Genomic DNA, 49,354 nt, shown 5'->3' with positions numbered 1-49,354 from the left:
GAGGACGGCGCCGCGGAGCGTCCCGGAACGGGCGCGGGGAACGACGCGGGCAACCACACACAACCCGCGGACGGCGTACAACCCGTCGGGACAGCCCGGTAGCCGACCGGCCAAGCCGGCGCAGCACGCCGCGCCCGTTCGTGTCCGTTCTGTAGCCTCAACCTGTTTACTTTCCGGAAATTCGGACGTAGCCTCCGGACTGAAACCACACGTTCGGGCATGAGTCGGAGGTGAACGGGCATGTACGCGCCGGAGCGCCAGCAGGAGATCCTCCGGCTCGCCCGTGACGGCGGCCGGGTCGATGTCGTCTCGCTGGCCGAGGAGTTCCAGGTCACCGCCGAGACGATCCGCCGGGACCTCAAGGCCCTCGACCGCGCGGGCCTCCTGCGCCGGGTGCACGGGGGCGCCATCCCCGCCGGACGCCTCGACTTCGAGCCGGACCTGGCCGAACGGGAGTCCACCGCGGCCGACGAGAAGGACCGGATCGCCAAGGCGGCCCTCGCGGAGCTGCCGAGCGGGGGTACGACGATCCTCGACGCCGGTTCGACGGTCGCCCGGCTGGCGGGGGCGATCCCGCTGGACGCGCAGCTCACCGTCGTCACGCACAGCCTGCCCACCGCGGCACGCCTCGCGGACCACCCCGGCATCCAGCTCCATCTGGTCGGCGGGCGCGTCCGGCACCGTACGCGCGCCGCCGTGGACGCCTGGGCGCTGCGGGCCTACGGAGAGATCCGCGCCGACGTCGTGTTCATCGCCGCCAACGGCTTCTCCGCCGGCCACGGACTGACCACGCCCGACCTCGCCGAGGCCGCCGTCAAGCGCGCCGCGATCCGCGCCGCGCGCCGGGTGGTGCTGCTCGCCGACTCCTCCAAGCACGGCCAGGAGCACTTCGCCCGTTTCGGCGACCTCGGTGATGTGGACCTGCTGATCACCGACAGCGGGCTGAGCCCTGAGGACGCCACCGCGATCGAGCGCGGCGGCACGGAAGTAGTGCGCGCATGATTCTCACCGTCACCCCGAACCCTTCCCTCGACCGCACGTACGAGGTCCGGTCCCTGGACCGCGGCGAGGTGATCCGGGCCACCGGCGAACAGGTGGACCCGGGCGGCAAGGGGGTGAACGTCTCGCGCGCGGTCGCCGCGGCCGGGCAGCGCACGGTCGCCGTCCTGCCGCTCGGTGGTGCCCCGGGCGCGCTCGTCGCCGACCTGCTGCACGCCCAGGGCATCGACGTCGCACCGGTTCCGATCACCGGAGCCACGCGCTCCAACATCGCGGTCGCCGAACCGGACGGCACCCTCACCAAGATCAACGCTCCCGGCCCGGAGCTCTCCCCCGCCGAGGCGGAACTCCTCCTGGAGACGGTGCGCGCGCAGTACCAGGCAGCCGACATCACGTGGATCACCTGCTGCGGCAGCCTTCCGCGCGGCCTCGCCCCGTCCTGGTACGCCGATCTGGTGGCCCGTGCCCACGCCGCCGGCGCCCGGATCGCGCTCGACACCTCCGGTCCGGCGCTCCTCGAGGCGCTGCGCGAGCGCCCCGACGTCGTGAAGCCGAACGCCGAGGAGCTCGCGGAGGCCGTCGGGCGCCCCCTCGTCACGGTGGGCGACGCCGCCAAGGCGGCCGAGGAACTGCGCACGATGGGCGCGGGCGCCGTGCTCGCGAGCCTCGGCGCGGACGGACAACTGCTGGTCAACGCCGCCGGCACATGGTTCGGCAGCGCCCGCGTCGATGCCGTACGCTCCAACGTCGGGGCCGGAGACTCCTCACTCGCCGGTTTCCTGATCGCGGGCGGCAGCGGCCCGGAGGCCCTGGCCTCGGCCGTCGCCCATGGCGCCGCGGCGGTCCAGTTGCCCGGCAGCGTGATGCCGACCCCCGCCGACCTCGACCTCTCCGCCGTCACCGTCACGTCGGAGGTACCTGTGGACCGCGTGTTGACGGAGCCCGTCTCATGAGCGCGCACCCGACGCGGTGGAAGGCGGCCGTACCCGCCGCGGCCACCCGGAGGCGGGGTTCCCCCGGCCCCGCCGCCCTTTTCCTCCCCGTAGCACCTCACCTCACCCCCGTCCCCACCACCGCCCACGACAACCCCCGGGCGATACGCGTGCGAAGGAGCCCGCGATGAGCGAGATGATCACCGCGGACCTGGTCGACCTCGACCTGTCCGCCGACACCAAGGAAGCGGCGGCCCGTGCCCTCGCCGAGCGGATGGTGGCCCAGGGCCGGGTGACCGACCTCGAGGGCTTCCTCGCCGACGTGGCCGCTCGCGAGGCACAGATGCCGACCGGCCTCGACGGCGGCATCGGCATACCGCACTGCCGCAGCGAGCACGTCACCGAGCCGACCCTCGCCTTCGGGCGCAGCGCCCGGGGCATCGACTTCGGCGCCGCGGACGGCCCGGCCGACCTGATCTTCCTGATCGCCGCCCCGGCGGGCGCGGACGACGCGCACCTGACGATCCTGTCCTCACTGGCCCGCCAGCTGATGAACACCGAGTTCACCACCGCGCTGCGGTCCGTGAAGGACGCGGCGGCCGCGGCCGCGCTCATCCGCGGCGACGAGGCTCCGGCGGCGGCCGAGGCCCCGGCGGCCGAGGCTCCGGTGGCGGCCGAGGGGGCCGCCACCGCCGCCTCCTCCTCGGAGGCGGCCGGTGAGGAGGAGGACGGGCGCCCGTTCCGTATCGTCGCCGTCACCTCCTGCCCGACCGGCATCGCCCACACCTACATGGCCGCCGAGTCGCTGGAGAACGCGGGCCGCGAGGCGGGTGTCGAACTCGTCGTGGAGACGCAGGGCTCGGCCGGCTTCACCCGGCTCGACCCGGCCGTCATCACGGCGGCGGACGCGGTGATCTTCGCCCATGACGTCCCCGTGCGGGAGAAGGACCGCTTCGCCGGCAAGCCGACCGTCGACGTCGGCGTCAAGGCGGGCATCAACCGGCCCGCCGAGCTGATCGCCGAGGTGCGCGCGAAGGCCGAGCGCGGCGAGGTGACCGCTCCGGCTTCCGGCGGTACGCCCGTGGAGCGCGCCGGCGAGTCCGGCGAGGGGTACGGCACCAAGCTGCGCAAGTGGCTGATGTCCGGCGTGAGCTACATGGTCCCGTTCGTCGCGGCGGGTGGTCTGCTCATCGCCCTCGGCTTCGCGATCGGCGGCTACAAGATCAACAAGGCGCCGTCGGTCATGGACCACTTCGTGTGGACCCAGGGCGACAGCTGGGCCGCGCTGCTCTTCCAGATCGGCGCCGTGTCCTTCGGTTTCCTCGTCCCGGTCCTGGCCGGCTACATCGCCTACGGCATGGCGGACCGCCCCGGCCTGGTGCCCGGCTTCGTCGGCGGTTCGATCGCCCTCACCATCAACGCGGGCTTCCTGGGCGGCCTGGTGGCCGGTCTGATCGCCGGTGGCGTGGTGATGGGGATCCAGAAGGCCAAGATCCCGCCGGCGCTGCGCGGCATCATGCCGGTGGTGGTGATCCCGCTGATCTCCTCCGCGATCGTCGGGTTCCTGATGTTCGTCGTGATCGGCAAGCCCATCGCCTCCGCGCAGAAGGGTCTCACCGACTGGCTGAACGGCCTGTCCGGCACCAACGCCATCCTGCTCGGCGCGCTGCTCGGCGTGATGATGTGCTTCGACCTCGGCGGCCCGGTCAACAAGGTCGCGTACACCTTCGCCACCGCCGGTATCGCGGTCTCCAACCCGAGCGACTCCGCGATGAAGATCATGGCCGCGGTGATGGCCGCCGGTATGGTCCCGCCGCTGGCGATGGCGCTGGCCACCACCGTGCGCGGCAAGCTCTTCACGCAGACCGAGCGCGAGAACGGCAAGGCCGCCTGGGTGCTCGGCGCCTCTTTCATCTCTGAGGGCGCGATCCCGTTCGCGGCGGCCGACCCGCTGCGCGTCATCCCCTCGTCCATGGTCGGCGGCGCCATCACCGGCGCTCTGTCGATGGGCTTCGGTGCCACGCTGCGCGCCCCGCACGGCGGCATCTTCGTGGTCCCGCTGATCGGCAACCCGTTCCTCTACCTGCTCGCCCTCGTCGCCGGCGTGTGCGTGACCACGGCTCTGGTGGTGATCCTGAAGGGCATGCGCAAGCAGAGCCCCGAGGGCTCCGCGAAGGAGGCCGCGGGAGCGTCGGTGTCGGCCCGTGACTCAAAGCAGCCCGTCGCCGCCTGATCCGGAGGTCCGGAGGTAGTGACAACGCGGTTGGGCCGCGCCCCTCAACAGGGGCGCGGCCCAACCGCGTTCTTGCCGTGCCTGTCTCGTCCTTTGCCCGCTTCGCCTCGACTCGCCGTACTCGTCGCACTCATCACAGTGGTCGTACCTGCGAGATTGGTCACGGTCCGGTGCTGGAAGCCCGGTTGGTGGTGTCTACTGGAGGCATGTCCGCGCACGAGTCGATCCCTTTGGTGGTCTCCGTGGTCGTCGCCGCCGTAGCGACCGGCCTCTGGGTGATCGGCCTGTTCCAAATGCACCGCCAGTACCGCAAGGGCGTGATCCGGCGCGGAACCCTCCGCGGCGTGCCCCGGCAGCGATGGACGGCCCCTCACTGGGACTCGGTCCACCTCACCCCTGCCGAACGGGACGCTTTCGCCAACCTGGTACGGCGCTTCCGTGACGGCCGCTCCCAGGGGCACTCCGGAAGCTAGTCCCCCAACAGGTACTGAACGGTGTCCGCCGGCTGGCGCAGCATCGCCGCGCGGCGCTCCATCGCCTCCCGGGCGGCCTCCTCGGTCGCGTACACCTCGCACATGTGCCGGCCGTCCGGTGTCGCCGTGTGCTCGACCTCCCACAGGGACAGCTCCCGGCCGTCCCGCAGCAGGAACGCGTGCTCGTACAGCGAGAAGCACAGCGCCGCGCCCGCCTGACCGGCCCGGCACGGCCGCCCGAAGGCCTGCGTGATCTCGTGCGCGAAGGCCGAGTCCAGCAGTAACGTCGACAGGTCCGCGCCCGGCCGGTCCGGGTTCTCCGCCCGGCGCAGCAGCCGGCGCACATGATCCGCCGAGTCGTCGAGCACATACGCGTGACGGGGCTCGGGGACCGGGGACAGCTGCGCCGGTACCGGCAGTTCGAAGTCCGGCGTGTCCGACGGCAGCGGGAGCCGGGCGGTGGCGGTGCGCAGCTCCTCCGCGTCCACGTACACCTCGTGCTCGAGATGACCGCCCGGCGCCGTGTTGTGGACGAGCTCCCACAGGGTGACCGCCGTGCCGTCCGCGAGCAGCCAGGTGTGCCGGTAGGTCTCCCGGTGCAGCCCCGCGCTGTGGTGCGCGGAGTGAAGTGAACTGTCGTGCGCCAGAGCGCAGTCCAGGTGCCCGATCGTCTCGTCGGGCAGCTCGAAGGAGTTCAGCGCGCGGCCGAGGAGTCGCGCGAGGTGCTCCTCAGGGGACTCCGGCGACCCGGCCGGCTCGTACGCTGCCGTCTCGTACGGAACGCTCAAGGTTTCTCCCGGCGTTGCTGCATGTCACCTTGTGGGTGCATACCGTAGCCCCTCACTCGGACATCGTGCCCGAGAACAGGGAAACCCACAGCGGGAAAACGGATGGGTCGCACGGCGGGTTCCCTGCGGCCTGATCCGCTGTCACATGCCCCTGGAGGAGCGGCAGCTCACGGGACTGATCGGGCGGCCGGTCACGCCGTGCTTCCGGCAGTCCACTCGCTCCACGGCATGTTCCAGCCGTTGAGGCCGTTGTCCGGTGCGACCGTCGTGTCGGGGGAGTTCTCGACGACCACGACGTCACCGATGAGCGAGTTGTCGTAGAACCACTTGGCGATCGTGTTCCCTTGGGCGCCCTGCACGTCTGCCATGCCGACGCAGCCGTGGCTGGTGCCCTCGTGACCGAAGGGCGGATTGCCCTGGTTGTACCAGTAATTGCCGTGGATGAAGGTGCCGGAGGTGGTCAGCCGCATCGCGTGCGGCACGTCAGGGATGTCGTACTCGCCGCCGAGGCCGACCGTCTGGCTGTTCATGCGCGTCTGAGGGAACTTCTCCGAGATCACCATCCGCCCGTTGTACGTCGTGTGCTGCGGGCTGCCGGTCGACACCGGAATCGTCTTGATGGTCCTGCCGTCCCGTGCCACCGTCATAGTCTGGGTCTTCGCGTCCACCGTGGAGACCTGGGAGCGTCCGATGGTGAACGTGACGGTCTTCTTCTGCACACCGCGGAGGCCGTTCGCGCCCTCCACACCGTCCAGGTCGATCTTCATCGTGACCTTGGAGCCGGCCTTCCAGTACTCCTCGGGCCGGAAGTCCAGGCGCTGCGCGCCGAACCAGTGCCCCACCACCTGCTGGCCGCTGCTGGACGTCACCGTGATGTGCGACTGCACGGCCTTCCTGTCGGTGATCGCCTTGTCGAACGTGAAGGACACCGGCATACCGACGCCGACCGTCGCCCCGTCGTCGGGGGTGTACGTGCCGATGAAGCTGCCCGCCTGAGTCACCGTGGTGAAGATGGAGTTGGCGGCGGCGGCCCGGTTGTCGGCGTCCTTGGCGGTGGCCGAGATCTGGTACTTCGTCCCGCGGTCCAGCTGCTCCTTCGGCTTCCAGGTCGTCCCGTCCGCGGAGATCTCCCCCGGAACCGCCGTGCCGGTTCCCGCCGCCGTCATCTTCACCTGGGTCAGCTTCCCGTCGCTGACCTTCACTCCGGTGGTGTTGATCGACGCGCCGGTCGAACCGTCCTTGGCGGAGATGGTGATCCTGGCGGCGGACACCTTGGCGGACTCCTTGGAGTCCTTGCCGCCCTTGTCGTTGTCGGCGGTGGCGCTGCCGCCGCAGGCGGTGAGGGTCAGGGCGCCGACCATCAGGGCGGCACAGGCCCCCAATGCGCGCCGCGCTCGCATGTCCGGCGTTGTCACAGGCTTCTCCAGGTCGTCGGGTGTGCGTTCGGTTGCGTGATCCGCTCGAGTACGTGGAGAGAGAGCGAACGCCGCGCTGAAGGGTTCCCCTCCGCCACGCCGCACGCCCTTACGTGACAGAACCGGGACAATCGCCCGCCACCCCGGGGCCTTTCGGCCTCTTGGGCCCTCCCGTCATATCGCCTCTGCCGCGCCGTACAGCTCCCCGTAGGACGGCCACGCCCCGCCCGGCCCTTCCACCGGCTCGGCGGCCCGCACCGCCCGCACGATCGCGCGCGTCAGCAGATCCGCGCCCGCCGCCAGCACCTCGTTGAGCGCGAGGGGGTCCGCGGCGGGGAGCGGACGGGCGCCGGTCGCCAGCGCGAACACCGTGTCCCCGTCGTGCAGCAGATGCGCCGGCCGCACGGCGCGCGCCAGACCGTCGTGCGCCACGCCCGCGAGCTTCTGCGCCTGCGCCTTGGTGAGGTCGGCGTCGGTCGCCACCACGGCGAGGGTCGTGTTGAGCGGCGGGCGCGGGAGGCGCGCGGCGGATTCGGCCAGCCGTCGCCGCGCGGCCTCGTGCACCTCCCGCGCCGGACGGCGGACCCGGCCCTGGACCAACTCCCCGTACAGCGTGCCCGTCTCCGGGTCCATCGCCGAGCCCACCGCGTTGCACACCACCAGGGCGCCCACCGTGATCCCCGAGTCCAGCACGGTGCTCGCGGTGCCGACGCCGCCCTTGAGCGGTCCGACCGTCGCGCCGGTGCCCGCGCCCACGCAGCCCTCCGCCACGGGCGCGCCCGGCTCGCTCGCGGCCGCCGCCTCGACCGCGGCCCGACCCATGGCCGCGTCCGGGCGGGCCCTGAAGTCACCGCCGCGCCCCAGGTCGAAGACACAGGCGGCCGGCACGACCGGCACCACGTGTGACGGATCAGGGCCCACTCGCACCCCGCGGCCGTGCTCCTCCAGCCAGGCCATGACGCCCGACGCCGCGTCGAGTCCGTAGGCGCTGCCCCCGGTCAGGACGACCGCCTCGACCTTCTGCACCAGGTTGCGTGGATCGAGCGCATCGGTCTCCTTCGTGCCGGGCCCGCCCCCGCGCACGTCGACCGCCGCGACCGCGCCGCCCTCCGGGGCCAGGACGACCGTGGTGCCGGTGAGCCAGCCGCCCCCGATCCGTGTGGCGTGACCCACGCGCAGACCGGCGACATCTGTCAGAGCGTCACGTGTCATGGACCCATGATCCTTCGCCGCACGCCGGTCGTGACGCCGCGCCGCAGAAATCCGCACCGTCGGTGTCACCCCGTGGCGAGCGCCCCTTCCTGCGAAGCCGCGCGCCGCGTGCTGGTGCAGCGGAGACGTACGCTGGGGTCATGAGCGCCACCCCGACGTCCACCCCCGACCGCGAACCGCGGGATGCGAAGCCCGAGCCCAAGGACGCGCTGGTCTTCGACGACCCGCTGACCACGCAGTCGTCGGACGACACGGACCTGGGATGGGGCGAGCGGCCCCGACCCGGCGGTGACAGCGCTGCCGATCTGGCGCGGTTCCTGGACGAGAAGCCGCCCCACCATCTGTGAGAGCAGTCACAGGGCCCGTTGCGGGCCCTGTCCTGCCTCATGCGGCGCGTCCTGGCGCCCGTCAGGCGTCGGTCCGGTTCGGGCTGCGCTGCGCGACGAGGGCGTCGCGGATCTCCTCCAGCACCTCCAGTTCGGTCACCTCGGACACGTCCTTGGTGCCGTGCTTGGCCTTGCGGCGGGCCTCCTGCCGGGCGAGGAACTTGGACATGGGCAGGACCATCAGGAAGTAGACGACGGCGGCGGTGATCACGAAGTTCAGCGTGGCGCCGAGGACCGAGCCCCAGAGTATGCGGACGCCCGTCGCGCCCGCGCCGGTGCCCGTGCACGGTCCCTTCAGGCAGGAGCTGTAGCCGTCCAGGCTCTTCGTGCCCAGCGCACCCACGACCGGACTGATGACGCCCTTCACCACGGAGTTCACGATGCCGGTGAAGGCGGCGCCGATGACCACCGCGACCGCCAGGTCGACGACGTTTCCACGCATCAGGAAGGCCTTGAAGCCCTGCAGGACGCCCGGCATCTTGATCTCGCTCACCACTGGGACCCTTCTCGAGTGCACACGCTTCCGAACGAACAGCTCCGCAACCTACGGCAGGGCGTACCACGGCTGTCCAACCGCATGCCGTGAGGAAGGGGGCCGGGCTCGGCACGGCGCGGCCGTCGGCAGTGTGGAACAGGGCCGGGCTCAGCACAGCGTCACCGCCAGCCGTGAGGTGGCGCCGGCGCCGGCGAGGCGTGCGGCCGTGGGGCGCGGCACGGACAGCACCAGCAGCGCGCCGTTCTCCGTCGGTTCGACATCGGGCACCCGCGTCACCCGGGCCCCGGCCGCGACGACCCTGGCCTGTCCGCCGCCGTCGGCCGCGATCACGTCGACGCGGTCCCCGGGCCGCAGCAGCCGCACGGTCGCCGCGTCCGCGATCCGCACCGGCGCCGTCACCGTCTCCACCGGGCGCGGCTCCCGTACGGCCGCGGCGGTCGGGCGGGCCCCGGTGTCCGGGTGTCCGCGTGCGCCCTCGGAGCCGCCGGGCCCCGCCGCGACGAGCGCGGCAGCGGTGACGGCCAGTCCCGCGGCCACGGCTCGCCTCCGGCTCCGCAGTACCCGCCGCCACCGCTGCCGCCCTCCTCGCACCCGTACGGGGGCGAAGTGGGGCACGGCACAGGTGGGAGGCGTGTCGGAACGCGGGGAGAGGCCGGCGGGCGGGTACGTGGGCGCCGGTACCGCTGCGAAGGACTGAGGGGCGGAGGGGGAGATGCGGGGCATGCTGGTCACCACCTGCGTCGTGAGCGATCGGGTCGCGATCCACGATGACGCTTCGCGGTGGAGGCCGCGGACGGCTGTGGGTTACTTCGTGGTTGTGGACAACTCGCTCACCCGAACGGGACGTTCCGCACGGCCGTCCCCGCTATGGCTCACCCCACCACAGCCGCTCCGATCACGGCCGCCCCGAGCACAGCCGCTCCCACCAGAGCCGCCCTCACCACAGCCGCCTCTCACCAGAGCCACCCCACCGCGGCCGTCCCGGCCACCGTCGCGGCGGCCCCCGTCACGGCAGCTCGAACCCCGGGTCCATCCCGCCGAGCGCGTTCACGCACAGGCAGTCCCGCTCCGCGGTGGCCGGCAGCGCGGCCACCGCGTCGAACAGCACGCCCCGCAACCGGTCCACGTTCGCCGCGAACACCTTCAGCACCTCGTCGTGCGAGACGCCCTCTCCGGTCTCCGCTCCCGCGTCCAGATCCGTGACCAGGGTCAACGACGTGTAGCACAGCTCCAGTTCACGAGCCAGCGCGGCCTCGGGATGGCCGGTCATGCCCACCACGGACCAGCCCTGCGCCCGGTGCCACAACGATTCGGCGCGGGTGGAGAACCGCGGCCCCTCGACCACGACCAGCGTGCCGCCGTCCACGGGCTCCCAGTCCCGCCCGCGGGCGGCCTTCAGCGCCACCGCTCGCCCCACCGGGCAGTAGGGATCGGCCAGGGACACGTGCACCACGTTCGGCACGGTGCCGTCCGGCAGCGGCAGCCCGTCGAAGTACGTCTGCGTCCGGGTCTTCGTGCGGTCCACCAGCTGGTCGGGGACCAGCAGCGTGCCCGGCCCGTACTCCGGGCGCAGCCCGCCGACCGCGCACGGTCCGAGGACCTGACGTACCCCGACGGAGCGCAGCGCCCACAGGTTGGCGCGGTAGTTGATCCGGTGCGGCGGCAGATGGTGGCCGCGGCCGTGACGGGGGAGGAACGCGACCCGCCGTCCGGCGATCTCGCCGAGGAAGAGAGAGTCGCTGGGAGCCCCGTACGGGGTGTCGACCTGGACCTCGGTCACCTCGTCGAGGAAGGAGTAGAAGCCAGAGCCGCCGATGACACCGATCTCCGCGTTCGTCATGGCGAGCACAGTAGCCGCCCCGTACGGGGTGCGAGCCGGCGGGAGAGAACTCCGCGGCCGACGCTCCAGCCGGGCCGGGTACCCCGAGGACCCCGCCGTCGCACGACGGCGGGGTCCTCGGGGTACGGACCTACGCGGCGGAGGTGCTGGTGCTCGACGACGAGGACGACGAAGACGCCGAGGACGACGAGCCGGAGTCGGACGACGAGGAGGAGCTCGACGACTTCGACGACGCCGGGCTGCTGCTCGACGACGAGCCGCGGCTGTCGTTGCGGTAGAAGCCGGAGCCCTTGAAGACGATGCCGACCGCGGAGAACACCTTCTTCAGGCGGCCACCGCAGTTGGGGCACTCGGTCAGGGCGTCGTCGGTGAACTTCTGCACCGCCTCGAGGCCCTCGCCGCACTCGGTGCACTGGTACTGGTAGGTCGGCACTTGTCTTCCTCCTGGCACTCTCACTCAATGAGTGCTAACGACGATCCATAGTGACCTATTCCGCGGGATCAGTCCACCGTCACCGGTGCGCGGTGACCGACGCCACGTGCCACGGTGCGGCCGTAAGGTCGCGTGACCAGCCACGATCGCAGGGACAGCAGGGTCAGCAGCGCCAGCACCGTACCGCCCATCGGGACGAGGAAGCCGGCGCCGGTCCACAGCCTGTCCTCCAGCTGTCCGGCGACCGTGACCGCCGCCGCCTGGCCGAGCGCGACCGCGCCGGTCAGCCAGGTGAAGGCCTCGGTGCGGGCGCCGTCCGGGACGAGGGCCTCGACCAGGGTGTAGCCGGTGATCAGGGACGGCGCGATGCACATGCCCACCAGCAGGCCGAGCCCGGCCAGCACGGCCACCGAGTGCGCGGTCCACAGAGCGGAGGCGGCCAGGGCGAGGGCCGTGTAGCCGACGACCAGGCGGCGCTGCGGGGCGGTCCTCCAGGCGATCGCGCCGCACACGACGCCGGAGAGCATGTTGCCTGCGGCGAAGACGCCGTACAGGACGCCGTTCAGGCCGGGCTCGCCGATCGACTGGCTGAACGCGGAGAGCGAGACCTGCATGCCGCCGAAGACGGAACCGATGCCCAGGAAGGTCACGACCAGAACCCGCACCCCGGGGACGCGCAGGGCGGACGTGTGCTCCACGCGCGCGTGCGTGACGGCTGCGACGGCCGGCTGCGTACGCTTCTGCGCCGCGAACAGCACACCGCCCACCAGCGTCAGCGCCGCCTCCGTGAGCAGGCCCGCGGCCGGGGCCACGGCGGTGCACAGGGCCGTCGCCAGGAGCGGGCCGAGCACGAAGGTCAGCTCGTCGGTGACCGACTCGAAGGCCGCCGCCGTCGACATCAGGGGTGAGTCCTTCAGCTTCACGCCCCACCGGGCGCGGACCATGGGGCCGATCTGCGGCACCGACGCGCCGGTCGGGACGGCCGCCGCGAAAAGGGCCCACAGCGGGGCGTGGGCCAGCGCGAGAGCGGTCAGCGAGGTGCCTGCCAAGGCGTGTACCAGGACGCCGGGCAGCAGCACCGCCCGCTGACCGTGGCGGTCGGCGAGTCGGCCGCTGTAGGGCGCGAACAGGGCCATGGACACGCCGGTGGCCGCCGCGACGGCGCCCGCAGCCCCGTAGGAGCCGGTGGTGTGCCGGACGAGCAGCACGATGGAGAGGGTGAGCATCGCGAACGGCTGACGCGCCGCGAAGCCGGGGAGCAGGAACGTCCAGGCGCCACGGGTGCGCAGCAACTGCCCGTAGCCCGGGCGGGACGCCTTCGAGGTGACCGTGGACTCCACGGCCCGTGCCTTTCTGCTGCCTGGTAGCGCGGGTGCGCGCCGAGAGCTGTCCTCTTGCGCGGACTGCGGTAGATACCGGCCCCTACGGAGGAAGGGCGCCCGGCCGCCATACGGTCGCGCCAGCTCTGCGTCAGGCAGAGTTGGTTCGATCAGGGTGCGCCTGGATTGTACAGGGGCATCGCACAGGACGCCTGTGAAACAGAGCACCATCCGGCGGTCGACCTGGGATTTCCGGCGGTGTGAACGGTACGAAACGCACAGTTCACCGAGGGGCCCTCAACGCCCTGGCGCGCCGTTCCCGGTGGTCCCCAGCCAGCCCGCCAGCTTGCCGCCCTGGCCGACGGCCCGCAGACGCCTCTCCGCCGCGTCGCGGACCTGGTCCGTGGCGACCACGAGCAGTTCGTCCCCGCGCCGCAGCACCGTCGTCGGCAGCGGAACGAACGATTTCCCCTCCCGGACGACGAGGGTGACCGCGGCTCCGGCCGGCAGCCGCAGCTCGTTGATCTCGACGCCGTGCATCCGCGAGCCCTCGGGGATCGTGACGGACAGCAGATGCCCGCGCAGCCGCTCCAGGGGCGCCGATTCGATGCCGAGGTCCGCGGCCTCGGGACCCTCGCCGAGGCGTAGCTTGCGGGCCAGCCAGGGCAGGGTCGGCCCCTGGATGAGGGTGTAGACGACGACGAGCACGAAGACGATGTTGAAGATGCGGCGGCTGCCGGCGACGCCGTTCACCATGGGGATCGTCGCCAGGATGATGGGCACCGCACCGCGCAGCCCGGCCCACGACATCAGCGTCTGCTCCTGCCAGGGGAGCCGGAAGGGAACGAGGCTCGTCACGACGCTCAGCGGACGCGCCACCATCGTCAGCACCATGCCGATGACCAGGGCGGGCAGCACGTCGTCGGCCAGTTCGTGCGGGGTCACCAGCAGACCGAGCAGGACGAACATGCCGATCTGGGCGATCCAGCCGAGCCCTTCGGCGAAGCCCCGCGTCGCCGGCCAGTGCGGCAGCTTGGCGTTGCCGAGCGTCATCGAGGCGAGGTACACCGCGAGGAAGCCGCTGCCGTGGGCCAGCGAGCCGCCCGCGTACGCCATGACCGCGATGGCCATGACCGCGATCGGGTAGAGGCCGGAGGCCGGCAGCGCCACGTGCCTGAGGCCCCAGGAGCCGAGCCAGCCCACCGCGAGGCCGATGGCGGCGCCGATGGCCAGCTCCAGGAGTATCTTCCCGAGCAGCGTGTACCAGTGCTCGATCGGCCCGGCTGTGGAGAACGCGACGACGAGGATGACGACGGGGGCGTCGTTGAAGCCGGACTCGGCCTCCAGGACGCCCGTCACGCGCGCGGGGAGGGGTACTTTCCGCAGCACCGAGAAGACCGCCGCCGCGTCGGTCGACGACACCACCGCTCCGATGATCAGCGCCTGCCGCCACTCCAGACCGCTCAGGTAGTGCGCGCCCGCGGCCGTGACGCCGACGCTCACCGCGACGCCGAGGAGCGCCAGCGCGGAGGCCGTCGGGAGGGCCGGCTTGATCTGCTTCCACTTCGTGCCGAGACCGCCCTCGGCCAGGATCACGACCAGTGCCGCGTATCCCATGACCTGGGTCAGCTCGGCGTTGTTGAAGTGCATGCCGAATCCGTCCTGGCCCATGGCGATGCCGATGCCCAGGTAGACGAGCAGGCTGGGGAGGCCGCTGCGCGACGAGATCCGAACCGCTGCCACGGCGATGAGCAGAACGAGCGAGCAGAGGAGCAGGAGCTGGTTGAGGTGGTGGACAGTCAGCGGCCGTTCCCTTCTCGCCAATCCGTGGGCCGCGATGCGACGCCACGATCCGAGCATGCGAAGCCCGGTGCTGGGGCGGACTTCACTTCGACTACTTCATTAGCTTACCTAACTCTTGACGTTTTCTTGACGCTTCCGGCCGCGTGATCGAACTCCAGTCCGGGCTGGTTCCCGACTCCGCGTCAAGGCGGACCGGGCCCTGCGCCTATGGTTGCTCCAGCGCTCAGTAGAAAGCACAGCCCGCCCTGCCGCTCGTGTTAGGACAGCAAGGACAGCGATGCCCCCCAACACCACCGCCTCTTCCGGCCAGAAGCCCGGCAAGTCCGGCAGGAAGAAGGGGCGCAGAGCCCGACTGATCGTGATCGTCCTGGTTGTGGCCCTTGTGGGAGGTTTCGGATACGGCGGCTACTGGTCCGTCAGCACCGTGCGCGCCTCCTTTCCGCAGACCAAGGGGACGATCACGCTCGAGGGCCTGTCGGGTCCCGTCGACGTCAAGCGCGACGGCTACGGGATCCCGCAGATCTACGCGTCCTCCGACGAGGACCTGTTCATGGCGCAGGGATACGTCCAGGCGCAGGACCGGTTCTACGAGATGGACGTGCGCCGCCACATGACGTCCGGACGCCTGTCCGAGATGTTCGGCAAGAGCCAGGTCAAGAACGACGAGTTCCTGCGCACCCTGGGCTGGGACCGGGTGGCGCAGAAGGAGTACGACACCAAGCTGTCGGCCTCCACCAAGAAGTACCTCCAGGCGTACGCCAAGGGAGTCAACGCCTACCTGAAGGGCAAGGACGGCAAGGAGATCTCCCTCGAGTACGCGGCCCTGGACCTGACCAACGACTACAAACCCCAGCCGTGGACCCCGGTCGACTCCGTCTCCTGGCTGAAGGCGATGGCCTGGGACCTGCGCGGCAACATGCAGGACGAGATCGACCGCTCCCTGATGACCAGCCGACTGGGCCCCAAGCAGATCGCGGACCTGTACCCGGAGTACCCGTACAGCCGCAACAAGCCGATCGTCCAGGAGGGCGAGTACAACGCCCTCGCCAAGGCGTTCGAGCAGGGCGACTCGACGGGCACCACGGGTACGGCGGGCTCGAAGGGTGCGACGGGCACGACGGGTACGCGGTCGACGACCGGGACGTCGGGCTCCACGTCGACCCCGACCTCGGCCTCCTCGGCATCTCTGCGCAGCCAGCTCGAGGGCCTCACGAACGTCCTGGCCGACGTCCCGACCGCCGTCGGCGTGAACGGCCACGGCATCGGCTCCAACTCCTGGGTCGTCGCCGGCAGCCACACCATCACCGGCAAGCCGCTGCTCGCCAACGACCCGCACCTTTCGGCCTCGCTGCCGTCGGTCTGGTACCAGATGGGCCTGCACTGCACGGTCGTCTCCAGCAAGTGCGGCTACGACGTCACCGGCTACACCTTCGCCGGCATGCCCGGCGTGATAATCGGCCACAACCAGAACATCGCCTGGGGCATGACCAACTCCGGCGTCGACGTCACCGACCTCTACCTGGAGAAGCTCTCCGGCGACGGCTACCTGAGGGACGGCAAGGTCGTGCCGTTCACCACCCGCACCGAGACGATCAAGGTGGCGGGCGGCGACTCGAAGAAGATCGTCGTCCGTGAGACGAACAACGGCCCGCTGTTGTCCGACCGCGACGACGAACTCGTCAACGTCGGCAAGAAGGCCACCGTCGACACCCTGGCCCCCGACCGCGCCGACGGCTACGGAGTCGCCCTGCGCTGGACCGCGCTGGACCCCGGCACCACCATGGACGCCGTCTTCCAGATCGACAAGGCGTCGAACTGGTCCGAGTTCCGCCAGGCGGCCCGCTCCTTCGACGTGCCCTCGCAGAACCTGATCTACGCCGACACCCAGGGCAACATCGGCTACCAGCTGCCCGGAAAGATCCCCACGCGCGCAAAGGGCGACGACGGTTCGATCCCGGCGCCCGGCTGGGACTCCAAGTACGACTGGACCGGCTACATCCCGCAGGCCGCGCTGCCCTACGAGTTCGACCCCGAGCGCGGCTACATCGTCACCGCCAACCAGGCCGTGATCGACAAGGACAAGTACCCCTACACGCTCACCACGGACTGGGGCTACGGCTCGCGCAGCCAGCGGATCACCGACCTGATCGAGTCGAAGATCAAGGGCGGCGGCAAGATCTCGACCGACGACATGCGGCAGATGCAGCTCGACAACAGCAGCGAGATCGCCAAGCTGCTGGTGCCCAAGCTGCTGAAGATCGATGTCTCGGACAAGCACGTCCGCGCGGCGCAGAAGCTGCTGGAGGGCTGGGACTACACCCAGGACTCCGACTCGGCGGCGGCCGCGTACTTCAACGCGGTCTGGCGCAACATCCTCAAGCTCGCCTTCGGCAACAAGCTGCCCAAGGAGCTGCGGGTCAAGGGCCAGTGCCTGTGGGTGGAGCCCGCCGACTCCACCGGCCCCGCCGACGAGGACCGCAAGGTGCGCGAGTGCGGCCAGCGCGAGGCGGACCAGGCGCAGCCGGACGGCGGCGACCGCTGGTTCGAGGTGGTGCGCAACATCGTCGACGACGAGAAGAACGACTGGTGGCAGGCGCCCGCGACGCGCACCGACCCGGCCACGACGACGCGTGACGAGCTGTTCGGGCGCGCCATGAAGGACGCGACCTGGGAGCTGGTCGCCAAGCTCGGCAAGGACATGGACACCTGGAGCTGGGGCCGGCTGCACCGCCTGTTCCTGAAGAACCAGACCCTGGGCACCGACGGCCCGCGCATACTGCAGTACATGCTCAACCGCGGCCCCTGGAAGCTGGACGGCGGCGAGGCGACCGTGAACGCCACCGGCTGGAACGCGGCGGGCGGCTACAACGCCCTGTGGGTGCCGTCGATGCGGATGGTGGTCAACCTGGCCGACCTCGACAAGTCCAAGTGGATCAACCTCAGCGGTGCCTCGGGCCACGCCTACAGCGCCCACTACACCGACCAGACGGAGAAGTGGGTCAAGGGCGAGCTGCTGCCGTGGAACTTCTCGAAGGACGCGGTGGACAAGAGCACGACCGACACGCTGGTGCTCAAGCCCTGACGGGCGCCGCACCGTGAGAACGGCCCTCCACGCGCGCGTGGAGGGCCGTTCTCCGTATACGCGGCTCTCAGGGCCGACGGTGGAAGCGGCGTACGCCGGACGGGGTCACCACAGCGTGCACCGGGCGGTCGTGCTCCTCTTCGGGGACCCGCTCGACGATCTCCCGGTCGTACAGGAGCACGACGAGGGCGGGGTCGGTGCCCGCGCGCTCCAGGCGGGCCAGCACACGGTCGTAGGAGCCGCCGCCGCGCCCGAGGCGCATGCCGCGGGCGTCGACCGCCAGCCCGGGCAGCAGTACGGCGTCGGCCTCCCGGACGGCCTCCGGGCCCAGGCGCTCGCCGGCTGGTTCCAGGAGGGCCATCCGCCCGCCGTGCCGCACGCTCACCAGGGACTCCGGCCCGGCGTACGTCCCCCAGTCGAGGTCGTTGTCCGGCATGAGCACCGGGAGCAGTACGCGCACGCCCCGCGCGCGCAGCGCGTCCAGAAGCGCGAGTGTGCCGGGTTCGCTGCCCACGGAGACGTACGCGGCCACCGTGCGCGCGTGCGCCAGCTCGGGCAGCTCCAGGGCCCGTTGGGCCAGCGCCGTCGCCGCTTCCCGCACGTCATCGGCGGTCAATCCGCTCCTCACCGCGAGGAAGCCTCGCCGCAACATTCGCTTGCCAGGATCTGCCTGATGTTCCATGGGACCCACAGGTCGGTGGCCTCCTCGTTCACAATGCGCTCATATGAGAGCGAATTAACCGAAGCCACAGTTTCCGCACATACCCACCGGATATCGTTGCGGACATGACTCAGTCGCACGCCAGGATCACCAAGGCTGTCATTCCCGCTGCCGGCCTCGGCACCCGGTTCCTGCCGGCAACCAAGGCCACGCCCAAGGAGATGCTGCCGGTCGTCGACAAGCCCGCGATCCAGTACGTGGTCGAGGAAGCCGTGTCCGCGGGGCTCGACGACGTCCTGATGGTCACCGGCCGCAACAAGCGCCCCCTCGAGGACCACTTCGACCGCAACTACGAGCTCGAGTCGGCCCTGGAGAAGAAGGGCGACGCCGAGCGGCTCGCCAAGGTCCAGGAGTCCAGTGACCTCGCCACCATGCACTACGTCCGCCAGGGCGACCCCAAGGGCCTCGGCCACGCCGTCCTGTGCGCCGCCCCGCACGTCGGCCGGGAGCCGTTCGCGGTCCTCCTCGGCGACGACCTGATCGACCCGCGCGACCCGCTGCTCAAGCGCATGATCGAGGTCCAGGAGCAGCACGGCGGCAGTGTCGTCGCGCTCATGGAGGTCGCGCCCGAGCAGATCCACCTCTACGGCTGCGCGGCCGTCGAGGCCACCGAGGACGGCGACGTCGTCCAGGTGACCGGCCTGATCGAGAAGCCGGACCCGGCGGACGCCCCGTCGAACTACGCCGTCATCGGCCGCTACGTCCTCGACCCGCGCATCTTCGACATCCTGCGCAAGACCGAGCCGGGCCGCAGCAACGAGATCCAGCTCACCGACGCCCTCCAGCAGCTCGCCGAGGACGAGAAGGCCGGCGGCCCGGTGCACGGCGTGGTCTTCAAGGGCCGCCGCTATGACACCGGCGACCGTGGCGACTACCTGCGTGCCATTGTCAGACTCGCATGCGAACGTGAAGACCTGGGCCCTGGCTTCAGGACCTGGCTTCGCAGCTTCGTAGCCGAGGAGATGTAGCGATTTGAGCGCCGCCGCGACCCGCACCACCGGCCAGGACCGCCTGTGGTCGGTGGACGAACACATGGAGGACATCCTCACCACCGTCCGCCCCCTGGAGCCGATCGAGCTGAACCTGCTCGACGCGCAGGACTGCGTCCTGGTCGACGACGTCACGGTGCCCCTGTCACTGCCGCCGTTCGACAACAGCTCCATGGACGGGTACGCGGTGCGGGTCGCGGACGTCGCGGGGGCGAGCGAGGAGTTCCCGGCCGTCCTCACGGTGATCGGCGACGTCGCGGCGGGCGCGGCCGGCCTGCTGCACGTCGGGCCCGGTCAGGCCGCGCGCATCATGACCGGCGCCCCGCTGCCGCCCGGCGCCGAGGCCGTCGTCCCCGTGGAGTGGACCGACGGCGGGCTGGGCGGCGGCCCCGTCTCCGGGATGCGCGCCCGCAGTCTCGCGCCCGAGGGGGCCGCTGGGCAGGTGCGCGTCCACCGCCCTGCCGAGGCACGCGCGCACGTGCGCGCCGAGGGCAGCGACGTCCGGGCCGGCGACCTCGCCCTGGCGGCCGGCACCGTCCTCGGGCCGCCGCAGATCGCGCTGCTCGCCGCGATCGGCCGCGGCACGGTACGCGTGCGCCCGCGCCCGCGCGTGGTCGTCCTGTCCACCGGGAGCGAACTCGTCCAGCCCGACGAGGAACTGGCGGCCGGCCAGATCTACGACTCCAACAGCTTCGCGCTCACCGCCGCCGCCCGGGACGCCGGCGCCATCGCCTACCGGGTCGGCGCGGTCGCCGACGACGCGGACACACTGCGCTCCACCATCGAGGACCAGCTCGTCCGGGCCGACCTCATGGTCACCACCGGCGGGGTGAGCGTGGGCGCGTACGACGTCGTCAAGGAGGCGCTGTCCTCCGTCGGCGACGCGGACGAGGCGGGCGGCGGCGTCGAGTTCCGCAAGCTCGCCATGCAGCCCGGCAAGCCCCAGGGCTTCGGTTCCATCGGCCCGGACCACACGCCGCTGCTCGCGCTGCCGGGCAACCCGGTGTCGTCGTACGTCTCCTTCGAGCTGTTCGTACGCCCGGCGATCCGCACCCTGATGGGCCTGCCGGACGTGCACCGCCCGCGGGCCAGAGCCGTACTGAAGGCGGACAAGGCGCTGACGTCGCCCGTGGGCCGCCGGCAGTTCCTGCGCGGCACGTACGCCGACGGCACGGTGACCCCGGTGGGCGGCGCGGGCTCCCACCTGATCGCCGCCCTCGCCCAGGCGGACGCCCTGATCGTGGTCCCCGAGGACGACACATCCATCGAGCCGGGCACGGAGGTCGAGGTGGTCCTGCTCCGCTGACGGCGGGCACCCCGACTGTCCGGGTTCGGAGGCTTCGCCCGGTCGGGCAGCCCTGTCCGACCGGTCCGGTCGCGTCCCCGTATCCGGTCCGTGGACCTTGGTCGGCTGATCCTGCCCACTTGGCGGTACCGTGTCGCGCACAGCAGGCCCGCGTGCCGGGCCAGGACCGGGAGTGCCGCAGCACATGAGTTCGCAGGACAGACTGACCCATATCGATGACGCGGGGGCGGCCCGCATGGTCGACGTCTCAGGGAAGGACGTCACCGAGCGCACCGCGCGCGCCAGCGGCCGTGTGCTGGTCTCACCGCGCGTGATCGAACTGCTGCGCGGTGAGGGCGTCCCCAAGGGCGACGCGCTGGCCACCGCGCGCATCGCGGGCATCATGGGCGCCAAGCGCACCCCGGACCTCATTCCCTTGTGCCACCCGCTCGCGGTGTCGGGTGTGAAGCTGGATCTGTCGGTATCGGACGACGCCGTGGAGATCACGGCCACGGTGAAGACCACCGACCGTACGGGTGTCGAGATGGAGGCGCTCACCGCGGTCAGTGTCGCGGCGCTCACCGTGATCGACATGGTCAAGGCGGTCGACAAGACGGCGGTGATCACGGACGTGCGTGTGGAGGAGAAGACGGGCGGGAAGTCGGGCGACTGGAGCCGGGCATGACGGCACCGGTCGAGCCGCCGATCGGCGGTGCCCTTCTGGCGCCGTACGCGGCCCTGGTCGTGACCGCGTCGAACCGCGCGGCCGCGGGCGTGTACGAGGACAAGGGCGGTCCCCTGATCGCGGAGGCGCTCACCCGCTTCGGTTTCGCGGTCGACGGCCCATGGGTCGTCCCGGACGGCGACCCGGTGGAGAACGCATTGCGGACGGGCTCGCGCGCCGGCTACGACGTGATCGTGACCACGGGGGGCACCGGCATATCCCCGACCGACCGCACCCCCGAGGCGACCCGCGCGGTGATCGACTACGAGGTTCCGGGCATTCCCGAGGCCATCAGGGCGTTCGGAAGGGAGAAGGTGCCCACGGCGGCGCTCTCCCGAGGACTGGCCGGAGTCGCCGACGGGACGCTGATCGTCAACCTGCCGGGGTCCACCGGCGGGGTGCGGGACGGACTGGCCGTCCTGGAGCCCCTGTTGGTCCACGCCGTCGACCAGATCCGCGGCGGGGACCACCCCCGGGCCGACGCCGGCGGGTCCGCGGTCCACCAGGACCGCCCCGGACCGAGTGGGGGTGCGAGCTGAACAGCCCGTCCTGGCCCGTCGAGCTGGTGGACGGCGATGTCGTCCTCCGGCCGATACGGCTGCGCGACCAGCGGCCCTGGCGCGAGGTCAACCGGCGCAACCGGGAGTGGCTGCGGCCGTGGGAGGCGACCATTCCGCCGCCCGCGCCCGGTGGCCCTACAGCGCACCGGCCGACCTACCGGCAGATGGTCCGGCACCTGCGCGCCGAGGCCAGGGCGGGCCGGATGCTGCCCTTCGTCATCGAGTACCAGGGTCGCCTGGTGGGGCAGTTGACGGTGGCCGGGATCACCTGGGGCTCGATGTGCTCCGGGCACGTCGGCTACTGGGTGGACGAGGCGGTCGCGGGCCGCGGGGTGATGCCGACGGCCGTGGCCCTCGTCGTGGACCACTGCTTCCGCGCCGTCGGGCTGCACCGCATCGAGGTCTGCATTCGCCCCGAGAACGGTCCGAGCCGCCGGGTCGTGGAGAAACTGGGATTCCGTGAGGAAGGGCTCCGGCCGCGTTATCTGCACATCGACGGGGCCTGGCGGGACCACCTGGTCTTCGCCCTCACCGCGGAAGAGGTGCCCGAGGGGCTACTGGCGCGCTGGCACCGAGCACGCTCTCAGCACGCCCACCGCCATCCCGGGAAATAAAAAGCATGTTCGAATTTGATCGGGTGGCGATCGTCTCGCGTTCGTCTGGGGCAATGAATTAGCGGCCCCGTCGATCTGCTGATCGCATCCGTCCCAAAAAAAGTTCGAAATATCAGCCAGATCGTGCGACACACCGGCTCAATTGGCAGATGGCCTCACGCAAACCCCTCTACCGTGTGAGGCGTGAGCAGCAGCGGCCTCATCTACGCAGTCATTGTCGGGGCCTGGGCCGCCTACTTGGTGCCGATGTGGCTCCGTAGGCAGGACGAGCTGAACGAGTCTCGTCCGACGGAACGCTTCAGCACCGCCATCCGGCTGCTGTCCGGACGGGCGGGCATGGAGCGCCGATACGCCAAGGACCTGCGGGCGCGCTCCGCCGAAGAGGGGGAGCCCGGCGCGCAGCCGGACGGTGTCACCGGCTCGGTGGACGTCCGGTCCTTCGCCATGCCCCCGACCGAGCGGCAGCCGCGGGCGCGGGTGGAGGCGGAGCCGGAGGGCCGGCCCCGGCGTGAGCGGGGAGAGCCGCGCGCGGCCGAGCCGGATGCCCCCGGACCGGTGCCCCGGGCGCGCAAGGTCTCCTCGGCCGAGGCCGTGGCGCGCGCCCGGCGCTCGAAGGTGCTCGCGCGCCGACGGCGTACGACCGTGATGCTCTTCCTCGCTTTCACGCTCGGTGCGATCGTGGCCGCGGTCGGCGGGCTCGCGTTCCTGTGGGCGCCGGGTGTACCGGCCGTGCTGCTGAGCGCGTACATCGCGTATCTGCGGGCGCAGGAGCGCAAGCGGTTCACGTACACGATGGACCGGCGGCGGGCCGAGGCGGCGGCGCAGCGGCTGCGGGAGCGGCAGCCCAGACGGCGGCCGCAGGCCGACTCCGAGGCGGACGAGGCGGAGGACGGCCCCGAGCCGGAGAGCGACCCCGGGCTGTCCGCACTGGCCGCCGACCGACGCGCGCTCGTGGAGCAGACGGACCACGCGGAGTGGGTGGACCAGCAGCGGGAGCGGCAGCGCAGACCGGGACACGGGGAGAGCTGGGACCCGGTGCCGGTGCCGCTGCCGACGTATGTGACCGCGCCGGTCGCTCCGCGGGCGACTCCGAGTGTCGACCTGGGGACCCCGGACGCGTGGAGCTCGGCACGGTCGAGCACGGCGGAGGCCGCGCCCTCGGCGGGCGGCGGGGAGCCGGCGTCGGGGGCGGAGCCGGGGCAGCGGGCGGAGCCCTCGGACGGTGCCGACCGGAGTGATGCCCGGCGGGCGGCGTCGGCCCGGCGGTCGCGGGAGCGGGGACGGACCCCGCTGTTCGACCAGTACGAGGAGGGGGAGCGGCCCCGGGCCGCGAACGAGTAGGGGCGGGTGACGGCACGATTGCCCGCAGCCGGGGCGGCTCTGGAACGGATTTCCTGACCAGCCGATGGGGATGCTAGAGTTTCACTCGTTGCAAGGGCCTGTGGCGCAGTCCGGTAGCGCACCTCGTTCGCATCGAGGGGGCCAGGGGTTCAAATCCCCTCAGGTCCACGCAGCATGGAGGCCCGCCCCCCCGCAAGGGGGGCGGGCCTCTTGCCATGCCCGCCCCGGCTTTCGCGCCGCGGCGTTCCCAACTCCGCCCGGTGGTCACCCCGAAGCGGTGATCCCGAAGGGAAGGGCCGGAAAACCGCGAGGGTTCCCCGGCCCCTTTCTCGTGCCACTGGCGAGCCGCGCCCGACGCCTACAGCGGCTTCGCGAAACACAGGCTCGATTCGTAGAAGCGGTAGTAGCCGAACTTCGCGCACGGCTCGTAGCCGCTGGACGTGTACAGGGCCACCGCCTCCGGCTGCTTGGTGCCCGTCTCCAGAACCATGCGGGTACGGCCGGCCGCGCGGGCGTCGTCCTCCAAGGCGGCGAGGACGCGGCGGGCCAGGCCCCGGCCGCGCATCTCCTCGATGACGAACATCCGCTTGAGTTCGGCGTCCCCGTCCTCGTATCCCTCGTCGTTCTTCTCCTGCGAGCGCCAGCCGCCCGTGGCCACGGGACGGTCCTGCTCGTCGTACGCGATCAGGTAGAGCCCGGCCGGCGGTACGAACATCGCCGGGTCCAGGTACGTCGCGTCGCCACCGTCGCCGTAGCGAACGTGGTACTCGGCCTGGACCAGGTCGTTGAGCTTGACGGCGTCGGGGTGGTCGAAGGAGGCACGGCGAATATTCACGCCGGAAAGCGTACATCTATACGAATACCGCCGATGGGGGCGTGCCCGCCTGCCGGTATCGTTCCCGGGTGCTCACTGTGACCTCCGTGAACGTCAACGGGATCCGTGCCGCCGCGAAGAAGGGCTTCGTGGAGTGGCTCGACGGTACCTCCGCCGATGTGCTGTGCCTCCAGGAGGTGCGCGCCGAGCCGGGGCAGATCCCCGAGGGTGTCCGGGCGCCCGACGGCTGGCACGTCGTGCACGCCCCGGCCGCCGCCAAGGGCCGCGCGGGGGTGGCGCTCTACACGCGGCGCGAGCCCGACCGGGTGCGGATCGGGTTCGGGTCGGCCGAGTTCGACGGCAGCGGGCGGTATGTCGAGGCCGATCTGCCCGGTGTCACCGTCGCCAGCCTGTACCTGCCCTCGGGTGAGGTCGGGACCGAACGGCAGGACGAGAAGGTCCGGTTCATGACCGAGTTCCTCGGCTACCTCAAGGAGTTGCGGGAGCGGTCCGCCGCCGAGGGGCGCGAGGTCGTCGTCTGCGGCGACTGGAACATCGCCCACCGCGAGGCCGACCTGAAGAACTGGCGCGGCAACCGGAACAACTCCGGCTTCCTGCCCGAGGAACGCGAGTGGCTGGGGCGGGTCTTCGAACCCGAGGACGGCGGGTACGTCGACGTGGTCCGGGCGCTGCATCCGGACACCGAGGGGCCGTACACCTGGTGGTCCTACCGCGGGCGGGCCTTCGACAACGACACGGGATGGCGCATCGACTACGAGGTCGCCACGCCGGGTCTCGCCGCCAGGGCGGTCAAGGCGTACGTGGAGCGCGCGGCAACGCACACCGCACGCTGGTCGGACCACGCCCCGGTGACGGTGGTCTACGACCTCTGATCCCCCAGCAGTCGCCGGTCCAGCGCCAGTGACAGTTCCGCCTCCACCACGCTCTTCGCGAGGGGGCGCAGGCGTTGGGCGTCCTCCGGCGTGCGGCGGTGGGCGGTCATCATGTCCGCGAAGACCTCCGCCAGGGCCTCCGCGTGTTCGCGGACGCGGCGGGCGGCGGCCAGGACGTCCGCCAGGGGGATGCCCTCGCGGACCAGGGCGGCCGAGACGTCCAGCAGCCGGCGGCTGACGTGCACGATCTCGCCGCCGTCCGTGCCGAGGTAGCCCAGTTCGAGTGCGGCGGAGAGGTTCTCGGGTGTCGCCTGGTCGCCGAAGACGTCGGCCAGCGCCTCCGGGGTGAGCCGGACGGGGGTCTCCTCGCTGGGTGCGCCGAGGCCGAGCAACTCGCCGACGTCGCGGCCGTGGTCGAAGGCCTCCGCGAGCTCCGCGATGCCGCTGAGGGTGTGGCCGCGCTCCAGGAGCGCGGAGATCGTCCGCAGCCGGGCCAGGTGCGTGTCGTCGTACCAGGCGATACGGCCCTCGCGGCGCGGCGGGTGGATCAGCTTGCGCTCGCGGTAGAAGCGCAGGGTGCGCACCGTGATGCCGGCCTTCCTGGCCAGCTCCTCCATGCGGTACTCGTGCCGCTCCCCGTTGCCTGCCACGCCCGAACCCTACGTCGTACCGCCGGTAACTTTCGTCGTCGCACCCCTACCCATCGGTACGGCCGCTGTCCTACCCTCCCGATTGCGCCAGTGTTCACTGGCAGAGTCTGGCGGACCGGGAGGCTGCGGGATGGCCGAGCACGAGCATGTACGGGTGGCGGTGATCGGAACCGGGTTCGGTGGCCTCGGTGCCGCAGTGCGGCTGCGCCGGGAGGGGATCACCGACTTCGTGGTCCTGGAACGGGCGGACTCGGTGGGCGGCGCGTGGCGCGACAACACCTACCCGGGCTGTGCCTGCGACGTCCCCTCCCACCTGTACTCGTTCTCCTTCGCGCCCCACCCCGACTGGCCGCGCACCTTCTCCGGTCAGGAGCACATCCGCGCCTACCTGGAGCATGTGGCGGACGTCTTCGGGCTGCGCCCGCACCTGCGCTTCCGTAGCGAGGTGAAGCTGATGACCTGGGATGCCGCGAAGCTGCGCTGGGACATCGAGACCAGCAGCGGATCGCTCACCGCGGACGTCGTCGTCTCCGCCACCGGCCCGCTCTCCGACCCGAAGATCCCGGACATCCCCGGCCTCGACTCCTTCCCCGGCGCTGTCTTCCACTCCGCCCGCTGGGACCACGACCAGGACCTGCGCGGCAAGCGGGTCGCCATGGTCGGCACCGGGGCCTCCGCGATCCAGATCGTGCCGGCCATCCAGCCCGACGTCGCCGAACTCGTCCTCTTCCAGCGCACCCCACCGTGGGTGCTGCCCCGTGTCGACCGCGCGATCAGCGGCCCGGAACGGGCACTGCACCGCGCGCTGCCCGCCACCGCGCGGCTGCGCCGCGGACTGCTGTGGGGGATACGGGAGTTGCAGGTCCAGGCGTTCACCAAGCACCCGAACGAGCTGGGCCTCGTCGAGCGGCTGGCCAAGGCCAACATGGCCCGCGCCATCAAGGACCCGGCCCTGCGCGCCAGGCTGACCCCCGACTACCGCATCGGCTGCAAGCGGATCCTGCTCTCCAGCGACTACTACCCGGCCCTGGCGCAGCCGAATGTGGACGTCGTCGCGAGCGGCCTCGCCGAGGTCCGGGGCCGGGCGGTCGTCGCCGCGGACGGCACCGAGGCCGAGGTCGACGTGATCGTCTTCGGCACCGGGTTCCATGTGACGGACATGCCGATCGCCGATCGGGTCGTCGGCGTCGACGGCAGGACGCTCGCGGAGACCTGGAGGGGCGGGATGCAGGCCCTGCGCGGGGCCTCGGCCGCCGGGTTCCCCAACTGGATGACGATCATCGGACCCAACACCGGGCTCGGGAACTCCTCGATGATCCTGGTGATCGAGTCCCAGCTGAACTACATGGCCGACTTCCTGCGGCAGTTGGAGGTCCTGGGCGGCCGGGTCGCGCTCGACGCCCGCCCGGGTGCCGTCGCGGCCTGGAACCACAAGGTGCAGGAGCGTATGAAGCGCACGGTGTGGAACACCGGCGGCTGCACCAGTTGGTACCTCGACGCGGACGGCCGCAACACCACCATCTGGCCGGGTACGACGACGGAGTTCCGGGCGGCGACGCGGCGCGTGAACCTCGCGGAGTACGACGTGCTGCGGGCACCCGCCCGGCGGAGCGCGCAGGCCGAGGAACGCGTGGAGGCCGGCGCATGAGGCGCCCGACGCCGGTGGCCACGGGCCCCTACGCGTCCCCGGCCCCGGACCGTGAGCTGACGGTCCTCTCCGCCGACGGCGCCCGGTTGCACGTCGAGGTGCACGGAACCGAGGGCGCGCCCCCGGTGGTCCTCGTCCACGGCTGGACGTGCTCGACGGCGTTCTGGGCGGCGCAGATCCGGGACCTCGCCGCCGACCACCGGGTGATCGCCTACGACCAGCGGGGGCACGGGCGCAGCCCGGCGAGCCCCACCTGCTCCACGAAGGCGCTCGCCGACGATCTGGAAGCGGTGCTCGCCGCCACGCTCGCGCCGGGCGAGAGGGCCGTGGTCGTGGGCCACTCCATGGGCGGGATGACGGTGCTGGCCACCGCCGCACGCCCCCGCTTCCGGGCGCACACGGCGGCCGTCCTGTTGTGCAGCACGGGCAGCGGGCGCCTGGTGTCCGAGTCGCTGGTGGTGCCGATGCGCGCCGGGCGTCTGCGCACCCGGCTCACGGCACGCGTCCTCGGCTCGCGCGCCCCGCTCGGGCCGGTCACACCGGTGGCGCGGCGCATCCTCAAGTACGCCACCATGGGCGCCGCTGCGACGCCGGCCATGGTGGAGGCGTGCGCGCGGGTGGTGCACGCCTGTCCGCGCGAGGTGCGCCACGCCTGGTCGCGCGTGCTCGAACGGCTCGACCTGGAGGACCCCGTACGGGAGTTGACCGCACCGACGGCCGTCGTGGTCGGCACCGCCGACCGGCTCACCCCGCCGGTGCACGCGCGGGCGCTGGTCGCCGCGCTGCCCCACTGCGTGGACGGCGCGGAGCTGCCGGGGCTTGGCCATATGACACCCGTGGAGGCACCGGAGCTGATCAGCGGGAAGATCCGCGAACTCGTCACCGCCTACGCGGCGGACACACCGAACGAGCCGGTCAAGGAGGGCGCATGAGCAGGGTGAGCCTCGAGGGGCAGGTCGCCGTCGTCACCGGCGCGGCGCGGGGCGTGGGCGAACTGCTGGCCCGCAAGCTGTCGGCGCGCGGGGCCACGGTCGCGCTGGTCGGCCTGGAGGCGGACGCCCTCAAAGGGGTCGCGGAGCAGTTGTACGGGGACGGCGGGCACTGGTACGCCGACGTCACCGATCACGAGGCGATGACGCGGGTCGCACGGGAGGTCCAGCAGCGGTTCGGGAAGGTCGACATCGTGGTCGCCAACGCCGGTGTGGCCAACGGAGGGCCGTTCACCGAGTCCGACCCCGAGGCGTGGCGGCGGGTGATCGAGGTCAATCTGATCGGCTCCGTGGTGACGGCCCGCGCCTTCATGCCGGCGCTGACCGCGAGCCGGGGCTATCTCCTCCAGATCGCCTCGCTCGCGGCGATCACGCCGGCGCCGATGATGACGGCGTACTGCGCGTCCAAGTCGGGCGTGGAGGCCTACGCGCACAGTCTGCGTGCCGAGGTCGCGCACCGGGGCGTACGTGTCGGGATCGGGTATCTGTCCTGGACCGACACGGACATGGTCCGGGGCGCCGACCAGGACGAGGTGATGCGGGAGCTGCGGCAGCGGCTGCCGTGGCCGTCCAACAAGACGTATCCGCTGGGGCCCGCGGTGGACCGGCTGGTGGCCGGGATCGAGCGGCGGTCGAGCCATGTGTACGGGCAGGCGTGGCTGCGTGGCATGCAGGCGGTGCGCGGGTATCTGCCGGGAATCGTCGCGGCCGTGGGGCAGCGGGAGATGCGGCGGTTCGAGCCGCGGCTCAAGGGGGTGCGCACCGGGCTCGTCGGGGCCGGTGGTCAGGCCGATGAGCAGCGGCGGAGTACGCTCAGTAACTGATCGAAATGCGTGCTTTGTTCCTGCGTGTCAGTCTGGTCGAGCCCGATCCCCTCACCCACTTCGGGAGTGAACCCACATGGGTATGAAGGACAAGTCCGAGCAGATCAAGCAGCAGGCCAAGCAGAAGATGGAACAGGCCAAGCAGCAGGCGCAACAGCGCGGCCAGCAGGCTCAGCAGCAGGGCCAGCAGCGCGGCCGTCAGTCGCGGGACGAGGCGCAGCGCATGCAGGAGGAAGCGGAGGACCGCTACGACGCGGACCGCGACATGTAGTCACGCCTGGCTTCGGCCGCGGTGAGTGGGGTGCCCTTCCTTCTCAGAGGGCGCCCCACATGTGCGTGCCGAGTCACGGCCTCGGTGGGAGTTTCGGACGGGTCCTGTCCGGGACCTGGCTGTAGTCCGGTGGGGTCGCCGCCGGTTGGGTCTGAAGGAGGTTCAGGGCCACCTCGACCGCGTCCGCCAGTTGCCTGTGGCGGCCCTCGGCCCAGTCCACGGGGGTGCGCTCGATCTCCAGGTCCGGGGCGACACCCCGGTTCTCCACGGACCACCCGTACGCGTCGAACCACGCCGCGTTCATCGGCACCGTGATCACCGTGCCGTCGCCCAGGCGGTGACGGCCCGTCATGCCGACCACACCGCCCCAGGTACGCAGGCCCACCACCGGGCCGAGCTTCAGCAGTTTGAACGCGGCCGTGATCATGTCGCCGTCGGAGGACGTGGCCTCGTCGGCGAGTGCCACGATCGGTCCGCGCGGGGCGTTCGAGGTGTACGACACCGGCTGGGCGTTGCGTGTCAGGTCCCAGCCCAGGATGGCGTGCGTCAGCTTCTCGATGACGAGTTCGCTGATGTGACCGCCCGCGTTGCCCCGTACGTCCACGATGAGCGCCGGACGCGAGACCTCCTTCCTGAGGTCCCGGTTGAACTGTGCCCAGCCGGAGCCGCCCATGTCCGGGATGTGCAGGTAACCGCAGCGGCCGCCGCTCAACTCCCGTACGACCGCGCGGCGCTTGGCGACCCAGTCCTGGTAGCGCAGCGGCCGCTCGTCGACCAGCGGCACCACGGCCACACGCCGGGGTCCGCCCTCGCCGTCGGCGGGCAGGAACGTCAGCTCCACCGTCGTTCCGCCCGCCCCGGCAAGCAGCGGATACGGTCCCGTCACCGGGTCCACCGGCCGCCCGTCCACATGGGTCAGCACGGCGCCCTCACGGATGCCGGTGCCCGCGAGCGGCGAGCGCGCCTTGGAGTCCGACGACTCGCCCGGCAGGATCCGCTTCACCACCCAGCGCCCGTCGCGGCGCACGAAGTTGGTGCCCAGGAGGCCCTGGTAGCGCTGGTAGTGCGGCGGGCCCTCGTTGCGCCGGGCCGCCGCCACGTACGCGTGCGAGGTGCCCAGCTCGCCCAGCACCTCGCGCAGCAGGTCGGCGAACTCGTCCGGGGAGGCGACCCGTTCGACCAGCGGACGGTACTGCTCCAGGATCGCGTCCCAGTCGATCCCGCACATGTCCGGCTCCCAGAAGTAGGCCCGGATGAGCCGGCCCGCCTCCGCGTACGCCTGCCGCCACTCCGCGCCCGGGTCCACCTCGTGCATGATCCGGCGCGCGTCGATCCACACCGTCGTGTCGGAGTCGCCGGCCTCGGTCGACGGCACCGCCCGCAGGTCGCCCTCGTCGACGACCACCAGCCGCGTCCCGTCCCCGCTCACCGCGAACCAGTCCAGATGGCCGACCAGTTCGGACTTCTTCGCCTTGCCGAGGTTGAAGTGCTCCAGGGTGGGGCGGCCGGAGACGTCGTCCGGGTTGACGAAGGTCTCGCCCAGTGCGCCAGAGATCGGCCAGCGCAGCCACACCAGGCCGCCGCCCGCGACGGGACGCAGCTCCGAGTACTTCGAGGCCGCGACCGGGAACGGCGTGACCCGGTTCTCCAGCCCCTCGACCTCGACGGTCACCACGCCGCCGCCCTCCTCCTCTTCCTCCAGCGGGTCGAGACCGCCGGCCGCGGGCCGTCCCTCCGGGTTCAGCGCGAAGGGGGAGGGGGTCGCGGAGGACAGCGGGACCAGGTACGGGCGGCAGCCGAGCGGGAAGGACAGGTCGCCGGTGTGCACGTCGTACACCGGGTCGAAGCCGCGCCAGGACAGGAACGCCAGGTAGCGGCCGTCCCGGGTGAACACCGGGTTCTCGTCCTCGAACCGGTCGTCCGTGACGTCGATGATCAACCGGTCCTTTATCCGGGCCATCTTGATCTGCCTCAGCGACCGGCCCGTGCCCGGGTGCGACCACGTCAGCCACACGCCGTCCGGGGAGAACGCCAGGTCCCGTACCGGCCCGTTGTCCGAGCGGAGCAACTCGGTGACCACGTCCGCCGGTTCCTCGCCGCCGGACGCCTCGCCGCCGGGTTCCTCGTCGGCCACGGTGACGAGCAGCAGCCGTCCGTCGTTCGAGGCGATCGCGAGCCGTTCGCCCTGCGGGTCCGCCACCATCTCCAGGACCCGTCCCAGTCGCCCGGAGGCCAGCCGGCGCGGCTCGCGGTCGCCCGAGGCCCGCGGCAGATACGCGATCTCGATGGCGTCCTCGCCCTCGGCGTCCGTGACGTACGCGATCTGTCCGCCGGCGCCCAGCATCTCCGGCAGCCGGATGCGTACCCCGGGGGTGTCCGTGATCGTGCGCGCGGGGCCGTCCCGGTGCGTGAGCCAGTACAGGCTGCCGCGGACGACCACGGCGCTGGCCCGCCCGGTCTCGTCCACCGAGATCCCGTCCACGTGCTGCGCCGCCGGCACCTGGTACTTGCGGCGCCCGGCCCGCGGCCCGCCCAGGCGCACTTCAAGGCGGCGCGGGATCGAGTCGGGGGACAGGTCGTCGAGGATCCACAGGTCGCCCGCGCACTGGTACACGACCCGCGTGCCGTCGCTCGCGGCGTGGCGGGCGTAGAAGCTGTCGTGGTCGGTGTGGCGGCGCAGGTCGGAGCCGTCGTAGGCGCACGAGTACAGGTTGCCGATGCCCTCGTGGTCGGAGAGGAACGCGATCCGTCCGCCGACGAACATCGGTGAGTCCAGGTGGCCCTCGAGGTCGGCGAGCAGCCGCTGTCCGTGCAGCCACAGCCGGCCCATGGCGCCGCCGCGGTAGCGCTTCCAGGAGGCCGGTTCGTGCGGGGGTTTGCCGGTCAGCAGCAGCGTTCTGTGCTCGCCGTCGATGTCGGCCACCGCTATGTCGGAGACCGGGCCCCAGGGCAGCTTGCCGCCGGGGTCGCCGTCGGTCGGGACCTTGTAGGCGAAGGTGTAGTGCGAGAAGGGTTCGCCGTGCGAGGCGACGGCGAGGAGGTCGCCCTCCGGAGTCCAGCCGCACACCCGGGTGTCGACGCTGCCCCAGTAGGTCAGCCTCCGGCCGGGGCCGCCGTCCACCGGCGTCAGATGGATCTCCGGGACCAGGCTGCGCCAGCTCGTGTACGCGATGAACCGGCCGTCCGGCGAGAAGCGGGGATGCCCGATCTTCGTACGGTCCACGGTGAGCCGCCAGGCACGGCCGGAACCGTCCAGCGGAGCCGTCCACAGGTCGTCCTCTGCGGCGAAGCACAGGCGGTCGCCGTGCAGGTGAGGGAAGCGGAGGTAGCCGGGTGCCTTCTCGTTGTCGTACTCGTCGCGCGCTTCATTCACCTACCCATGTTTTGTCCGGCGACGGGGCGCGGCAACTCGTACGGAGGGTGTGCCGGCAGAGGCGTCGGCAGGCGCGTGACCGAGGACACGTACGAAACTGTTTCGTTTCGCTTTACGGCCGGGGTATCGTCATGACGTACGAAACAGTCTCGTTCGGAGCCCTGCCGCTCCGGGCGGGAAGCAGGAAGCACCGAGCAGGAGAGGTGAGTCGCATGACCGATGTCGCGACAGGGCGTCGTAGTCGGATCACCCCCGAGCGCGAGGCCGAGTTGTACGAGGCCGTGCTCGACCTGCTCCGCGAAGTCGGCTACGACGCCCTGACGATGGACGCCGTGGCGGCCCGCACCCGGTCAAGCAAGGCGACGCTCTACCGCCAGTGGGGCGGCAAGGCCGAGCTGGTGGCGAAGGCGATCCGGCACGGCAAGCCGAGCCGCTTCGCGGAGGTGGACACCGGGTCTCTGCGGGGCGACTTCCAGGCCCTCACGGCACACCAGGACGACTGCACCATGGCGCAGAACCACGCCCTGATGCGGGGTCTGGCCATGGCGACGCACACCAACCCCGACCTTCAGCGGGCGTTCCGCGAGCACCTGATCGAACCGGAGAGGGAAGAGTTCCGGCGCGTGCTGCAGCGGGCCGTCGACCGCGGGGAGATCCGCGCGGACAACCCGGCGCTGCAGTACGTGGTGCACATGTTGATCGGTGCCTTCGCCACGCGCTCCCTCATCGACAACCAGCCGCCCACGCAGGCGTTCCTGCGCTCGTACATCGACGCCGTGGTCCTCCCCGCCCTCGGCGCGCCCACCACCTGACCCGTCCCCCGAGCAGGCCCCCACCTGACGTCACCGCTCACGTCGTCGGGCTGATCACCTCTGCCCTGAAAACCCCACGACTGACCGGGAGTACGCCCTCGTGGCCACTTTTCTCCACAGACTCGGCCGTCTCGCCTTCCGGCGACGGCACCTCGTCGCCCTGATCTGGGTGGCGCTGCTGACGCTCGCGGGCGTCGGTGCCGCCAGTGCCCCGGCGGCGGGCTCCTCCTCCTTCTCCATCCCCGGCACCGAGGCCCAGAAGGCCTTCGACCTGCTCGAACAGCGCTTCCCGGGGATGAACGCCGACGGTGCGACCGCCCGCGTCGTCTTCAAGGCGCCCGGCGGGGAGAAGGTGACGGCCAAGGACAACAAGGCGGCCGTCGAGAAGGCCGTCAGGGAGCTGCGCTCCGGCTCCGAAGTGGTCTCCGTCACCGATCCGTTCACCGCGCACGCCGTCAGCAAGAACGGCACGATCGCGTACGCGCAGGTGAAGTACAAGGTCTCCGGGATGGAGCTGAAGGACTCCTCCAGGGACGCCCTCCAGGAGGCCGCGCGGGACGCGCGGGGCGACGGGCTGACCGTCGAGATCGGCGGTGACGCGCTGCAGGCCGCACCGGAGACGGGCGCGACCGAGGTCATCGGCATCGCGGTCGCCGCGGTCGTCCTCGTCATCACCTTCGGTTCCCTGGTGGCGGCCGGGCTGCCGCTGCTCACGGCCCTGATCGGCGTCGGCATCGGCGTCTCCTCGATCACGGCGCTGGCGAACGCGCTGGACCTCGGCACCACGACCTCCACGCTGGCGATGATGATCGGCCTCGCGGTCGGCATCGACTACGCGCTGTTCATCGTCTCCCGCTACCGCGCCGAGCTGGCCGAGGGCCGTGAGCGCGAGGAGGCGGCGGGCCGGGCGGTCGGCACGGCGGGTTCGGCGGTGGTCTTCGCGGGCCTGACCGTGGTGATCGCGCTGGTGGGCCTGTCGGTCGTGAACATCCCGATGCTGACGAAGATGGGCGTCGCGGCGGCCGGCACCGTGGCCATCGCGGTCCTGATCGCGCTGACGCTGATCCCGGCGCTGCTCGGCCACGCGGGGCGCAGGGTCAAGCCGGCGGGAGAGAAGAGCAGGCTGCTGGGTGGCGGCCGGGCCGCCGCCGGTAAGAAGGACAGGCCGAACATGGGCGCGCGCTGGGCGAGCTTCGTCGTGCGCCGCCCGGTCGCCGTCCTGCTGCTCGGTGTGGTCGGCCTCGGTGCCGCGGCCGTTCCGGCGTCCCAGCTGGAACTGGGCCTGCCGGACGACGGTTCCCAGCCGACGTCCACGACCCAGCGCCGGGCCTACGACCTGCTGTCGGAGGGCTTCGGGCCCGGCTTCAACGGGCCGCTGACGGTCGTGGTCGACGCGAAGGCGAGCGAGGACCCGAAGGCGGCGGTCGCGACGGTGACCGACGACATCAAGGGCCTGAAGGACGTCACGACGGTCACGCCGGCGACGTACAACAAGGCGGGCGACACCGCGGTGATCACGGTCGTACCCGGATCCAAGCCGTCATCGACGACCACCGAGGACCTGGTGCGCGGCATCCGGGACACCGGCGCCGGGCGGGCGGCGAAGACGGGCGCCGAGTTGCTGGTCACCGGCACGACGGCGATGAACATCGACTTCTCGCAGAAGCTCAACGACGCGCTGATCCCGTACCTGGCGCTGGTGGTCGGACTCGCCTTCCTCCTCCTGATCGTGGTCTTCCGCTCGATCCTGGTTCCGCTGAAGGCGGCGCTCGGCTTCCTGCTCTCGGTGACGGCGGCGCTCGGTGCGGTGGTCGCGGTGTTCCAGTGGGGCTGGCTGTCCGGCCTGCTGGGCGTCCAGCAGACGGGCCCGATCATGTCGATGATGCCGATCTTCATGGTGGGCGTGGTGTTCGGCCTGGCGATGGACTACGAGGTCTTCCTCGTCACCCGTATGCGTGAGGCGTACGTCCACGGGGAGAGCCCCGGCCAGGCGATCGTGACCGGCTTCCGGCACGGTGCGCGGGTGGTGACGGCGGCGGCCGTCATCATGATCGCGGTGTTCTCCGGCTTCATCGGCTCCAGCGAGTCGATGATCAAGATGATCGGCTTCGGTCTCGCGATCGCGGTGTTCTTCGACGCGTTCGTGGTCCGGATGGCGCTGGTTCCGGCGGTGCTGGCGCTGCTGGGCCGCCGGGCGTGGTGGCTGCCGAAGTGGCTGGACCGGGCACTGCCGAACGTGGACGTCGAGGGCGAGGGCCTGCGCGCGGCGGCCGACGCGGCCGATCGCCGGGACCCGGACGCCGATCAGGACCGGGAGCTGGCGCGGGTCTGAGCGACTGGGCCTGAACGCGAACGGGGCGCCTCACCGGTGGGTGGGGCGCCCTGTCGTGCGGGTGCGTCGTGGCCGACTCTGAGGACGGCTCGGCGGCCGGGCGCCCTGAGCGGGGCGTTCGACGCTCGCCCTCACCGTCGCCCCCCACCACCGGAATTCGTTCGTGACCTCCGTATCCGGCAGCTAACCTGCCGTTCATGACGACGCCCGCGACGCCCGCAGGAGAATCAGGAGCCCACCCCCGCTTCGCCGAAGCCCTCGAAGAGCTGGGGCTCGGCGCGCTCCACGCCGAGATCCGCCGCTTCCCGGACGCGACCCGAACCGCCGCCGAGGCCGCCGCCGCGATCGGGTGCGAGCTCAGCCAGATCTGCAAGTCACTGGTCTTCGCGGTGTGGGGGTCCCCCCTGCTCGAGCGGAGCCGAGATCTTGGGGGAGGGGAGCCGGTGCTCGTCCTCATGGACGGAGCGTCACGGGTGGACGTGGAGCGCCTGCGCGAGGAACTGGGCGCCGAGAAGGTCACCCGGGCCAAGCCCGAGGTCGTACGGGAGACCACCGGGTACGCGATCGGTGGCGTGCCGCCCTTCGGGCACCGTACGAGGACCCGTGTCCTCGCCGACCGCGCGCTGCTCGACCACGAGACCGTGTGGGCCGCCGCCGGCACTCCCCACACCGTGTTCCCCATGGACCCGAAGTCACTGATCGCCCACGCGGGCGGCACTCTGGTGGACGTGCGCGAGCAGACCCCGTGACGCCCGCCGTCGCCATGGCGGTGCTGCTCGCCGCCGTCACGCACGCCAGCTGGAACGCCATCGCCCACCGCATCACCGACAAGCTGGTCGGCTTCACGCTCATCTCGGGCGGTGGCGCTCTCATCGGGCTGTTGACGGCCCCGGTCACGGCGTTTCCGGCGGCGCGGGCGTGGCCGTACCTCCTCACGTCCTCCGCCATTCACATCGCCTACTACGCCCTGCTCATGCGTTCCTTCCGGCTCGGCGACTTCGGGCAGGCGTACCCCATCGCGCGCGGCACCGCGCCCCTGGTCGTCACCGTGCTGGCGGCGGTGTTCGCCCACGAGGTGCCGGACGGCTGGGCGGCGACGGGCGTCGCCGTGTCGTGCGCCGGGCTTACCGGGGTCGCGCTGTGGGGGCTGCGCGGGCGCCGACCGAACTGGGCGGCCATCGGCGCGGCGCTCGCGACGGGTCTGACGATCGCGGCGTACACCGTGGTGGACGGGCTGGGCGTCCGGGCGTCGGGGTCGTCGTTCGGTTACATCGCCTGGCTGATGGCCGTGCAGGGGGTCGTCATCCCCGCGTACGCCTGGTACCGGTGGCGGGGCGAACTCACCGTCCGGCTCCGGCCGTTCGCGGCGCTCGGGCTGCTCGGCTCCGTGCTGTCCGTGGCGGCGTACGCCCTGGTGCTGTGGGCCCAGACCCGGGCGGAGCTGGCTCCCATCGCCGCCCTGCGCGAGTCCTCGATCATCGTCGGCGCGGCCATCGGCGCCGTCTTCTTCAAGGAGCGGTTCGGCCTTCCGCGGATCGCGGCGGCCGGGCTGGTGGTGGTCGGGATCGGGCTGATGCTGCACGCCGGTTAGTCGACGCGTCGGGCTTGGTCCCGTAGGCATGCCGCGATTGCCGCCGGAACGGCCCTGTTGCTCTGCTTCGGGGGTACCGGCACCGCAGCCGTGGATGGGGAGGCGCCGTCGTCGAGCGTGGGTAGTTCTCTGGGGCGCAAGGTGTCGTGGGTGAAGTACCGGTCGAGCGGCAATGGCTGCGACGGTGTCAGGCTCGCGAGCGGGCAGGCGACTCTTCCCACGTCCGAGACCGGATGGAAGTACTGGGAAACGTCGTCATGACCGCAATGAAGGCTCCTCTCGGGCGCCGAACCTGGCTCATCGGATGTGCCCTGGCGTCGGCTTTCTCCCTTGCTTCCTGTACCTCCGACGGCGACCCTGGGCCGGCTCACCCGTCATCGTCGGTGAGTGCGACAGCGCGATCCTCGCAGTCATCGGAAAAGAAGCTCACTGCGGAGGTGCAGTCGGCTCTTGCAGCCGGCGCAACCGAGCAGAATGCCATGGTCGAGTCAGGGGTGGAGCGCGTCACCGATGGCGTGCACTCCGTGCCTTTGCTGAACAAGGGAGTGACCTACAGGCTGTCCGTCGTATGCGCCGGCAGCGGAGATGTGGAGATCGCGTTCACCCCGGCCGGCGTGTCGTCGAAGAAGGACGTTTCCTGCGATCAGTCCACATTCCAGCAGCGATTCACCGCCGTGGACTCGCTGCGCATCGATGTCACCGCCAGGCGTGGTTCGACGGGGATGATCAGGTGGCGAATCGACAGGGTCTGACCCGTCGGCTTTGCTCCCACGCCGGCCCCTGGTCGCCTTGGTGGCTTCCAGGGGCCCGACTGACGAAGTCGCTCTCGTACCCCCTGGTGACGAAAGTCGGGCCGCCGGCGGTCCGGATGGGGCTGATGCCGTCCGCCGGGTAGTCGACGAGGGAACGCTCGCCCGCTGGGGGAGCATGGGAAGCGCATCAGTCACCCTGGGATCAGGAAGTTGACGTCATGAAAGACAAGCTCACCGTGAGCGTCCTCGGTACCGGCATCATGGGCGCCGCGATGGCCCGCAACATCGCCCGCGCCGGGCACACCGTCCGCGCCTGGAACCGCACCCGTGACAAGGCCGAGCCGCTCGCCGCCGACGGCGCGGAGATCGCCGGCACCCCCGCCGAGGCGGTGCGGGATGCCGACGTCGTCCTGACCATGCTCTACGACGGCGCCACAGTCCTGCAGGTCATGCGGGAGGCCGCCGACGCCCTGCGCCCCGGCACCGCCTGGGTGCAGTCCACCACGGCCGGGATCGAGGCCACCGGTGAGCTGGCCGCCTTCGCCCGGGAGCACGGCCTGGCCTTCTACGACGCCCCTGTGCTCGGCACCCGCCAGCCCGCGGAGGCCGGGCAGCTGACCGTCCTCGCCGCCGGGCCCGCCGAGGGGCGGGAGGCGGTGACGCCCGTCTTCGACGCCGTCGGCGCCCGTACGCTGTGGACCGGTCAGGACGGTGCGGCGGGCAGCGCCAGCCGGCTGAAGCTGGTGGCCAACAGCTGGGTCCTCGCCGCCACGGCCGCGACCGGCGAGGTACTGGCCCTGGCCAAGGCCCTGGACGTGGACCCGCGGAAGTTCTTCGACATCATCGCGGGCGGCCCGCTGGACATGGGCTACCTGCACGCCAAGGCCGATCTCCTCCTGAAAGGCACGCTGACCCCGGCCAGTTTCGCCGTGGCGACGGCCGAGAAGGACGCCCGTCTGATCGTCCGGGCCGGGGAGGAGCACGGAGTCCGCCTCGACGTGGCCGCTGCGACCGCCGAACGCCTCGCCCGCGCCGCCGCCCAGGGCCACGCCGACGAGGACATGGCCGCCGCGTACTTCGCGAGCTTCGAGGAGAAGTCCGGTTCCTGAAGGGTCCGGAGGATTCCGGAGGTGCCCGCGCCGTGCATCGGGGGACGAGGAGGAGCACCCTGGAATCAGCGGTTCCGGAGGTGATCGTCATGGCTATGCACACCGCAGTCGGATGGCATGTGGAACTCGAGTTCGAGGAGGACGATCAGCGGACGCGGGCGGCGGCGCTTGTCCGGCTGCCCGACGGCAAGGAGGTCCGGGCACGCGGGTACGCCAGCCGCCACCGCTCGGACGCGAATCAGCCGCGCGTCGGTGAGGAGATCGCGGGGGCGCGTGCGCTGAACGAGCTGGCGATGCAGCTGCTCACGAAGGCGCACGACGAGATCGACGAGGCGTCGGGGCGGACGTCGCACCCGCTGACGTTCCACTGACCCCCACAGCGGGACAGGAGTGGTGCGGGTCGCCCGCGGTGCCCGCACGTCGAGGCGTGCGGGCACCGTCGCGCCGTGCCCGGCTACGCCAGTGCCGTACGCACCGCCCGAACCAGCGCCTGTGCCCGGGGGTCCGCCGTCACGCTCTTGTGGAAGCCGTTCGTCACATAACCGAAGGCGATGCCCGACTCCGGGTCCGCGAAGCCCAGTGCGCCGCCGCGGCCGGGGTGGCCGAAGGAGCCGGGGGCGAGCAGCGGGGACGCGCTGCCGTGGAGCATGTAGCCGAGGCCGAAGCGGGTGGGGACCACCAGTACGCGGTCCGGGCCCGCCGAGGCTTCCCGGCGGGCCAGCTCCACCGTCGAGGGGGAGAAGAGGCGTACGCCGTCCACCTCGCCGGTCAGCGCCGCGTAGAAGCGGGCCAGCGCGTCGGCCGTCGCGATGCCGTTCGACGCGGGCAGCACCGCCGACCGGTAGGCGGGGTCGTTCTCGTCTGGCAGGGGGGTGATCGCCGCGAAGGCACGGCGGGTCAGGCCGGCGGGGTCCGCGTACGCGTCGGCGACCGCGCGCTTGGGCCGGGTGCGCAGGCCACCCTCCCGGGCCGGGGCCTCGATGGGGCCGACGCGGCCCACCCGGTGCGCCTCCGCCTCCGGCAGGCCCACCCACAGGTCCAGGCCCAGCGGCCCGGCGATCTCGGTGGCGATCCACTCGCCGATCGAACGGCCCGTGGCCCGGCGGACCAGCTCACTTGTCAGCCAGCTGTACGTCTGCGCGTGGTAGCCGTGGTCCGTGCCCGGCTCCCAGGCGGGGGCCTGCCCGGCCAGCACCGTGGCCGCCAGATCGGGGTCGGCGGCCTCGGCCGGGGTGAGCGGGCGGTCCAGGACCGGTACGCCCGCCCGGTGCGCCAGGACGTGCCGCACCGTCGTGCGTTCCTTGCCCTGCGCCTTGTACTCCGGCCAGTGGTGTCCGACCGGCGCGTCCAGGTCCACCTCCCCGCGCTCGGCCAGCATCAGCAGCACGGCCGCCGCGACGCCCTTGGTCGCCGAGCGCACGATCTGCGCCGTCTCCCGCAGCCAGGGCGCCGTGCCGTCGACGTCCTTCGTACCGCCCCACAGGTCCACGACCTTGCGGCCGTCCCGGTAGACGGCGACCGCGGCCCCGCGCTCGCCGAGCGCCTCGAAGTTCCGTACGAACGCCTCCCTGACCGGCTCGAAGCCCTCGGCCACACCGCCGTTCACGTCCACGTCCGCACTCCCGTCCCGATCCTCGATGGCCGATCGCCTGCGACTATGGGCGTAACACGCGCCTGGAGCCTGCGATTCCTGCGGTTCCTCAGCCCAGCACAATCGTTACATCGATGTTCCCGCGGGTGGCGTTCGAGTAGGGGCACACCTCGTGGGCCGCCTCCACGAGCCGGGCCGCGACCTCCTGGTCGAGGACGGGCAGCGAGACGGTCAGGGCGACCGCGAGGCCGTAGCCGCGCTGCTTGTTGGGGCCGATGCCGACCTTGGCGGCCACGGTGGAGCCGGTCAGGTCGTAGCCCTCGCGGTTGCCGACGAGGATCAGCGCGTTGTGGAAGCAGGAGCTGTAGCCGGCCGCGAACAGCTGCTCGGGGTTGGTGCCGCTGCCGTCGCCGCCCAGCTCCGGTGGCATGGCCACCTTCAGCGCGATGTGGCCGTCCTGACTGGTCACGTACCCGTCGCGGCCGCCGTGCGCGGTGGCCTCGGCGACGTACATGATCTTCTTTGGACGGGTGTCGACAGCGGTGCCGTCAGACATGGTCAACCTCCCCCGGAACAGTGCGCACAAGTACATCGCGCACAAGGTACCGACTGGTAGGTCGATTCCCGTTACCAGGGGGTAGGAACCACGGGTAACCCGAGATCAGCGGGTACGGTCCGCCGCGACCTCCGCCTTCTCCGCCAGGCGCCACAGCTCCTCGCGCAGCTGGACGATCTCCGGGCCGTCGAGCCCCGTCGCCGTGAGAAGGGCGCCGGGCACGCCCGCAGCGCGCTCCCGCAGCTCCTCCCCGCGCGCGGTGAGCGCGACGAGCACCGACCGCTCGTCCCGCGCCGACCGCTCACGCCGGACCAGGCCCGCCGCCTGAAGGCGCTTCAGCAGCGGGGAGACGGTGCCGTAGTCGAGCCGCAGGGCGGCCGCCAGCTCCTTGACCGTCGTCTCGCCGCGCTCCCACAGGACCAGCAGGACGAGGTACTGCGGGTAGGTGAGACCGAGGTCGTCGAGGAGCGGACGGTACACGGCCGTCACCGCGCGCTGGGCGGCGTACAGCGCGAAGCACAGCTGGTCGTCCAGGAGTAGTGAGCCGTCCATCTCCTCGTTCGTCACGCGCCCATTGTCACGGACCGCGGATCGAAGCCGAAGGGCAGTTCCAGACGGTGGGCGCGCATCAGCTCGTCGTCGGCGAGCAGATCGGCGGTCCTGCCGTCCGCCGCGATCACACCGTCGCTCAGGATCAGGGAGCGGGGGCACAGCTCCAGGGCGTACGGCAGGTCGTGCGTGACCATGAGTACCGTCACGTCCAACGACCTGAGGATGTCGGCGAGTTCGCGACGCGAGGCCGGGTCCAGGTTGGAGGACGGCTCGTCCAGGACCAGGATCTCCGGCTCCATGGCGAGAACGGTCGCCACGGCCACCCGGCGGCGCTGACCGAAGGAGAGGTGGTGCGGCGGGCGGTCCTTGAACTCCGCCATGCCGACCCGTTCGAGGGCGCGGTCGACGCGCTGCTCCAGCTCCGGGCCCTTCAGTCCGGCCGCCGCCGGTCCGAACGCCACGTCCTCGCGGACCGTCGGCATGAACAACTGGTCGTCCGGGTCCTGGAAGACGATCCCGACCCGGCGGCGGATCTGAGCCATGTGCCGCTTGCCGACCGGGAGTCCGGCGACCGTCACCGTGCCCGTGCCGCCGGTCAGGATGCCGTTGAGGTGCAGCACGAGCGTGGTCTTCCCGGCGCCGTTCGGCCCGAGCAGCGCGACGCGTTCGCCGCGCTCGATGCGGAAGTCCACGCCGAACAGGGCCTGGTGGCCGTCCGGGTAGGCGAAGGCCAGCCCGGCCACTTCGAGTGAAGGTGTCACAGCATCCATCCCAGCAGGCAGACGACGAGGGCGGCGACGGGCAGGGCGAGGGCGTACGACCACTGCGCACGGGACGCGGTCACCTCGTCGATGACCGGCATCGAGCCGGAGTAGCCCCGGCTGACCATGGCCAGGTGCACGCGCTCGCCCCGTTCGTAGGAGCGGATGAACAGCGCGCCCGCCGACTTCGCGAGCACGCCCCAGTGGCGGACGCCGCGCGCCTCGAAGCCGCGGGACTCCCGCGCGATCCGCATCCGGCGCATCTCGTCGGTGATGACGTCGCCGTAGCGGATCATGAAGGAGGCGATCTGCACCAGCAGGGGCGGGAGCTTCAGGCGCTGCAGGCCGAGGAGCAGTTCGCGCAGCTCGGTGGTGGCGGCGAGCAGGACGGAGGCGGCAACGCCGAGGGTGCCCTTGGCGAGGACGTTCCACGCGCCCCACAGGCCGTTCACGCTCAGCGAGAGCCCGAGGACGTCGACGCCCCCGCCCTCCGCCACGAACGGCATGAGCACCGCGAACGCGACGAACGGCACCTCGATCAGCAGCCGCTTCAGCAGGAACCCGGCGGGCACGCGGGCCGCGTACGCGACGAGGGCGAGGAGGACGGCGTACAGCGCGAACGCCCACATCGCCTCGCGTGGGGTGGAGACCACGACGACCACGAAGGCGAACGCGGCGGCGAGCTTGGTGTGCGGCGGCAGGGCGTGCACGGGGGAGTGCCCGTGCCGGTACAGCCGATGGGCGTGGCCGGCACCCATGTCAGCTCGTCTGCGAGGGTTCGGCCGTGCGCCGCCTGCGGACGGCCCAGAAGACCGTGCTGCCCGCGACCACGGTGACGCCGACGCCGATCACTCCCGCGAGGCCGCCGGAGAGGCGGGCGTCGGCGATGTCCTTGACCCCGTAGTCGGCGAGCGGGGAGTCGGCCGCCGCGTGCGGCTCGGCCTTCCGGTCGATGCCCTGGTCCTCGGCGACCTTCTCCAGGCCGTCCGGGCTGGCCGAGGCGTAGAAGCTGACGAAGCCGGCGAGGACGAGAGAGGCCACCAGGCCGGTGATCCACAGCTTGCGGTGGTGGGGGAGCGCGCCGGCCACCGGGACGGCGGGCGCGGCGGCGGGTGCGTCGACCAGCTGACCGTTCACCCGCAGCTTGAGCTTCTGCTCCAGGCCCCGCGCGCCGTACACGAGGTCGGGCCGTACGGCGATGACGGCGCCGACCGTGAGCGCGGTGATCGTGGCCTCGCCGATGCCGATGAGGACGTGGACGCCGACCATCGCGGTGGCGACCTTGGAGATGGCCACGTCGGTCGTACCACCCACGGCGTAGATCAGCGTGAAGGCGACCGCGGCGGCCGGCACCGAGATCAGCGCGGCGACGAAGGAGGCGACGGTGACCGAGCGCCGCCTGCGCGGCAGCACCTTCACCAGGACCCGGAAGACGGCGTACGAGACGACGGTCGTCACCACCGCCATGTCGGTGATGTTCACGCCGAGCGCGGTCAGGCCGCCGTCCGCGAAGAGGATGCCCTGCATGAGCAGGACGACCGAGACGCACAGGACCCCGGTGCAGGGCCCCACGAGTATCGCGGCCAGCGCGCCGCCCAGTAGATGACCGCTGGTGCCCGCGGCGACCGGGAAGTTCAGCATCTGGACCGCGAAGATGAACGCGGCCACCAGGCCGGCCAGCGGAGCGGTGCGCTCGTCGAGCTCACGCCGGGCGCCTTTCAGGCTGACCGCCAGGGCGCCGGCCGCGAGGACACCGGTCGCGGCGGAGGTGGGGGCGTTGATGAATCCGTCCGGGACATGCACCGTTCGAGGATACCGGCTTATTGCGACTCTTTTGCAAGAGCTTGTGTGTCGTGAAAAGTGCTGGAGCGCGCACTGTGGCAAGCGACACTCGCATCGGAGGCCGGTGGCGCCCATATGTGCGACATTGGATGGGTAGCGGATTCACAGCTGCTGCTTGGGTGACGCAGCGTGAGGAGTGGTCCGATGTCCGTAGTGGAACAGTACGCGCGAGCCCATGTCGTCACCGACTCCCCGGAAACTCCTGACGCCGTCCCCGTCGTCCTGCGCTACGACCCGGACGCCGACCCGCGCTCGGTGCGCATCGGCCTGCCCGGCCCGCACGAGTGGGCCTTCTCCCGGGACCTCCTGGAGCAGGGCCTGAGCGCTCCGGCGGGTACGGGCGAGGTCCGCATCTGGCCGTGCGGCCGGGTCCAGGCCGTGATGGAGTTCCATTCGCCGCAGGGCGTGGAAGTGGTGCAGTTCGAGTCGAAGGCCCTGATGCGGTTCCTGCGCCGGACGTACACCGTGGGCGCGGGGCCGGGGCGGTAGGGCGTCCGCCCGCGGGATCGGCTTCCCGCCGGCGGGACAACTTCCGGCTCGGGGACGGTCGCGTGCCGGGGCTCAGCCTCCAGCTCGTCGGACGGCTCCCGTGCCGGGGTTCAGCCTCCAGCTCGCCGGAGGCTCGCGTGCCGGGGTTCAGCCTCCAGCTCGTCGGACGGCTCGCGTGCCGGGGTTCAGCCTCCAGCTCGCCGGAGGCTCGCGTGCCGGGGTTCAGCCTCCAGCTCGCCGGAGGCTCGCGTGCCGGGGTTCAGCCTTCAGCTCGTCGGACGGCTCGCGTCCCAGGGTTCAGCCTTCAGCTCGTCGGACGGCTCCCGTGCCGGGGCTCAGCTCCCCGCGCGCAGGAGCGCCGCCACGATGGGGCCCGCAGTGTCGCCGCCGTGGCCGCCCGCCTGGACCACGCCCGCTGCGGCCAGGTCGCCCTTGTAGGCCGTGAACCAGCCGTTCGGCTTCTTCTGGCCGTCGACCTCCGCCGAACCCGTCTTCGCGCCGGCGTCCGGGCCCAGGCCCGCCATCGCCTTGGCGGCCGTGCCGTACGCCGCCGTGTACTGCATGACCTCCTTCAGCTCGGACCGGGTCTTCGCGGACATCGTGCGCGAGGCCTTCGCGAGTGTCCGGTCGTCCACCGTCGGGGACACCAGGTACGGCTGGCGGAAGACACCGGTCTGAACCGTCGCGGCCACCGACGCCATGTTCAGCGGGTTCATGCGCACCCCGCCCTGCCCGATCAGCGAGGCGCCCATCTGCGCGCCGCTCTGCACCGGGATCGAGCCGTCGAAGGTGGGGACGCCGATGGACCAGTTGTCCATGCCGAGGCCGTAGACCTGCTGGGCCTCCTCGGTCAGGGCGCTGTCGGACAGCTTCGGCGCGAAGTTGATGAAGGCGTTGTTGCAGGAGGCCGCGAAGCTCAGCTTGAACGAGCCCTGCTTGATCTCGGAGTCGTCGTCGTTGTGGAACGTCCAGCCGGCCAGCTTGTAGGTCTTGGGGCACGGGTGCGACGCCTCGGGGGTCACGAGCCCCTTCTCGAACAGCATCGTCGACGTGATGATCTTCATCGTGGAGCCGGGGGCCAACGAGCCCTGGAAGGCGACGTTGAAGCCGTGGCTGGTGTTGGCGACGGCGAGGATCTCGCCGGTCGACGGGCGCATGACGACGACCGAGGCGTTCGCCTGCTTGGCGACCTGCTGCTCGGCAGCCGCCTGGAGCGTCGGACTCAGCGTCGTCTTCAGCGTGCCCGGCGTGCCCTCGCTCAGCGTCACCAGCGTCTTGTCGGGCGTCTTCTCCTTGCCCTTCGCCGCCGCCTTGCGCACGATCCGCAGCTCGATGCCGGCCTTGCCACCGGCCTTCTTGCCGTACTTCTCGCGCAAGCCGTCCAGCACCGTGCCCAGCGACGGGTACTTGGCCGCGGTGATCTCGCCACCCTCGCGGTCGGTCGCCTTGACCGGGGGTGTGCCGGCCTCGCCGGTCACCAGACGGTCGCCGTCCGTCAGGTCCGGGTGCACCACCGACGGCTGCCACCGCACCAGCGGCACGCCGTCGGTCGCGCGCCGCACCACGGTCAGCTTCGAGTCGTACGTGAACGGCTTGCTCACGCCCTGGTAGGACACCGTGGCCTTGACGGAGAAGGGGACCGTCGCCCCGGTGGGGGTGCCGGGGGTCAGCGTGACGCCCGTGATGTGCGCGTCCTTGCGGTAGCCGGTCAGCGCCGCGGTCGCGGCCGCCGAGTCGTTCGTGGCACCCGCCGCCTTCGCCACGTCGCCCCGCTGCCAGGCCGTGAGGAACGCCGTGGCCGTCGTACGGACCTCTGAGGCGGACGGCGGCCCGATCCTCACCAGCTTCCGGTGGCCCGACGCCGCGTTGCGGTCGTCGGCCGCCGCACCGCCGCCCAGCAGGCTGTAGGCGCCGACGGCCCCGCCCAGCCCGACGACGGCGATCAGCCCGCCGATCACCAGCGGCCGGCTGTTGTTGCGCCCGGCGACGCGCCTTCTCTTGCCCACAGCTCCCGGTCCTCCGCAGTCCCCAGGTCCCCCAGTACCCTCACAGTCCTCAACGAGAACAACACACTAGAGTCCCGCGGTGACACGGGTGACTTCAGCTGCCCGTTCGTAGCACAGCTGCGACAATAGGACCGGCCGCGTCGCCGCCGTGCCCGCCCTCCTGGGTCATGGCCGCCGCCGCGATGTCGCCCCGGTAGCCGGTGAACCAGCTGTTGGACTTCGCCTGCCCGTCGACCTCCGCCGAGCCGGTCTTCGCGCCGATGTCACCGCTGAGCCCCGACATCACCTGCGCGGCGGTGCCCTGGGTCGCCGTCAGCCGCATCATCGCCCGCAGCTGCGCGACCGTGCTCGCGGACAGCCCCTTGGCGGTGGCCAGTTCGCGGTGGTCGAGGTCGGGGGAGACCAGGTACGGCTGCCGGAACGTGCCCGTGATCGCGGTCGCCGTGACCGACGCCATGTTCAGAGGGCTCATCTGGACCTGGCCCTGGCCGATCATGTTGGCCGCGGTGTCCGGGCCGCCGGAGGCGGGCACCGAGCCGTCGAAGGAGACGATGCCGGTCTTCCAGTCGTCTCGTCCGAGCCCGAAGCGGTCCTCGGCCTCCCGGGTGAGCGAGTCGACCTTCACCTCGTCCGCGTACTTCACGAACGCCGTGTTGCACGACCGCATGAAACTGTTCGCCAACGTGGCCTTCTCGTCGGGGGCCATGTTCTTGAGGTTGTGGAACGTCTGGCTCTGCCACACGGCCGTGTCGGGGCAGGGCGCGGGGCCGTTCATGGTGGTGATGCCGTTGTCGATGAGCGTCGCCGCGGTGATGATCTTCATGGTGGAACCCGGGGCGAGCCGCCCCTCGAACGCCGCGTTGAACTCGTCCCGGCGGTGGTTGGCGACCGCGAGCACCTCACCCGTGCTCGGCTTGACCGCCACCACGGACGACTCCGCGTACTTCTGGACGGCCCGCTCCGCTGCGGCCTGCACGGTGGCGCTGAGCGTGGTGTGCAGCTTGCCGGGCTTGCCCTCGGCGAGCGTCAGCAGGGTCTTGCCGGGCGCGTTGGCGTCGGCGCGCTGGACGGACAGCTCGATGCCGGGAGTGCCCCCGGCCGCGTCGCCGTACTTCTGGCGCAGGGCGTCCAGAATCGGACCGAGGGAGGGGTACTTGTCCCTCGTCAGCACCGCTCCGTTGCGGTCCACCGCCTCGATGGGCGGGGCCTTGGCCTCCCCGGTGACGAGCGTGTCGCCCTTCTGCAGGGCCGGATGGACGACGGACGGCTGCCAGTCGACCAGCGCCCGCCCGGTGGTCACGCCGCGCACGACGGTCAGCCTGCTGTCGTAGGCGAGCGGCTTGGACTTCCCCTCGTAGGACACGGTCGCTTTCACGGAGAACGGCAGCGTGTCGCCGCTGGGCGCGCCCGGCGTGATGTGCACACCGGTGATGTGCGCACTGGATCCGTAGGCGGTGAGCAACTGCCCCGCGGCCTCGGCGTTGTTCGTGTAGGAGGCCGCGGTGGCCGCGTCCCCCTTCTCCCAGGCGGCGAAGAACTTGCCGGTCGCCTCCTTGACCTCATCGGCCGACGGCGGCCCGGACTTCACCTGCGCGGCCCCTTGGGAACCGCCCCCCGAGCTCTCGTTCAGCGCGCTCAGCACGTTGTAGGCGCCGTATCCGGCCCCTCCCACCATCACCGCGAACACCCCGCCCACGATGACGACCTTGACCCCCTTGCGCATGGCGCACAGCCCCCTCCCCGTAGTCCTCGCACTGTAGGCAGCCCGAGGGGCGGCTGGGGGCTGCGTGGTCGTTCGTTGTCGAAGAGTGATCAGGAATATGACCGAAACCCCCATATCCAGCCACATATGTG

General features: G+C 71.4%; 46 protein-coding genes and 1 tRNA gene. 26 read left to right on the top strand and 21 right to left on the bottom strand.

Annotated features, from left to right (window positions below; all coding sequences use genetic code 11):
- Positions 1-240 precede the first annotated feature (240 nt).
- From C3488_RS24820 to C3488_RS24805, 4 genes are all read left to right on the top strand, one after another.
- Positions 241-1,002 carry a DeoR/GlpR family DNA-binding transcription regulator gene (locus C3488_RS24820; protein WP_103842942.1) on the top strand — a complete coding sequence of 254 codons (762 nt, stop codon included), beginning with the start codon at positions 241-243 and terminating at the stop codon, positions 1,000-1,002.
- Complete coding sequence (gene pfkB / locus C3488_RS24815; protein ID WP_103842941.1) at positions 999-1,952, top strand: 1-phosphofructokinase; 954 nt, start codon at positions 999-1,001, stop codon at positions 1,950-1,952. Before C3488_RS24820 ends, pfkB begins: the two co-directional genes overlap by 4 nt.
- A gap of 166 nt (positions 1,953-2,118) precedes the next feature.
- Entirely contained in the window at positions 2,119-4,164 is a 2,046-nt protein-coding gene (locus tag C3488_RS24810; protein WP_103842939.1) for a fructose-specific PTS transporter subunit EIIC, read from the top strand.
- A gap of 206 nt (positions 4,165-4,370) precedes the next feature.
- Complete coding sequence (locus C3488_RS24805; RefSeq protein WP_103842937.1) at positions 4,371-4,637, top strand: hypothetical protein; 267 nt, start codon at positions 4,371-4,373, stop codon at positions 4,635-4,637.
- On the opposite strand, the gene C3488_RS24800 is transcribed toward C3488_RS24805, so the two are convergent.
- From C3488_RS24800 to C3488_RS24790, 3 genes are all read right to left on the bottom strand, one after another.
- Positions 4,634-5,425, bottom strand: coding sequence for a DUF6227 family protein (locus C3488_RS24800; protein ID WP_103842935.1), 792 nt, complete (start codon positions 5,423-5,425; stop codon positions 4,634-4,636). The genes C3488_RS24805 and C3488_RS24800 overlap by 4 nt on opposite strands.
- Before the next feature lie 191 nt (positions 5,426-5,616).
- The gene (locus C3488_RS24795) at positions 5,617-6,825 is read right to left on the bottom strand and encodes an Ig-like domain-containing protein (RefSeq protein WP_181139180.1); all 1,209 of its coding nucleotides are present in this window, start codon (positions 6,823-6,825) and stop codon (positions 5,617-5,619) included.
- Between the two features lie 189 nt (positions 6,826-7,014).
- Complete coding sequence (locus C3488_RS24790; RefSeq protein WP_103842931.1) at positions 7,015-8,052, bottom strand: P1 family peptidase; 1,038 nt, start codon at positions 8,050-8,052, stop codon at positions 7,015-7,017.
- 140 nt (positions 8,053-8,192) lie between these two features.
- Between C3488_RS24790 and C3488_RS24785 the strand changes: the two genes are divergently transcribed.
- Positions 8,193-8,399, top strand: coding sequence for a hypothetical protein (locus C3488_RS24785; RefSeq protein ID WP_103842929.1), 207 nt, complete (start codon positions 8,193-8,195; stop codon positions 8,397-8,399).
- Between the two features lie 61 nt (positions 8,400-8,460).
- Here C3488_RS24785 and mscL read toward each other — a convergent pair whose 3' ends face one another.
- The 6 genes from mscL to C3488_RS24750 form a co-directional block, all read right to left on the bottom strand.
- The gene (mscL, locus tag C3488_RS24780; RefSeq protein WP_103842952.1) at positions 8,461-8,931 is read right to left on the bottom strand and encodes a large conductance mechanosensitive channel protein MscL; all 471 of its coding nucleotides are present in this window, start codon (positions 8,929-8,931) and stop codon (positions 8,461-8,463) included.
- A gap of 150 nt (positions 8,932-9,081) precedes the next feature.
- Positions 9,082-9,657: a hypothetical protein gene (locus tag C3488_RS24775; RefSeq protein WP_258053629.1), complete on the bottom strand. Its 576-nt coding sequence runs from the start codon at positions 9,655-9,657 to the stop codon at positions 9,082-9,084.
- A 283-nt stretch (positions 9,658-9,940) separates the two neighbouring features.
- Positions 9,941-10,774 (bottom strand): S-methyl-5'-thioadenosine phosphorylase, encoded by an 834-nt coding sequence (locus tag C3488_RS24770; RefSeq protein WP_103842927.1) that lies wholly within the window; start codon positions 10,772-10,774, stop codon positions 9,941-9,943.
- A gap of 130 nt (positions 10,775-10,904) precedes the next feature.
- The gene (locus C3488_RS24765; protein ID WP_103842925.1) at positions 10,905-11,207 is read right to left on the bottom strand and encodes an FmdB family zinc ribbon protein; all 303 of its coding nucleotides are present in this window, start codon (positions 11,205-11,207) and stop codon (positions 10,905-10,907) included.
- Positions 11,208-11,275: 68 nt separating this feature from the next.
- The gene (locus C3488_RS24760; RefSeq protein WP_103842923.1) at positions 11,276-12,547 is read right to left on the bottom strand and encodes an MFS transporter; all 1,272 of its coding nucleotides are present in this window, start codon (positions 12,545-12,547) and stop codon (positions 11,276-11,278) included.
- Positions 12,548-12,823: 276 nt separating this feature from the next.
- A complete protein-coding gene (locus C3488_RS24750; RefSeq protein ID WP_103842921.1) occupies positions 12,824-14,386 on the bottom strand; it encodes a potassium/proton antiporter in 1,563 nt (520 codons plus the stop codon).
- Positions 14,387-14,606: 220 nt separating this feature from the next.
- On the opposite strand from C3488_RS24750, the gene C3488_RS24745 reads away from it, so the two are divergent.
- Positions 14,607-17,411 (top strand): penicillin acylase family protein, encoded by a 2,805-nt coding sequence (locus C3488_RS24745; RefSeq protein ID WP_103842919.1) that lies wholly within the window; start codon positions 14,607-14,609, stop codon positions 17,409-17,411.
- A gap of 67 nt (positions 17,412-17,478) precedes the next feature.
- On the opposite strand, the gene C3488_RS24740 is transcribed toward C3488_RS24745, so the two are convergent.
- Positions 17,479-18,063 carry a 5-formyltetrahydrofolate cyclo-ligase gene (locus C3488_RS24740; RefSeq protein ID WP_103842917.1) on the bottom strand — a complete coding sequence of 195 codons (585 nt, stop codon included), beginning with the start codon at positions 18,061-18,063 and terminating at the stop codon, positions 17,479-17,481.
- Between the two features lie 134 nt (positions 18,064-18,197).
- Here C3488_RS24740 and galU point away from each other — a divergent pair, with 134 nt between their 5' ends.
- The 7 genes from galU to C3488_RS24705 all read left to right on the top strand — a co-directional run bounded on the left by galU (position 18,198) and on the right by C3488_RS24705 (position 23,813).
- Positions 18,198-19,100, top strand: coding sequence for a UTP--glucose-1-phosphate uridylyltransferase GalU (galU, locus tag C3488_RS24735; protein ID WP_103842915.1), 903 nt, complete (start codon positions 18,198-18,200; stop codon positions 19,098-19,100).
- 4 nt (positions 19,101-19,104) lie between these two features.
- Positions 19,105-20,427: a gephyrin-like molybdotransferase Glp gene (glp, locus tag C3488_RS24730; RefSeq protein WP_103842913.1), complete on the top strand. Its 1,323-nt coding sequence runs from the start codon at positions 19,105-19,107 to the stop codon at positions 20,425-20,427.
- A gap of 184 nt (positions 20,428-20,611) precedes the next feature.
- Positions 20,612-21,091, top strand: coding sequence for a cyclic pyranopterin monophosphate synthase MoaC (gene moaC, locus C3488_RS24725; RefSeq protein ID WP_103842948.1), 480 nt, complete (start codon positions 20,612-20,614; stop codon positions 21,089-21,091).
- Positions 21,088-21,669: a molybdenum cofactor biosynthesis protein B gene (locus C3488_RS24720; protein WP_103842911.1), complete on the top strand. Its 582-nt coding sequence runs from the start codon at positions 21,088-21,090 to the stop codon at positions 21,667-21,669. The genes moaC and C3488_RS24720 overlap by 4 nt, the downstream gene beginning before the upstream one ends.
- A gap of 26 nt (positions 21,670-21,695) precedes the next feature.
- Positions 21,696-22,304 (top strand): GNAT family N-acetyltransferase, encoded by a 609-nt coding sequence (locus C3488_RS24715; RefSeq protein ID WP_103842909.1) that lies wholly within the window; start codon positions 21,696-21,698, stop codon positions 22,302-22,304.
- Positions 22,305-22,487: 183 nt separating this feature from the next.
- Positions 22,488-23,645: a gephyrin-like molybdotransferase receptor GlpR gene (gene glpR / locus C3488_RS24710; protein WP_103842907.1), complete on the top strand. Its 1,158-nt coding sequence runs from the start codon at positions 22,488-22,490 to the stop codon at positions 23,643-23,645.
- A 94-nt stretch (positions 23,646-23,739) separates the two neighbouring features.
- Positions 23,740-23,813: transfer RNA gene (locus C3488_RS24705), tRNA-Ala, on the top strand.
- A gap of 190 nt (positions 23,814-24,003) precedes the next feature.
- Here C3488_RS24705 and C3488_RS24700 read toward each other — a convergent pair.
- A complete protein-coding gene (locus C3488_RS24700; RefSeq protein WP_103842905.1) occupies positions 24,004-24,480 on the bottom strand; it encodes a GNAT family N-acetyltransferase in 477 nt (158 codons plus the stop codon).
- 77 nt (positions 24,481-24,557) lie between these two features.
- On the opposite strand from C3488_RS24700, the gene C3488_RS24695 reads away from it, so the two are divergent.
- Positions 24,558-25,352, top strand: a complete 795-nt coding sequence (locus tag C3488_RS24695; RefSeq protein ID WP_103842903.1) for an exodeoxyribonuclease III — start codon at positions 24,558-24,560, stop codon at positions 25,350-25,352.
- On the opposite strand, the gene C3488_RS24690 is transcribed toward C3488_RS24695, so the two are convergent.
- On the bottom strand, positions 25,340-25,969 hold the full coding sequence (locus C3488_RS24690) for a MerR family transcriptional regulator (protein WP_103842946.1): 630 nt from the start codon (positions 25,967-25,969) through the stop codon (positions 25,340-25,342). The genes C3488_RS24695 and C3488_RS24690 overlap by 13 nt on opposite strands.
- A 163-nt stretch (positions 25,970-26,132) precedes the next feature.
- On the opposite strand from C3488_RS24690, the gene C3488_RS24685 reads away from it, so the two are divergent.
- The 4 genes from C3488_RS24685 (at position 26,133) to C3488_RS24670 (ending at position 29,734) form a co-directional block, all read left to right on the top strand.
- A complete protein-coding gene (locus C3488_RS24685) occupies positions 26,133-27,650 on the top strand; it encodes an NAD(P)/FAD-dependent oxidoreductase (protein WP_103842901.1) in 1,518 nt (505 codons plus the stop codon).
- Positions 27,647-28,582, top strand: coding sequence for an alpha/beta fold hydrolase (locus tag C3488_RS24680; RefSeq protein WP_103842899.1), 936 nt, complete (start codon positions 27,647-27,649; stop codon positions 28,580-28,582). The genes C3488_RS24685 and C3488_RS24680 overlap by 4 nt, the downstream gene beginning before the upstream one ends.
- Complete coding sequence (locus C3488_RS24675; protein WP_103842897.1) at positions 28,579-29,463, top strand: SDR family oxidoreductase; 885 nt, start codon at positions 28,579-28,581, stop codon at positions 29,461-29,463. Before C3488_RS24680 ends, C3488_RS24675 begins: the two co-directional genes overlap by 4 nt.
- Positions 29,464-29,539: 76 nt before the next feature.
- A complete protein-coding gene (locus tag C3488_RS24670; RefSeq protein WP_103842895.1) occupies positions 29,540-29,734 on the top strand; it encodes a hypothetical protein in 195 nt (64 codons plus the stop codon).
- A gap of 73 nt (positions 29,735-29,807) precedes the next feature.
- Here the strand turns inward: C3488_RS24670 and C3488_RS24665 are convergent, their stop codons facing one another.
- Positions 29,808-33,107, bottom strand: a complete 3,300-nt coding sequence (locus C3488_RS24665) for a S41 family peptidase (RefSeq protein ID WP_103842893.1) — start codon at positions 33,105-33,107, stop codon at positions 29,808-29,810.
- A 212-nt stretch (positions 33,108-33,319) separates the two neighbouring features.
- Between C3488_RS24665 and C3488_RS24660 the strand changes: the two genes are divergently transcribed.
- The 7 genes from C3488_RS24660 to C3488_RS24630 all read left to right on the top strand — a co-directional run bounded on the left by C3488_RS24660 (position 33,320) and on the right by C3488_RS24630 (position 40,074).
- Complete coding sequence (locus C3488_RS24660; RefSeq protein ID WP_103842891.1) at positions 33,320-33,919, top strand: TetR/AcrR family transcriptional regulator; 600 nt, start codon at positions 33,320-33,322, stop codon at positions 33,917-33,919.
- A gap of 100 nt (positions 33,920-34,019) precedes the next feature.
- Positions 34,020-36,251: an MMPL family transporter gene (locus tag C3488_RS24655; protein ID WP_103842889.1), complete on the top strand. Its 2,232-nt coding sequence runs from the start codon at positions 34,020-34,022 to the stop codon at positions 36,249-36,251.
- A 197-nt stretch (positions 36,252-36,448) separates the two neighbouring features.
- Positions 36,449-37,000, top strand: coding sequence for a YbaK/EbsC family protein (locus tag C3488_RS24650; protein WP_103842887.1), 552 nt, complete (start codon positions 36,449-36,451; stop codon positions 36,998-37,000).
- Positions 36,997-37,842: a DMT family transporter gene (locus C3488_RS24645; RefSeq protein WP_103842885.1), complete on the top strand. Its 846-nt coding sequence runs from the start codon at positions 36,997-36,999 to the stop codon at positions 37,840-37,842. The genes C3488_RS24650 and C3488_RS24645 overlap by 4 nt, the downstream gene beginning before the upstream one ends.
- Positions 37,843-38,099: 257 nt before the next feature.
- Positions 38,100-38,594 carry a hypothetical protein gene (locus C3488_RS41775; RefSeq protein WP_258053628.1) on the top strand — a complete coding sequence of 165 codons (495 nt, stop codon included), beginning with the start codon at positions 38,100-38,102 and terminating at the stop codon, positions 38,592-38,594.
- A 218-nt stretch (positions 38,595-38,812) separates the two neighbouring features.
- Entirely contained in the window at positions 38,813-39,703 is an 891-nt protein-coding gene (locus C3488_RS24635) for an NAD(P)-dependent oxidoreductase (RefSeq protein ID WP_103842881.1), read from the top strand.
- An 89-nt stretch (positions 39,704-39,792) separates the two neighbouring features.
- Entirely contained in the window at positions 39,793-40,074 is a 282-nt protein-coding gene (locus C3488_RS24630; RefSeq protein ID WP_103842944.1) for a DUF1876 domain-containing protein, read from the top strand.
- Positions 40,075-40,157: 83 nt separating this feature from the next.
- Here the strand turns inward: C3488_RS24630 and C3488_RS24625 are convergent, their stop codons facing one another.
- The 6 genes from C3488_RS24625 to C3488_RS24600 form a co-directional block, all read right to left on the bottom strand.
- The gene (locus C3488_RS24625; protein ID WP_103842879.1) at positions 40,158-41,315 is read right to left on the bottom strand and encodes a serine hydrolase domain-containing protein; all 1,158 of its coding nucleotides are present in this window, start codon (positions 41,313-41,315) and stop codon (positions 40,158-40,160) included.
- 88 nt (positions 41,316-41,403) lie between these two features.
- The gene (locus tag C3488_RS24620; protein WP_103842878.1) at positions 41,404-41,850 is read right to left on the bottom strand and encodes an organic hydroperoxide resistance protein; all 447 of its coding nucleotides are present in this window, start codon (positions 41,848-41,850) and stop codon (positions 41,404-41,406) included.
- 105 nt (positions 41,851-41,955) lie between these two features.
- A complete protein-coding gene (locus C3488_RS24615) occupies positions 41,956-42,417 on the bottom strand; it encodes a MarR family winged helix-turn-helix transcriptional regulator (RefSeq protein ID WP_103842876.1) in 462 nt (153 codons plus the stop codon).
- Positions 42,414-43,172 (bottom strand): energy-coupling factor ABC transporter ATP-binding protein, encoded by a 759-nt coding sequence (locus C3488_RS24610; protein WP_103842874.1) that lies wholly within the window; start codon positions 43,170-43,172, stop codon positions 42,414-42,416. The genes C3488_RS24615 and C3488_RS24610 overlap by 4 nt, the downstream gene beginning before the upstream one ends.
- Positions 43,160-43,921, bottom strand: coding sequence for a cobalt ECF transporter T component CbiQ (gene cbiQ / locus C3488_RS24605; RefSeq protein WP_103842872.1), 762 nt, complete (start codon positions 43,919-43,921; stop codon positions 43,160-43,162). The genes C3488_RS24610 and cbiQ overlap by 13 nt, the downstream gene beginning before the upstream one ends.
- Before the next feature lies 1 nt (position 43,922).
- Positions 43,923-44,966, bottom strand: a complete 1,044-nt coding sequence (locus tag C3488_RS24600) for an energy-coupling factor ABC transporter permease (protein ID WP_103842870.1) — start codon at positions 44,964-44,966, stop codon at positions 43,923-43,925.
- 183 nt (positions 44,967-45,149) lie between these two features.
- Here C3488_RS24600 and C3488_RS24595 point away from each other — a divergent pair, with 183 nt between their 5' ends.
- Complete coding sequence (locus tag C3488_RS24595; protein ID WP_103842868.1) at positions 45,150-45,494, top strand: SsgA family sporulation/cell division regulator; 345 nt, start codon at positions 45,150-45,152, stop codon at positions 45,492-45,494.
- Positions 45,495-45,829: 335 nt separating this feature from the next.
- On the opposite strand, the gene C3488_RS24590 is transcribed toward C3488_RS24595, so the two are convergent.
- Both C3488_RS24590 and C3488_RS24585 read right to left on the bottom strand, forming a co-directional pair.
- A complete protein-coding gene (locus tag C3488_RS24590; RefSeq protein ID WP_103842866.1) occupies positions 45,830-47,500 on the bottom strand; it encodes a penicillin-binding transpeptidase domain-containing protein in 1,671 nt (556 codons plus the stop codon).
- 94 nt (positions 47,501-47,594) lie between these two features.
- Positions 47,595-49,223, bottom strand: coding sequence for a penicillin-binding transpeptidase domain-containing protein (locus C3488_RS24585; protein WP_103842864.1), 1,629 nt, complete (start codon positions 49,221-49,223; stop codon positions 47,595-47,597).
- Between the last annotated feature and the right edge of the window lie 131 nt (positions 49,224-49,354).

This window comes from Streptomyces sp. Ru72 (assembly GCF_002920635.1).
Taxonomy (GTDB): Bacteria; Actinomycetota; Actinomycetes; order Streptomycetales; family Streptomycetaceae; genus Streptomyces.
This window is presented reverse-complemented; position numbering and strand designations above follow the sequence as displayed.

Excerpts from the sequence above, each read along its gene's own strand:
- C3488_RS24745 (WP_103842919.1), top strand. The coding sequence starts at position 14,607 with ATGCCCCCCAACACCACCGCCTCTTCCGGCCAGAAGCCCGGCAAGTCC.
- C3488_RS24585 (WP_103842864.1), bottom strand. The coding sequence starts at position 49,223 with ATGCGCAAGGGGGTCAAGGTCGTCATCGTGGGCGGGGTGTTCGCGGTG.
- C3488_RS24805 (WP_103842937.1), top strand. The coding sequence starts at position 4,371 with ATGTCCGCGCACGAGTCGATCCCTTTGGTGGTCTCCGTGGTCGTCGCC.
- C3488_RS24670 (WP_103842895.1), top strand. The coding sequence starts at position 29,540 with ATGGGTATGAAGGACAAGTCCGAGCAGATCAAGCAGCAGGCCAAGCAG.
- galU (WP_103842915.1), top strand. The coding sequence starts at position 18,198 with ATGACTCAGTCGCACGCCAGGATCACCAAGGCTGTCATTCCCGCTGCC.
- C3488_RS24790 (WP_103842931.1), bottom strand. The coding sequence starts at position 8,052 with ATGACACGTGACGCTCTGACAGATGTCGCCGGTCTGCGCGTGGGTCAC.
- moaC (WP_103842948.1), top strand. The coding sequence starts at position 20,612 with ATGAGTTCGCAGGACAGACTGACCCATATCGATGACGCGGGGGCGGCC.
- C3488_RS24690 (WP_103842946.1), bottom strand. The coding sequence starts at position 25,969 with ATGGAGGAGCTGGCCAGGAAGGCCGGCATCACGGTGCGCACCCTGCGC.
- C3488_RS24650 (WP_103842887.1), top strand. The coding sequence starts at position 36,449 with ATGACGACGCCCGCGACGCCCGCAGGAGAATCAGGAGCCCACCCCCGC.
- C3488_RS24685 (WP_103842901.1), top strand. The coding sequence starts at position 26,133 with ATGGCCGAGCACGAGCATGTACGGGTGGCGGTGATCGGAACCGGGTTC.
- C3488_RS24675 (WP_103842897.1), top strand. The coding sequence starts at position 28,579 with ATGAGCAGGGTGAGCCTCGAGGGGCAGGTCGCCGTCGTCACCGGCGCG.
- C3488_RS24740 (WP_103842917.1), bottom strand. The coding sequence starts at position 18,063 with ATGTTGCGGCGAGGCTTCCTCGCGGTGAGGAGCGGATTGACCGCCGAT.
- C3488_RS24595 (WP_103842868.1), top strand. The coding sequence starts at position 45,150 with ATGTCCGTAGTGGAACAGTACGCGCGAGCCCATGTCGTCACCGACTCC.
- C3488_RS24680 (WP_103842899.1), top strand. The coding sequence starts at position 27,647 with ATGAGGCGCCCGACGCCGGTGGCCACGGGCCCCTACGCGTCCCCGGCC.
- C3488_RS24775 (WP_258053629.1), bottom strand. The coding sequence starts at position 9,657 with ATGCCCCGCATCTCCCCCTCCGCCCCTCAGTCCTTCGCAGCGGTACCG.
- C3488_RS41775 (WP_258053628.1), top strand. The coding sequence starts at position 38,100 with ATGACCGCAATGAAGGCTCCTCTCGGGCGCCGAACCTGGCTCATCGGA.
- C3488_RS24770 (WP_103842927.1), bottom strand. The coding sequence starts at position 10,774 with ATGACGAACGCGGAGATCGGTGTCATCGGCGGCTCTGGCTTCTACTCC.
- cbiQ (WP_103842872.1), bottom strand. The coding sequence starts at position 43,921 with ATGGGTGCCGGCCACGCCCATCGGCTGTACCGGCACGGGCACTCCCCC.
- C3488_RS24820 (WP_103842942.1), top strand. The coding sequence starts at position 241 with ATGTACGCGCCGGAGCGCCAGCAGGAGATCCTCCGGCTCGCCCGTGAC.
- C3488_RS24620 (WP_103842878.1), bottom strand. The coding sequence starts at position 41,850 with ATGTCTGACGGCACCGCTGTCGACACCCGTCCAAAGAAGATCATGTAC.
- C3488_RS24630 (WP_103842944.1), top strand. The coding sequence starts at position 39,793 with ATGGCTATGCACACCGCAGTCGGATGGCATGTGGAACTCGAGTTCGAG.
- C3488_RS24750 (WP_103842921.1), bottom strand. The coding sequence starts at position 14,386 with ATGCTCGGATCGTGGCGTCGCATCGCGGCCCACGGATTGGCGAGAAGG.
- C3488_RS24720 (WP_103842911.1), top strand. The coding sequence starts at position 21,088 with ATGACGGCACCGGTCGAGCCGCCGATCGGCGGTGCCCTTCTGGCGCCG.
- C3488_RS24785 (WP_103842929.1), top strand. The coding sequence starts at position 8,193 with ATGAGCGCCACCCCGACGTCCACCCCCGACCGCGAACCGCGGGATGCG.
- pfkB (WP_103842941.1), top strand. The coding sequence starts at position 999 with ATGATTCTCACCGTCACCCCGAACCCTTCCCTCGACCGCACGTACGAG.
- C3488_RS24810 (WP_103842939.1), top strand. The coding sequence starts at position 2,119 with ATGAGCGAGATGATCACCGCGGACCTGGTCGACCTCGACCTGTCCGCC.
- C3488_RS24610 (WP_103842874.1), bottom strand. The coding sequence starts at position 43,172 with ATGGATGCTGTGACACCTTCACTCGAAGTGGCCGGGCTGGCCTTCGCC.
- C3488_RS24660 (WP_103842891.1), top strand. The coding sequence starts at position 33,320 with ATGACCGATGTCGCGACAGGGCGTCGTAGTCGGATCACCCCCGAGCGC.
- C3488_RS24795 (WP_181139180.1), bottom strand. The coding sequence starts at position 6,825 with ATGCGAGCGCGGCGCGCATTGGGGGCCTGTGCCGCCCTGATGGTCGGC.
- C3488_RS24635 (WP_103842881.1), top strand. The coding sequence starts at position 38,813 with ATGAAAGACAAGCTCACCGTGAGCGTCCTCGGTACCGGCATCATGGGC.